Here is a 57,671-nt window from a genome sequence, read left to right as displayed (position 1 = left end):
CTACAAAAAGCTGACTTATACATTGATATTATATGCATAACTCAAAATAAAATTGTTAAAAATAGAAAAAGAAACAATATATAACGAAAAAATCTCTAAATAAGAAATTTACATTGACTGAGAGAAGAGTAAAACATATAATAAAGGTGGAGGTGTATAAGAATGTTAGTAAAAGTAAGTGTTGAAAATTTTAAATCTTTTGATAAAGCAGCAGAGCTGACAATGATTTCCTCAAATAAAATACGAACAAATGCAAATCACAGGTTAAAGATAAAAAGTACCCAGTTATTAAAATATGCAGTAGTTTATGGAGCAAATGCATCTGGAAAGACCAATCTGGCATTGTTCTTTAAATTTTTTAAAGATAGTGTCTGTAATGGTATTCCGATAGAAGCTACACAGATGTTTTGTAAGAATCGGCAGGAGAATAAGGAACGAGAAAGTAGTTTTGAAATTCAGATTACTGTAGATGACAAATTTTATGCCTATGGTTTTTCCGCAGTTTTAAGCAGACGAAAAGTAACCGGAGAATGGTTATATGAATTATATCAGAATGGTTCAGCAAAATGTCTCTTTGAACGAGAAGGAAGTAAACGTCCGGTGTTAAATGATGGTATTACGCTGACAAACACAGAAAAAAATAAATTTGAAACCTATGCAGATGATTTTGAAGGAAATGAAACATCTTTGTTCCTGACAGAAATGAATCGTGGAAAAAAATATAGCACACGATCTAAATTATTGTTTTTCCGGGATGTATATGATTGGATTCAGAATCATATTTCGATTATCACACCGGATACGCCATTGATTGATTTGGAATATTATTATGATGATAATTCGCTGAAGCTGATTAACAAATTGATCAAAACATTTGATACGGGAATCAGCCAGGTGAAAATTGAAGAAATTACATTGGATGAGTTATCAAATGCATTGCCGAAATCAGTATTTGATAAGATGATACAGCATGTAAAAAATAGAATGGAAGAGCAGGAAGAACCATCATTCAGAATGACGATGAGGTCGAAGGAAACTTTCTTTAATATCGAAGTTGAAGGACATTCTGAACCGAAGGTCACAACAATCCGGTTGCATCATAATAAATCGTTTTATGAGTTTGGCTTTGATGAAGAATCAGATGGAACAAGAAGATTATTCGATTTGATGGATATGCTGTTGAATAAACGAGATGATGTTCTTTATGTTGTGGATGAATTGGAGAGAAGTTTACATCCGAAGTTGACAGAACGATTTTTGCAATTGTTTATGCAGCTACATGATGAGCAGCGTATGCAGCTATTGTTCACTACACATGAATCATCCATTATGGATCAGGCTATTTTTAGAAGGGATGAAATCTGGTTTGTAGAACGTAACGCAGAAAATGCAAGCTCTATTTATTCCTTAGATCGTTTCAAGGAGAGGTATGATAAAGTGTTGAGCAAGGCATATTTGGAAGGAAGATATGGTGCGATACCGGTATTTTCAACATTCGATTTTGCGCGAGCAACGAGTCAGACGGATGTGCTTGCACAGACACCTGACGACTGCCGCGACAGTGCAGAAAGTATTTCTGTACCGAGAGAGGAGGAGTAGCCTTGGCTCCAGTAAGAAGTTATACGAATTGGAATAGTAGAACTACAGATGAAGAAGAACAGGTCGAAACATATAAATGAAGATTATATAGAAGGATGAATGTATGGAGAATAAAGTTATAATATTAGGTGCTGGTATAGGTGCAATGACGATGGGATTTGAAAATGCGGGTTGTAGCGTTGTTGCAGCTTATGAAAGGGATAGAAGGGCAATTGAACTTTATAAGAAAAATATAAGTGGTGAAATAAATGAACTGGATCAATTAGGAACAAGCAATTTGGAAGATGTGCCGGATATAGATATATTAGCATGTGATTTTTATAGAGATTTAAGTATAGTTGGTCGAAACCCCAAAAATACTACAGATATCAATAATGCCATTCAATTTATTTTAGATTATAGAAAGCCAAAAATTATATGCTTTTTTATCCCCCGGGCTTGTTTAAAATGGGAAAAGTTTGTACAGCTGTTAGGGAATATAAATAACAGAGGATATGATTACAAGTATAAACAAATATATACAGAACAGGCAACAGGACTACCGATAACAGAAAAGAGAGTCTATTTGGTGGCAATCCATAGATCATTAGGCGATGTATTTGAATTTCCTTGTTTTGATGAAAAGAAAATGTTTTCTCTAGAAGAAATATTGGAAAATAAGCCTGTAGAAGAATTTTATCGAAAAGTTAATTGTAATTGTGTTAATGAGATAAGCACAAAAGATACATTTTTTTGTTGGAAACAAAATAAATACATAGAATCAGATTTGGCAGATACAAATTTAATAAAGATTCCATTAGTCAGGAATGAAAAAGTAATCAGAAAGATAACTCATAGAGAATTGGCAAGATTGAAGAATCTACCAGATGATTATCAACTTGATACAAGAAATAAAGCGTGGATGTATAGACAGTTGATGTATGCCCCTAATACAATAATCATGGAACAAATAGCAAGTGAAATAGGAAATACATTGAAAAGAAATATTTTACAAAAGTCAAATATGATGAGAGAACAAACATTTGCAGAGTTGTTTAGGAGATATCTTATCGCAAAGTGTAAAAATATAGTAGAAGAAAAATTGTGTGATTTTAAATGTAATGTTGATGGAAAAGATATTTGCTTTGAATTAAAAATTTACAATAGTGATTATGCAATTGAAAAAAATATAAAGCGAGCATGTGAAAGATTATTGCGATTAAAAGGTGATAATTTAATTTTAGTTATAGGAAACGTTGTTTCAAAAGAAATAAAAGCAAATTGTTTTGAAGTATATGGGATACATATTTGGGATGTGAAAAATTTGCTTTGGTTATTTGAAGAATTCTCAGATATAAAAAATGAATTTATATCGTTATTAACATATAGTATAGATGATTTACAATTAGAAATTCCAGAGCCACAATTATTTGAAGAAAAACAAATCGAAAAAAGGGAGAGAACATGGGAAGAACGGTTAAAAAATATACAACCTGGAAAAGAATTTTTTAAGGAATATGAAAAGATTTGTACAGAAATTTTGAAAAATATACTTGGAGAGTATTTGGGCTTATGGGCTGTGCAAGAGCATTCAAATGAAGAGTTATACTGTTTTGACTTATGTTGTAAAATCAAAAATGGAGTGGATCAGGATTTCTTTAACACAATACAAAATTATTTTAATACAAAATATATAGTATTTGAATTCAAAAATTATAAAGAAAAAATAACTCAAAGAGAAATTTATACGACGGAAAAATATTTGTATAAAAAGGCATTAAGAAGTGTAGCAATTATTGTGTCAAGAGAAGGAGCAAGTAGAAATGCACTTTTAGCAGCAAAAGGTTGTTTAAGGGAAAACGGAAAGTTGATTTTATGTTTATCTGATAAAGATTTAAACGAACTGATTCATATAAAGGAAAAAGGCGAACAGCCAACAGCAGAGTTTTTTGAAGCTATGTTAGATGATATACTGATACATTTGGAAAAGTAAAAATTAAAAGTATAGAACAAATATCATGAGGAATCTTTTTAGAAGATAATAATATTATTGATGAAACTGGAGATTATGTAACTATATGTTCAACCCAGAAGATGGATAAAAAAAGATACAATGCTTACAAACTATTAGCCATGAATTATGGGAAACTGGAAGAATGTATATATGAAGATGGGACGTTTAGTATTTCGTTAACATGTTCAAGTTATATTAAGGGACAACAACTTGCAGCATATATTGAACAAAAAGATAATGTGATTCTAGCATATGGATAACTGTGGAGAAATTATGTGAAATGATAGAAAGAAGTACAGAACAAACATTCGGTTTGCCCTGTACTTTTTTTATATGTAATGATATACTGAAAACACAACCATACTAAAAGAGACACATCTTAATTTTAGATAAATGAAATTTGTTTAAAACAGGAGAATGCTATGGATCATTTTGAATTACATTCCGAATACAAACCAACCGGTGACCAGCCCCAGGCAATCGAAAAACTGGTCAAAGGCTTTAAAGAAGGCAACCAGTTCGAGACTTTGCTGGGTGTCACAGGTTCCGGTAAGACCTTCACCATGGCGAACGTCATCGCCCAGTTAAACAAGCCAACTTTGGTACTTGCGCACAATAAAACACTGGCAGCACAGCTCTACGGTGAGATGAAGGAATTCTTCCCTGAGAACGCAGTGGAATACTTTGTTTCCTATTATGATTATTACCAGCCAGAGGCATATGTTCCATCTACGGATACTTATATAGCAAAAGATGCTTCCACGAACGATGAAATCGATAAACTCCGTCTTTCTGCAACAGCGGCTCTCTGTGAACGGAAAGATGTTATTGTGGTTTCCTCTGTATCCTGTATCTATGGTCTGGGTGCACCGGAAGAATTCTTTGATATGATGATCTCACTTCGTCCGGGAATGGAGAAAGACAGGGATGAGGTAATCAAAGAACTGATCGATATTCAGTATAACCGTAATGAAATGGATTTCCATCGTGGTACGTTCCGGGTACGTGGAGATGTGCTGGAAATCTTCCCGGCCAACTATTCTGACCGGGCAATTCGTGTGGAATTCTTTGGAGATGAGATTGATCGAATTACAGAAGTAGATGTGTTGACCGGTGAGATTCACAATGAACTGAAACATGCGGCGATTTTTCCGGCATCTCATTACGTTGTACCACAGAGCCAGATCCAGAAGGCTGCAGACGCAATCCTTGAAGAAATGAAAGAACAGGTTTCTTATTTTAAAAGTGAAGATAAGTTGATCGAAGCACAGCGAATTGCCGAGAGAACCAATTTTGATGTAGAAATGATGAAAGAGACGGGATTCTGCTCTGGAATTGAGAACTACTCCAGACATCTGACAGGACTTGCTCCGGGGCAGCCACCATATACTCTGATGGACTACTTTAAAGATGACTTCCTTCTTATTATAGATGAGTCTCATAAGACTGTATCACAGGTTGGAGGAATGTATGCAGGTGACCAGAGCCGTAAGCAGACACTGGTAGATTATGGCTTCCGCCTGCCGTCAGCGAAGGATAACCGGCCATTGAGCTTTACGGAATTTGAAAATAAACTCGATCAGGTTATGTTTGTTTCTGCGACACCAGGACAGTATGAAGCAGAACATGAACTTCTTCGTGCAGAACAGATTATTCGTCCGACTGGGCTTCTGGATCCGAAAGTAGAAGTTCGTCCGGTGGAAGGACAGATTGATGATCTGATCAGTGAAGTAAATAAAGAAGTCGATAAAGGTCACAAGATTTTGATCACAACTTTGACAAAACGAATGGCAGAAGATCTGACCGATTACATGAAAGATGTCGGCATCCGTGTTCGTTATCTGCATTCGGATATTGATACTTTGGAACGTGCAGAAATCATTCGTGACATGCGTCTGGATGTCTTTGATGTGCTGGTTGGTATCAATCTTTTGCGAGAAGGACTGGATATTCCGGAGATTACACTGGTTGCAATTCTTGATGCGGATAAAGAAGGATTCCTGCGTTCAGAAGTTTCTCTGATCCAGACGATTGGACGTGCGGCCCGTAACAGTGAGGGGCATGTTATCATGTATGCAGATGTCATGACAGATTCCATGCGAAAAGCCATTCAGGAGACAGAACGAAGAAGAACGATTCAGGAGGCTTACAATAAAGAACATGGAATCACGCCGACTACGATCAAGAAAGCAGTTCGTGATCTGATCACGGTTTCCAAGGCAGTCGCCGAGACGGAAGACAAGCTTAAGAAAGAGCCGGAGTCCATGACAAGAAAAGAACTGACGAAGCTGATAGGTCAGGTGGAGAAACAGATGCGTGCAGCAGCAGCAGATCTCAACTTTGAGCAGGCGGCAGAGTTGCGTGACAAGATGATCGAATTGAAGAAAAGCCTCGATGAAATGGATGAATAGAAAAAGTTTATAAGCTCAAAGAGAAATTCCCCCTGTCTGTAAAAAGTTTTACTTTACTCTTGTACAGTAATGGAGAGAGTGCTAAAATGGAACAAGCACTAAACGAAAGAGGTAATCGATATGCAGTTTTCCAAAAGATTAGACAGATTTGGAGAAGAAATCTTTGCAGCCTTGAATAACAGACGTATGGAACTGGAAGCACAGGGCATGAAAATTTATAATATGAGTGTGGGAACTCCGGATTTTAAGACACCGGAGCACATTAAGAAGGCACTTGCTGCTGCGGCAATGGATGACAATAACTGGAAGTACAGTCTTCGTGATCTGCCAGAACTTCTGGAAGCAGTATGTACTTATTATAAGAAACGTTTTGATGTGAATCTGACACCGGATATGGTTATGACTGTTTACGGCAGTCAGGAAGGTATGGGACATCTTGGAATGGCACTTTGCGATGAGGGAGATGTTGTTCTTCTTCCAGATCCATGTTATCCGGTATTTGCAGCAGGCAGTCTGATGGCAGGCGCAGTGCCATACTATTATCCGCTGGTGGCAGAACACGACTTTCTTCCATATGTAAAGGATATTCCGGAAGAAGTTGCAAAGAAAGCAAAATACATGGTAGTTTCTCTGCCCTCCAATCCGGTAGGAAGCATTGCAACACCGGGATTATATGAAGAAATCATTGCCTTTGCGAAGAAATATGATATTTTGATCATTCATGACAACGCATATAGTGATATCATCTTTGACGGAGCACATGGCGGAAGTTTCCTTGCAACAGAAGGAGCGAAAGAAATCGGCGTGGAATTTTTCAGCCTTTCGAAATCCTTCAATGTGACAGGAGCAAGAATCAGTTTTCTGGTTGGGCGTCCAGATGTGATCGCGGCACTTCGCAAGCTGAGAAGCCAGATCGATTTTGGAATGTTTCTGCCAATTCAGAAGGCAGCGATCGCAGCATTGAATGGCCCACTGGAAAGTGTGCAGGAGCAGTGCAGAATGTATCAGGAAAGAAGAGATGCACTCTGTAATGGCCTTCGTGAAATCGGATGGGACCTTCCGAATGGCAAGGGAACGATGTTCGTATGGGCAAGAATCCCGGGAGGACGTACAGACAGTATGGCATTCTGCATGGAACTGATGGAAAAAGCCGGTGTTATTGTGACTCCTGGTGCAAGCTTTGGACCGCATGGTGAAGGATATGTACGTTTCGCTCTCGTCCTGCCACCGGAAAAAATCCGCGAAGTTGTAGAAGCTATCCGTAAAAGCGGAATCTGAGAAAGTAAACGAAGCATATTAAAAAATGCATTCATAATAAATTAAGAACAGAAATTCACATAATCACAGTACTTTTGACACAAAGTAACAGAGTGGAAAGGTAGATTTTCCCGATTTGTGCCCGTACTGTGATTTTTTTCGATTTTTTTAAAAAATATAAATTAGATGTTGACAAACAATTACGACAGTGCTATCTTAACAGTATAGATGTTAGCACTCTTCGTTAATGAGTGCTAACAGACTAATAGGAAAGGAGCTGAGAACATGGATGAACAATTGACAGATCGTAAGAAAAGAATTCTGAAAGCGATCATCAAGACATACATGGAAACGGGCGAACCGGTAGGATCCAGGACAATATCCAAGGATGCAGACCTGAATGTCAGCTCAGCAACGATCCGAAATGAAATGTCTGACCTGACAGACATGGGTTACATCGTTCAGCCACATACATCGGCAGGAAGAATCCCTTCTGATAAAGGCTATCGGCTTTATGTGGATGAATTGATGAGAGAAAAGGAAGATGAAATTGCAGAAATCCGTAATCTGATGATTGAGAAGACCGATAAAATGGAAAAAGTGCTTAAGAATGTAGCACGTGTCCTGGCTTCCAATACCAATTACGCGACGATGGTTTCAGTTCCTCAGTACAGCGGCAATAAATTGAAATTTATTCAGCTGTCCCGTGTCAATGAGCTGCAGTTAGTAGCTGTGGTTGTCTGCGAAGGAAATGTCATCCGTAATCAGATCATTGATCTGGATGAAGAAATGGATGATGAGACACTTCTGAAGTTGAACCTTCTTCTTAATACCAATCTGAATGGCCTGCCGATACAGGACATTAATCTGGGCATGATTGCCAGACTGAAAGAACAGGCAGGAATCCACAGTGGACTGGTAGCAAGAGTGTTGGATGCAGTTGCAGCAACCATTCATGTCGATGAAGACGATCTGGAAATCTATACGTCTGGTGCAACGAACTTCTTTAAATATCCGGAACTGTCGGATAAGACCAAAGCCACTGAGCTGATTTCTACTTTTGAAGAAAAACAGCAGTTGGTTGATTTGGTCAAGGAGCGGATGGCAGATGACAATACCGGTGTTCAGGTGTATATCGGAGATGAACTTCCGATTTCTACCATGAAAGATTGCAGTGTTGTTACTGCAACTTATGAACTGGGAGAGGGCATGCATGGAACAATCGGTATCGTAGGACCTAAACGAATGGATTATGAAAATGTAGTAAATAGTCTGAAGACTCTCAAGGTCGAACTCGATGAGGTATTCAAAAAAAATAAAAGTAATCAAGACAGTTAGCTGTCAGACTGGAAAGGCGGTAGAAAGAACGTGTCAGAAACAAATAAAAAAGAAGCTGGCGTACAGGAAGAAACAGAGAAAGACCTTCCGGAAACAGAACCTGTTACAGAACCAGTAGAAGAATCGCCGGAGGCAACCGCAGGAACGGAAACCACAGAGGAAACCGAGAGTGCAGCTGAAGACGATAAGGAATCTGATAAAGAAACCAAAGGAAAAAATTCTTTCTTTGGCAAAAAGAAAAAAGACAATAAGCTGGAACAGCAGATTGAAGATCTGACTGACAGGCTGAAGCGTAACATGGCTGAGTTTGATAACTTCCGTAAACGTACGGAAAAAGAAAAATCCAGCATGTATGTGATCGGAGCAAAGGATATCATCGAGAAGATCCTTCCGGTTGTAGATAACTTTGAAAGAGGCCTTGCACAGGCTCCGGAAGATGATCCATTTGCAGAGGGAATGCAGAAGATCTACAAACAGTTTACCACTACAATGGAAGGCATGGGAGTAGAACCGATCGAAGCTGTTGGAAAAGAATTTAATCCGGATTTCCACAATGCAGTGATGCATGTGGAGGATGAATCTGTTGGAGAAAATATTGTTGTGGAGGAGCTTCAGAAAGGATACACCTACAAGGGATTTGTAGTCCGCCACAGCATGGTAAAAGTTGCAAACTGATCGTGCTCAAGGAAAAAGGAAGCGGCTGCGAAGCAGACATTTACTTTTTCTGGCACGATCCTGACAGAATCATAAGTGCATAGCACGAAAGATGCGTAGAGCATCTTGATTCTGGAAGGACAAACTAGAATATATAATAATCTTAGAATATATACAGGAGGAATATTATCATGGGAAAAATCATTGGTATTGACTTAGGTACAACAAACAGTTGTGTAGCTGTAATGGAAGGTGGACAGCCAACCGTTATTGCAAATACAGAAGGAGCAAGAACTACACCGTCTGTAGTTGCTTTCACAAAAACAGGAGAACGTCTGGTAGGTGAGCCTGCAAAACGTCAGGCAGTAACAAATGCAGAGAGAACAATCTCTTCCATCAAGAGAGAGATGGGTACCGATTATCGTGTAACAATCGATGACAAGAAATACTCTCCGCAGGAAATTTCCGCGATGATCCTTCAGAAACTGAAAAAAGATGCAGAAGGATATCTTGGAGAAAGCGTAACAGAAGCTGTTATCACAGTTCCGGCTTACTTCAATGATGCTCAGCGTCAGGCAACAAAGGATGCCGGTAAGATTGCAGGTCTTGATGTAAAACGTATCATCAACGAGCCTACAGCAGCAGCTCTTGCATATGGACTTGACAACGAAAAAGAACAGAAAATCATGGTTTACGACTTAGGTGGTGGTACATTCGATGTATCTGTTATCGAGATCGGTGATGGTGTTATCGAAGTTCTTTCCACAGCTGGTAACAATCGTCTTGGCGGTGATGACTTTGACCAGAAAGTTACAGACTGGATGATCGAAGAATTCAAGAAAGCAGAAGGCGTAGACTTAAGTGCTGATAAGATGGCTCTTCAGAGACTGAAAGAAGCAGCTGAAAAAGCTAAAAAAGAACTTTCTTCCGCAACAACAACAAACATCAACCTTCCGTTCATTACTGCAACAGCAGAAGGACCGAAGCATTTTGATATGAACCTTACAAGAGCTAAATTTGATGAGCTGACACATGATCTGGTAGAAAAGACAGCAGAACCGGTTCGCCGTGCACTGTCAGATGCAGGTATCACAGCTTCTGAGCTTGGCCAGGTACTTTTGGTAGGTGGATCTACACGTATCCCAGCAGTACAGGACAAAGTAAAACAGCTCACAGGTAAAGAACCAAGCAAATCTCTGAACCCGGATGAATGTGTTGCACTTGGTGCTTCCGTACAGGGTGGAAAACTTGCTGGTGATGCAGGTGCCGGTGACATTCTTCTTCTGGATGTTACTCCACTGTCACTGTCTATCGAGACAATGGGTGGTATCGCAACTCGTCTGATCGAGAGAAATACTACAATCCCGACAAAGAAGAGCCAGATCTTTTCTACAGCAGCAGACAACCAGACAGCAGTAGATATCAACGTTGTACAGGGTGAGCGTCAGTTTGCGAAGGACAACAAATCCCTTGGACAGTTCCGTCTGGATGGAATCCCGCCAGCACGTCGTGGTGTTCCGCAGATCGAAGTTACATTTGATATCGATGCCAACGGTATTGTAAATGTTTCTGCAAAAGACCTTGGAACAGGTAAAGAACAGCACATCACAATCACAGCTGGTTCCAATATGTCTGATTCTGAAATCGACAAAGCAGTTAAAGAAGCTGCTGAGTTCGAAGCTCAGGATAAGAAACGTAAAGAGGGAATCGACACAAGAAACAATGCAGACTCTATGGTATTCCAGGTTGAGAATGCACTGAAAGAAGCTGGCGATAAGATTGATGCAAACGATAAAGCTGCAGTTGAAACAGATCTGAATGCACTGAAAGATCTCCTTGCTCAGACAGCAAATGCAGAAATGACAGATGCACAGATCGCTGATATCAAAGCTGCTCAGGAAAAGATGATGGAAAGTGCTCAGAAACTTTTCGCAAAAATGTATGAGCAGACACAGCAGGCAGGCGGTCAGGCTGGACCGAATCCGGGAGCTGGTGCTGGTGCAGGTGCTGCACAGGGCGGCAACGAAGCTGGATACGGTGATGATGTCGTAGACGCTGATTACAAGGAAGTATAATAAAGTAAAAAATAAGATGTAAAACCTTAGATGCCATTCATGCTTGCATGAGTGGCATTGGGGGATTATAATAATATTTTGTGTGGCATATAGCTGCATAAGAACAATAACGCAAATCTAACATATAGGAAAGAGAAAAGATGGCTGATAAAAGAGATTACTATGAGGTCCTGGGTGTCAGCAAGACTGCCAGTGATTCAGAATTAAAAAGCGCATATCGAAAATTAGCCAAGAAGTATCATCCAGATGTTAATCCGGGAGACAAAGAAGCAGAAGCTAAGTTCAAAGAAGCAACAGAGGCATACAGTGTCTTAAGTGATGCAGAAAAGAGACGCCAGTACGATCAGTTTGGTCATGCAGCGTTTGAACAGGGCGGCGGTGGTGCCGGCGGCTTTGGTGGATTTGATTTCAACGGTGCAGACATGGGAGATATCTTCGGGGATATTTTCGGAGATCTGTTTGGCGGCGGTGGAAGACGTCGTGCCAATAATGGACCGATGAAGGGTGCAAATTTACGCGCCCGTGTGAATATTACATTTGAAGAGGCAGTGTTTGGATGTGACAAGGAACTGGAGATCGTTCTGAAGGATGAATGTACGACCTGTCATGGAACTGGTGCAAAGCCGGGAACACAGCCGACTACCTGTCCGAAATGTAACGGAGAAGGTCAGATCGTCTATACACAGCAGTCTATGTTTGGCATGGTTCGAAATGTACAGACTTGTCCGGAATGTAATGGAACCGGTAAGATTATCAAAGAAAAATGTACTTCCTGCCGTGGAACAGGATATACTTCTTCCAGAAAGAAGATTCAGGTTTCTATTCCGGCCGGTATTGACAATGGACAGAGTATCCGTATCCGTGATAAAGGAGAACCTGGAACCAATGGTGGTCCGAGAGGTGATTTGCTCGTAGAAGTGAATGTAGCCCGTCATCCAATCTTCCAGAGACAGGATATGAATATCTTCTCCACAGCCCCGCTTACTTATGCGCAGGCAGCGCTAGGTGGAGAAATCCATATCAATACAGTTGATGGCGATGTGGCATACGAAGTGAAGCCGGGAACACAGACAGACACACGTATCCGTCTGAAGGGTAAAGGTGTACCGTCCCTGAGAAATAAGAATATTCGCGGTGATCACTATGTGACTTTGGTGGTACAGGTACCGACCAAGCTGAATGAAGAGGCAAAAGAAGCTCTTCGTAAGTTTGATGAGGCATGTGGAAACAGACCGGCCACTGAGCCAAAAGACGGATCTGAGAAATCAGAAAAGAAGAAAAAGAGTTTCATGGACAAAATCAAAGAGACTTTTGAGGATTAATTCTATAAAATAGAAGAAACTTTTCGGGAAAAGAGGGAAAACCCCTCTTTTCTTTTTTTGGGTTATCATGTATATTAGATAGCAGGGTTAAAAATACAGAAGCTGTTCGTGCTTGCACGATAAGGCAATTGCAATTGTTGTATAAGTTAAGACAGGAGATTATAATATATGAAATGGAATCGTTTTACGATTAAAACCAAAACAGATGCCGAAGACATGATTATCTGTACATTGGCAGAAATAGGTGTCGAAGGTGCAGAGATTCAGGATCACCAGCCTTTGACGGAGGAAGATAAGGCGCAGATGTTTGTAGATATCATGCCGGAAGGTCCAGAAGATGATGGAGTTGCATATTTGAATTTTTATCTGGAGGAAGATGCGGATAAGGATGTAATTTTACGTGACGTCAGAAATGCCCTGGAAGAATTGCGTACATTTATGGATATTGGAGAGGGTACGATTGAAGAGTCTCAGACAGAGGATAAGGACTGGATCAACAACTGGAAAGAATTTTTCCATCAGTTCTATGTGGATGATATCCTGATCGTTCCGTCATGGGAAGAAATCAAAGAAGAAGATAAGGACAAGATGATTCTTCATATTGATCCGGGTACTGCATTTGGAACAGGAATGCATGAAACTACACAGCTTGTGATCCGTCAGTTAAAAAAATATGTTAAACCAGGTATCGAACTTCTTGATGTAGGAACAGGAAGTGGTATCCTCGGAATCACAGCGTTGAAGCTTGGTGCAGGTCACGTTGTAGGAACAGACCTTGATCCATGCGCGGTTCCGGCAGTTCAGGATAACAAAGAAGCAAACCAGATCGTGGATGATACTTTTGATATGATGATCGGAAATATCATTGATGACAAAGAGGTACAGGATCAGGTTGGCTATGAGAAATACGATATTGTTGCAGCTAATATTCTGGCAGATGTACTGGTGCCTCTGACACCAGTGATCGTTCACCAGATGAAGAAGGGTGCATATTACATTACATCAGGTATACTTGATGTCAAAGAGGAAGTAGTCAAAGAAGCAGTACAGAAAGCCGGACTTACCTTGGTAGAAGTTACCAGACAGGGTGAGTGGGTATGCGTAACTGCAAGAAAGGACTGATCTCATGCAGAGATTTTTTGTAGAGCCACATCAGATCGATGAAGCGGCACATCAGATTCATATTATTGGAACGGATGTCAACCATATTTCCAATGTTCTTCGTATGAAACAGGGAGAGGAAGTCTGGATCAGTGATGGTGGACAAAAAGAATACCGCTGTGCGATAGAGGCATTCAGTGCAGATGAAGTGCTTCTTCACATTATTTATGCACAGGAACCAGATTATGAACTGCCGAGCAGAATCTACCTCTTTCAGGGACTGCCAAAAGCAGATAAGATGGAACTGATCATACAGAAGGCAGTTGAGCTTGGTGCGTATGAAATCATTCCAGTAGAGACGAAACGCTGTGTTGTGAAGCTGGATGGCAAAAAGGCTGCGAAGAAAGTAGAGCGTTGGCAGCAGATTGCAGAGAGTGCGGCAAAACAGTCCAAGCGTATGCTGATTCCAAATGTGCACCAGGTACTTTCTTTTAAAGAAGCACTAAAGTATGCGGAATCTATGGATATTCGTCTGATTCCGTATGAGCTTGCCAAAGGCATGCAGGAAACAAAAGAAATCCTTGCAGCAATTGAACAGGGACAGTCTATTGGGATTTTTATCGGCCCAGAAGGCGGTTTTGAGGAAAAAGAAGTAGAAGCTGCAATCAGCGAAGGGGCAAAACCAATCACATTGGGTAAACGTATTCTTCGCACAGAAACAGCAGGGCTTGCAATTTTGTCAGTTCTGATGTTTCAGCTTGAAAATTAGTAAAACAGGAAACGATTAAGATAAAAGAGGCAGTATATGGAAGTATATTTTGACAATTCTGCAACGACCAGATGCTATGATTCTGTAAAGGATATCGTGGTAAAAACGATGACAGAGGATTTTGGAAATCCGTCTGCCATGCATCTCAAGGGTGTAGAAGCAGAGAAGTATGTAAAAGAAGCGACAAAGACCATTGCAGGAATTCTGAAAGTGCAGGAAAAAGAAATTCTGTTTACATCAGGTGGTACAGAATCAGACAACCTTGCGCTGATTGGTGGTGCACTTGCAAATAAGCGTAACGGAAACCACATCATTATCACATCCGTAGAGCATGCTGCAGTCAGCCAGCCGGCATTATATCTGCAGGAACAGGGATTTGAAATCACATATCTTCCGGTAGATGCGCAGGGCAGGGTAAAAATGAGTGCGCTGGAAGCTGTTTTAAGACCAGATACGATCATGGTATCTACCATGCTTGTAAATAATGAAGTCGGAGCTGTGATGCCAGTCGAAGAGATTGCGAAGATGGTACATGAGAAGAGTCCAAAGGCACTGTATCATGTCGATGCAATTCAGGGATTTGGTAAATACCACATTTATCCGAAACGTATGGGGATCGATCTTCTTGCAGTCAGCGGACACAAGATTCACGGTCCGAAGGGTGTCGGTTTCCTGTATATCAACGAAAAAGTGAAGATCATTCCACAGATTCTTGGTGGCGGACAGCAGAGTGGCATGCGTTCCGGAACAGACAATGTACCGGGAATCGCCGGGCTTGGTGTGGCAGCAGGACAGATTTACCGAAATCTGGATGAGAATGTGGAACACATGTATCAGTTAAAGGAGCATATTGCGAAAGGCCTTTCTGAAATCGAAGATATCCGTATCAACGGAATGCCACTTCGTGAAGGTGCACCGCAGATCTTGAGTATCAGTGTTATGGGAGTACGGAGTGAGGTATTGCTGCATTCTCTCGAGGACAAGGGTATATACATTTCGGCAGGAAGTGCATGCTCCAGCCATAAGAGAAAACCAAGCGCTACATTAAGTGCTATGGGAATGTCAAAAGACCAGATTGAAAGTACAGTACGACTGAGCTTCTGTGAAGAAAATACGATCGAGGAAGCGGATTATTTCCTGGATACCATGAAGACTCTGGTTCCGATGCTCAGACGTTATTCAAGAAAATAAACAGGAGGAAATACCAGATATGATATTTCATGCATTTTTGATAAAATATGCAGAAATCGCCATTAAAGGAAAAAACAGATATCTGTTTGAAGATGCACTTGTCAAACAGATGAAACTGGCTCTGGAGCCGGTAGAAGGCGAATTTACAGTAACTAAGGAGCAGGGGCGTGTATATGTTTTCTGCCCGGAAAAATATGATTTTGATGAAGCAGTAGAGGCACTGCAGCGTGTATTTGGAATTGTGGGAATCAGTCCGGTTGTGATCTATGAAGACCAGGGATTTGATCAGATGGCAAAAGATGTCGTTTCCTATATGGAAGCAAGATATCCTGGATACAATGGTTCTTTTAAGGTTTACACACGAAGAGCCAAGAAATCTTATCCGATCACATCGATGGAAGTAAGTGCGGCAATCGGAGAAAAGATTTTGGATGCTTTCCCAGATGCATCCGTAGATGTGCATAATCCGGAAATGACACTTTCAGTAGAGATTCGAGATAAGATTTATGTATATTCAGAGACACTTCCGGGACCAGGTGGTATGCCGATCGGAACAAATGGTAAGGCAATGCTTCTTCTTTCCGGTGGAATTGATAGTCCGGTTGCTGGTTATATGATCGCCAAACGTGGAGTCAAGATAGAGGCTGTTTATTTCCATGCTCCGCCGTATACAAGCGAACGTGCAAAACAGAAAGTCGTAGATCTTGCAAAACTTGTGGCACGTTACAGTGGTCCGATCCGTCTTCATGTAGTTAACTTTACAGATATTCAGCTGTATATCTATGATCAGTGCCCGCATGAAGAACTGACGATCATCATGCGCCGCTATATGATGCGTATTGCAGAGCATTTTGCACGCAAGGATAAATGCCTTGGCCTGATTACGGGGGAGAGTATTGGACAGGTGGCCAGCCAGACTTTACAGAGTCTTGCAGCAACAGATGAAGTATGTGAACTTCCGGTATATCGTCCGGTTATCGGATTTGATAAAGAAGAAATCGTACAGATTTCCAGAAAGATCAATACATTTGAGACTTCCATCCAGCCATTTGAAGACTGCTGTACTATTTTTGTGGCAAAACATCCGGTTACAAAACCAAATCTGAAAGTGATTCACAGATCTGAAGAAAAATTAAACGAAAAGATCGATCAGCTGATGGAAGAGGCACTGGCAAGTACAGAAGTAATTGAGATTCAGTAAACAGAAACGAAATAGGCAGAAATAAAAACAGCTTCTCATGCGTTTAGCAAAGAAGCTGTTTTATAACTGTATCATATTTGATATTTCAAAATAGAATCGGTGCAGATCACTCAATTACATATGGCTGAACGATTGCCATGATCGAATCAAGAGTGCTTCCTTCTGCATGAATATTCAGGTTGATCGGTTTGGATAAATCCAGGCTGAAGATACCCATGATGGATTTTGCATCGATTACATATCTTCCGGATACTAAATCAAAGTCACAGTCAAATTTACTGATCTCGTTTACAAATGCTTTCACTTTATCGATAGAATTCAGCGAGATTTTTAATGTTTTCATTTTGAGAACCTCCCTATTTAGTGTTATTATGCCATTTATCTTACCCGTACCCTCTCGAAAAGTCAAGGGAAAAGAGATGAAATTTTGGTTAATCTTTTGCCTGTATGTACAAAAAAACAATTAAAATAAGAAACAAAATGAAACTATCAGAAAATATAAGAGGTAAAATATGAAAAAAAAGGTTGCCCTTCATAACCTGGGCTGTAAAGTAAATGCATACGAAGTAGAAGCGATGCAGCAGCTTCTGGAAAATGCAGGATATGAAACTGTTCCTTTTGAAGAAGGTGCAGATGTTTATGTGATCAATACCTGTACGGTCACCAACATTGCAGACCGTAAATCCAGACAGATGCTTCATAAAGCAAAAAAAATGAATCCGGATGCGATCGTGGTGGCTACAGGTTGTTATGCACAGGCTGACACAGAGAAACTGAAAGAAGATACTGCTGTGGATCTGATCCTTGGAAACAATCAGAAAACACAGATTGTGGAAGCTTTGGAAGAATATGAAAAAGAGCATGCAAAACAGGTGCAGGTGATTGAAATTAACCATACAAAAGAGTATGAAGAACTTTCCATAGCATCTACCGCAGAACATGTCCGCGCATACATTAAAGTACAGGATGGCTGTAATCAGTTCTGTACTTACTGTATCATTCCGTTTGCGAGAGGACGTGTCCGCAGCAGAAAAATCGAAGATGTGCTGAGAGAAGTGGAAACACTTGCTGCAAAAGGTTACAAGGAAGTTGTACTTACCGGAATCCATTTAAGTTCCTATGGAGTGGATTTCCCGAAAGAAGAAAGAGAAAGTCTTCTTTCACTGATTCAGGCAGTAAGCAGAGTGGAAGGAATCAGCAGGATTCGTCTTGGCTCATTGGAGCCAAGAATTATCACAGAAGAATTTCTGGAAGGTATTGTGAAAACAGGAAAAGTGTGTCCACATTTTCATTTATCCCTGCAGAGCGGATGCAATAAAACTTTGAAAAATATGAATCGCCGTTACAGTGCACAGGAGTATGCGGAAAAATGTGAACTGATCCGCAAGTTTTATCCGGCACCTGCACTTACAACAGATGTGATTGTGGGATTTCCACAGGAAACAGAAGAGGATTTTGAAGAATCTTATGAATTCGTAAAGAAGATTCATTTTTATGAGACGCATATTTTTAAATATTCCAGAAGACATGGAACAAAAGCGGCATCCATGGATGGTCAGCTGACTGAAGCGGCAAAGGCGCAGCGCAGCGACCGGATGCTCGAACTGCATGAGATTCGTGCCAGAGAATATGAAGAGGCGATGATCGGAAAAAAAATGGAACTTCTCCTGGAGGAGGAGATTGAGATTGATGGCAGACCATGGTATGTAGGCCACAGCAGAGAATATGTGCGTGCAGTCATCAGCAAAACGGATGTACATAGGGTAAATGACCTTGTTACAGTAAAAGCAGTTGCTTTTGTCAGAGATCACATTTTGGAAACAAAAGAAGTGTAAGCTTATATATTATTTGATTATGAGAAAAAATGTTCTGAAAATGTGTTCTTGTATTTTATATGGAATTATATTAAAATAAAAGGGAAATCTTATTAAGGACGTGAGTAAAATGGCAGAAAACAATTTAGGAAATACACAGTATTTCAGAACAAAACCGGATGCAGATCTTGAAGTAAAAGAGGTTCTGGACCTGGTCTACAATGCAATGGATGAAAAAGGATATAATCCGGTGAACCAGATCGTCGGCTATATTATGTCCGGAGATCCTACCTATATTACCAGTCATAAGGGTGCGAGAAGCATGATCATGAAAGTTGAGAGAGATGAGCTGGTAGAAGAACTTCTTAATGAATACATTAAGAATAAATCCTGGGAACGATAAGTGATGCGGATCCTGGGATTAGATTATGGTTCAAAGACCGTAGGTGTGGCAGTCAGTGATCCATTGGGAGTGACTGCTCAGAGATTAGAGACAATCTGGCGAAAACAGGAAAATAAACTTCGCCGGACGCTTGCCCAAGTAGAAGAACTCGTGAAAGAGTACGAAATAGAAAAGATCGTTCTTGGATATCCTAAGAATATGAACAATACTGTCGGTGAGCGTGCAGAGAAAGCTCTGGAATTCGGGGAGATGCTTAAGAAGCGTACAGGCCTTGAAGTGATCATGTGGGACGAACGGCTGACAACAGTTTCGGCGGATCGGGCCCTGATGGAGGCTGGTGTGCGCAGAGAGAATCGTAAAGAGTATCTCGACGGAATTGCAGCAGTATTTATTTTACAGGGATATCTGGATTCCCTTAAAATGTAACATAAAGGTGATAGTATGGAAAAAATCAGATTTCAGCTGGCCGATGGGACAGTAGAAGAGTTTTTTATTGAGGAACAGACAAGAATCGGAGGAGTATCGTATCTTCTTGTATCGGATTCTATGGAAGATGAAGCGTCTGCCTATATTTTGAAGGATGTATCGAAGGATACAGATCCGGAGGCCTGCTATGAAATGCTCGAAGATGAGGACGAACTGCAGGCTGTTTATAAAGTTTTTGAACAAATGCTTGAAGACGTGGATTTTGAAATGTAAGAAACATACTATAAGAAACAGGCGTCACTAGGAACGTAAGAATCAGTGACAGGCAGACTAAGAAGGAATGTGGGCGCATTCCTGCATTAGTGTGCAAAAATGTTTGATTCCAGAGGACACATGACAGGTGTTTTCTGCATTGCACAGAATATGGAGGTGCTTGATTGAGCGAAAATATAAATGAAAATGTGAGCGTAAATAAAGAAAGAGAAAATCACAGAGAATATAATAAAACCAGAAAATATAACAGCCGAAATCGTAAACCAGGTGATAATAATACAAAGAAACCGATGGGAAAACAGAAAAATTTCCGTTATAAACAGCAGAAAACGAATAGCAGACATTATGAGAAACATTCTGACAGACAGGAAATAGCTGCTGCAGGAGAATTAGCAGCAGTACAGCAGCCAAAGGCAGCAACGAAGCCGTTTTCCAGAAACAATAAAACACAACAGCCAAGAGGGAATGCGCGTCGTGGCCGTAAGGGTACTTCAAAACTGAAGATCATTCCGTTAGGTGGACTGGAACAGATTGGAATGAACATTACTGCTTTTGAGTATGAAGACAGTATTGTAGTTGTTGACTGTGGTCTTGCTTTCCCGGAAGATGATATGCTTGGTATCGATCTGGTCATCCCGGATGTTACTTATCTGAAAGAAAATATTTCCAAAGTAAAAGGCTTTGTGATCACACATGGACATGAGGATCATATCGGTGCGCTTCCTTATATCCTGAAAGAGGTTAATGCTCCGGTCTATTCGACAAAACTTACACTTGGACTGATCACAAATAAACTGAAGGAACACAACCTTGTACGTTCCACAAAACTAAAAGAAGTAAAACATGGACAGGTTATCAACCTTGGTGATTTTTCCATTGAATTTATCAAAACAAACCATAGTATCCAGGATGCTTCTGCACTCGCAATTTATTCACCTGCAGGAATTGTTGTCCATACAGGTGACTTTAAGGTGGATTATACACCGGTATTTGGTGATGCGATCGATCTGCAGCGTTTTGCCGAGATCGGTAAGAAAGGTGTACTTGCACTGATGTGTGACAGTACGAATGCAGAACGTCCGGGATTTACCATGTCAGAGCGTACGGTAGGACATGTGTTCGATAATCTTTTTAATGAACACAAAAATGCACGAATCATCATTGCGACATTTGCATCTAATGTAGACCGTGTACAGCAGATTATTAATACCGCATATAAATTTGGACGTAAAGTAGCTGTAGAAGGACGAAGCATGGTCAATATCATTTCCGTTGCTTCTGAACTCGGATATCTTCGTATTCCGGAAAATACTCTGATCGAAATTGACCAGGTAAAAAATTATCCGGATGAAAAAGTTGTTCTGATCACAACAGGAAGCCAGGGTGAATCCATGGCGGCTCTTTCCAGAATGGCTGCGAATATCCACAAGAAGATTACAATTAAACCGAATGATACTATCATTTTCAGTTCAAATCCGATTCCTGGAAATGAGAAAGCCGTTTCCAAGGTTATCAATGAGCTGTCCATGAAGGGTGCAAAGGTTATTTTCCAGGATGTTCACGTATCCGGACATGCCTGCCAGGAAGAAATCAAACTGATCTATTCTCTGGTAAGACCAAAATATGCGATTCCGGTTCATGGTGAATACAGACATCTGACTGCACAGAAACATGTCGTAGAAGATCTTGGTATTCCGAAAGAGAATATCTTTATCCTTGCTTCCGGTAATGTTCTGGAGCTGGATGCAAACAGTGCAGCAGTTACCGGCTCTGTTCATACAGGTGCGATCTTTGTAGATGGTCTGGGGGTTGGTGATGTCGGTAATATCGTACTTCGTGACCGTCAGCATCTGTCAGAGGATGGTATCATGATTGTTGTTATGACACTTGAACGCCACAGCAATGTGGTTCTTGCCGGACCGGATATTGTATCCAGAGGATTTGTCTATGTAAGAGAGTCCGAGGATCTGATGGAAGATGCAAAAGAAGTCGTAGAAAATGCGTTAGATTCCTGTCTGGAACGTAACATTACAGATTGGGGCAAGATCAAGAATACAGTAAAAGATGCACTCAGTGATTTCCTGTGGAAGCGAACAAAGAGAAGTCCGATGATCCTGCCGATCATTATGGAGGCATAAATAACATGGATGCTGTAAACAGAAACATTCATCTTCTTCTGAATTCTATCCAGAAGAGCGATGTGTACAGAACTTACAAGAAACAGGAGGCAATCCTGGAAAAAAATCCGGAATTGGCCTCGAGAGTGCAGCATTTCCGGTCAGATAACTTCCGGCTTCAGAATGAAGAAAGAGGAAATTTGCTTCAGGATGCGGAACAGCTGGCACGAGAATCAGCAGAACTTCGAAGAAATCCGGAGGTAAATGCTTATCTTGATGCGGAACTGGCACTTTGCAGGATGATGCAGCAGATTTGTAAGACATTGACAGACGGAATTGAGATCAAGGTGCCGGAAATCTGAGCAGTGCAGTTTGATGAGATCTGATCAGTACACAGAAAGGAGCAGATATGGGAGATACCAAAGACCGGGTAGGTGCGGCTGGAGTGATTGTTGCAGGAGGATTTTTTAAAATAGCTTTGTATGTTTGTGTGGCTGTCCTCGTGATCTGGATCGGTAAGGTTACCTACCAGTTTGGGTATAACATTTTTAACCAGCAGGCGATGAACCCGGGAGAAGGACAGGAAGTAACTGTTGTGATCAAAGAAGATGCAACAAGTTATGATATCGCAAAGACATTAAAGAGTAAAGGACTGATCGAGGATACGCTGGTGTTCTGGGTACAGGAAAAACTTTCAAATTACAGTGGGAAAATGAAACCAGGCACATATCTACTCAGTACTGCCTATACACCAAATAGGATCATGGGAATTCTTGCAGGTGATGCAGAGCAGGAAGGAGCAACTTCGTGATCGTAGAAGAGAGAATGCGTACGTTTATTAATTCCCTTGATGCAGGGAACACTCCATTTCTTGATGAACTGGAGTGTTCTGCGTTGTCTGAGGGAGTTCCGATCATTCGTAAGGAGATGCAGAGCTTTATAAAGACACTGCTGGCACTTAAGAAGCCGCAGCGTATTCTGGAAGTGGGGACAGCCGTTGGCTTCTCCACACTTCTTATGTGTGAGTACAGTCAGCCTGAAATGCATATCACAACGATTGAAAATTATGAAAAGAGAATTCCAAAGGCAAGGGAGAATTTCCGAAGAGCCGGCCGTGAGTCGCAGATTACCTTTTTGGAAGGAGACGCAGGGCAAATTCTGAAAGAACTTTCGGGATCATATGATCTGATTTTTATGGATGCGGCCAAGGGACAGTATATTCACTGGCTGCCGGATGTGGTGCGGCTGCTTGCCCCGGGCGGAGTCCTGATGTCAGATAACGTACTTCAGGAGGGCGAGCTGATTGAATCCCATTATCTTGTGGAACGAAGAAACCGTACAATTTACAAGCGTATGAGAGAGTATTTGTATGAACTGAAACACCATCCACAGCTTATGACAAGTATTATTCCGCTGGGAGACGGCGTGTCTTTGAGCGTTAAGGAGGAAGCATGAGAAATATAGAGTTACTGGTACCTGCAAGCAGTCTTGAAGTACTGAAAATAGCCGTTGTATTTGGTGCAGATGCGGTATATATAGGTGGAGAAGCATTTGGCCTCCGCGCAAAAGCCAAGAATTTTACACATGAAGATATGGCAGAGGGAATTGCGTTTGCACATGAACATGGAGTAAAGGTTTATGTGACAGTAAATATTCTGGCGCATAATGATGACCTTCCGGGAGTCAGAGAATATCTGCAGGAGCTGAAAGAACTGAAACCGGATGCACTGATCATTGCAGACCCGGGAATTTTTACCTATGCCCGTGAAATTTGTCCGGAAATAGAATGCCATATCAGTACACAGGCAAACAATACAAACTATGAGACATACCGTTTCTGGTATAAGCTCGGCGCGAAACGTGTCGTAACGGCAAGGGAACTTTCTTTGAAAGAAATCCGTGAGATCCGTGAACATATTCCGGATGATATGGAAATCGAGACTTTTGTTCATGGAGCAATGTGTATTTCTTATTCCGGAAGATGCCTGCTCAGCAATTATCTGGTTGGAAGAGATGCGAATCAGGGGGCATGCACACATCCGTGTCGTTGGAAATATTCTATTGTGGAAGAAAAACGTCCTGGTGAATATATGCCGGTATTTGAGAATGAGAGAGGAACTTATATCTTCAACTCCAAGGATCTCTGTATGGTAGAGCATATGGATGATATCCTGAACAGTGGTATCGACAGCCTGAAGATTGAAGGACGCATGAAGACTGCTCTTTATGTGGCAACTGTTGCAAGAACTTATCGCAAGGCAATTGATGATTATATGGAGGCTCCGGAAAAATATAAGGCAAATATGTCCTGGTATCAGGAACAGATTTCCAATTGTACGTACCGTCAGTTTACGACAGGATTCTTTTATGGCAAACCAGATGAACATACGCAGATTTATGACAACAATACGTATGTAAAAGAATATACTTATCTGGGATATGCAGAAGAAGTTGATGAAAATGGTTTCGCACATATTACGCAGAGAAATAAGTTTACTGTTGGTGAGATGATTGAGATCATGAAACCGGATGGCAGAAATATCACAGCAACCGTTCGTGCAATCTATGATGAAGATGGAAATTCTGTAGAAAGTGCACCGCATCCACAGCAGAAACTTGCCGTAGACCTTGGAACAGAGATTGAAAAGTATGATCTCCTTCGAAGGGCCGAGGCATAAAATACAGACGAATCTGTAAAACAGAACTTAGAATAAAAAGAGAGCAGATATCCTCATGAGAAGTGATATCTGCTCTTTTTTTATTTAATGAAAAATTTAGCGACTGCGCACAGGGGCATTCATAACAAGCTGAGCGTTGGCGTTCCACTGACTACCATTTACAGGGGCTGCCATAACCTGAATTTTAGTTACTTTACTGCGATATTTCCATTTCGCAAGAGACGTTTTTAAACGGACAGTTTGATCAGCAGGTACAGTTCTGGCACATTCGAAGATATGTTTTCCACTGTAAAAGCGCAATTTGATCTGTACATATCCATTCTGTGCACCACTTGCGCGGAGCGTTGTGCAGAAATTTGGATATGATTTAAAGGAAAGACTGCGCTTCATTTTTTGCGAGAATCCCCATAAACTGTTTTTGTTTCGTCGGATATCATGAAGAGCAGTAAAGGTATTTCCTGTTTTATGTGAAGTTGTAACAGCACCATAAGGAGACCAGCTCTGATATATGGAAGCACCGCGGCGATATGCATTTACCTGTTCAAGTGCTCCGATGGTACAGTTTGATTTGTTATAGAGTTTGGAACTGTATGAAGGGATCAGCGATTTCCAGTTGCTGACACCGATCGAGGATGGAATAAATGCGGTTTCGGAAGCAGAACGACTGCTGTCCATATATTTAAAGACACTCCAGGATCTTTTCTTTGTGTTGGCAGATTCAAAATCAGCAGATCTGGCGTCGGTTGTCCATAATCCAAGATTCAGTCCCTGTTTGATCTCTTCTTTGTGGTCGATCTGACGATGAATGATCAGTGAGTCGATCATATTATCTGATTCAGCAAGAAGGTAACTGTAGGCAACCGCAGCTGCCTGCAGATTTTCAACATTGTGTTTTCTCTGAACAGAAGTATAACCGGTCTCGGACAGAATGATCCTTGTTTTTGAACCATATTTCTGACGTATATAGCTGGTCAGCAGGCGGATATTTCCCATATTGATCACAGGCGTTGTAAGTGATTTGGTGAGCTGCCCGTTTGTATTCGCCCAGAAACGAGGCTCTGTCAGTGGAGAACTGTATGGGTGATATGCAAGGTTCCATTGCAGATTTCCACCGGCACGTATCTTTGAAGCAAAAGAATCCAGCATTTTTCGTGAAGCAAAGGTTCCATTCACATAATTTGTATTCCACAGATGATCAAGTGAAATATAAACTCTTGCATTAGAATAAACACTGACCAGTGTATTATAGGCAAGACGAAACTGATCTGCATAAATCTGAGAATACTGTCTCAGTGTCTGGGAACCGGCGTAATTATAAGTGTTGTAATTATTGACTTCATTTCCGATAATCCAGTTGGAAATCTGTCCGTATTTTTTTGTGGAAGTACTGTAACGTCTGGCCAGAAAATTCAGTGTTGCCTGCAGCTGCTTTCTCGCAGAACGGTCTTTGGTATTCCAGGCATAAAAAGCATGTCCCTGCTGGCGTCCCTGTGGATAGATCAGGCTGGTCAGGTCACTGCGCCAACTCAGAAGCAGAACAGCAGAATTTACAGATGAAGTGGAATTCAGTGCAAGCAGCTGTCTGTCGTAATAAGAGACAGAATCTTTTACAAACCAGTAAGTTTGTCCCTGGTATTTCCAGGAGTAAGAGTACCTGGAATTTTGAAGTGCCGGTGGTGCGATCAGCTGACTGAAATCAATATTGATCACAGAATTTCGTACATTCAGTTCTTCCGCATCTTCCATCATGTCAGCATTGACCTGAAGTCCCTTTTTGGAGATGGACTTTGGAAAACGATATCGATATTTGGCCAGTGCACCGGGGTTGGAAATAAATCTGCGTGTGCTGATATAAGTATATTTCCCACTGGAATTCCGAGAAGCGACAGCAAAACCGGAATTCAGAAGGTTGACACCACCGGAGTTTAATTTACAGGTAAATGTCATTTTTTTTGATTTTTTACAGGATGCTACTGGCCTGGCCGACATGCCCGGAGTCAGTGCAAAAAGGTAACAGCGAGATCCGGATATTTTACGTGGATTTGCCGTGACAGCGGTTACGCGGACTTTGCTTTTTCCTGAAATCTTACAGCTGCTGATCGTTACAGGCCGTGAGGCTGCAGAGACTGAAGCGGGTGCAAAACCTGTTCCGATCAAAACAGTACAGAGCAGAAGAATCATCAGTTGTTTCAATAGTTTGTGCATATATACAAAGCCTGATCGTTCAGTTGTATCTGTCATATGAATAGAAAACCTCCTTCCGACTGAAGACATCTCAGTCTGTTTCTAATTTTAGAGTATTTCTGACAGAAAATCAACCGAAGAGAGTTTTTAATTTTTTTAATGCGTTTTTTTCGATTCTGGAGACATAGGAACGACTGATATGAAGCTGATCGGCGATTTCACGCTGTGTCATTTCGTTGTTTTCAAACAGTCCATAACGACAGCAGATGACCTGGTATTCTTTTGGTGTCAGGATATCCTTCATAGAAGAAAAAAGAAATCGTATATCCTGACGGGTAGAATATTCTTCTACGATATCCACCGGCGGACTTTCGATAATATCCAGCAGACTGATCTCATTTCCCTCTTTGTCTGTTCCGATCGGTTCATAAAGAGAAACTTCACGTGAACATTTTTTTCTTGCACGCAGCATCATAAGAAGTTCGTTATCAATACAGCGGGCGGCATAAGTGGACAGCCTGGCAGAACGTTCTGAATTGAAGGTGGAAATAGCCTTGATCAGTCCGATCGTACCGATAGAGATCAGGTCTTCCAGTTCTTCTCCGTTTCCCTGATATTTTTTTGCAACATGGGCAACCAGACGAAGATTACGTTCGATCAGAATACGTTTTGCTTCCGGATCCCCTTCCTGGCAGCGTCTGAGGCAGAGCCGTTCCTCTGCTGCGGTCAAAGGTTTCTGAAAAGTTTTCAAATATCCACCTCAAAAGGGGCTTCTATATAGAATATGTCAGAGGCTGGAGCAACGTGCTTTTCCCATAAAATTATATGATTTGCGTATCCTCAGGATGTAGTGTATAATAAATTTTATATGAGAAAAATACACTTTCAAGGATAATCAGGTGAACTATTTTGAAAAAAAAGATAGAACAGATACTCAATGGAAAATTCAAATATGATCAGCCGGAACTCCTTTTTTCAAAAGAAAAACTGGAGATAAAGATCAAAGCAGGAACGACTACACAGGGGGAGCTGTATCTTGGAACGGAGAACAATGATAAGATACAGGGATATATTACTTCCTCAGATCGAAGATTTGTTCCGGGAAACAGTCGGTTTTCGGGGACAACCGTACGGCTGCCTTATGGAATTGACGCAGTGGGAATGCAGGCTGGTGATATATGCAGAGGCTGGCTCTGTGTGACTTCCAGTATAGGAGAGTACAAGCTTCCGTTTGCAATTGAGGCAATAAAAGAAGAAATCATAAGTTCTGTAGGAAAAGTTGATGATATGCAGACATTTTGCGAGATTGCCAGAAAAGATTTTCGAGAAGCTTATCATCTTTTTACCGAAAAAGATTTTTGTATGATGTTCAGGAAAGCAGACAAAAAGCAGAAAGCGTTGTATGCAGGTCTGTCCGGACAGCCGGTAACTTATCAGCATCTGGAGGAATTTCTGATCAGTCTGAAGGAAAAAGATTCTGTTTCCGTATCCTTAAAAACTACCGCAGCAGAATTTTATAATGTAGAAGAAGATATGCAGGAATCTTTTGAGATACACAGAAGCGGATGGGGACATCTTCGCCTTGAGATCGAGACAAAGGGGGAGTTCCTGGAGCCAGAGCGTCATGTGATAACGGATGAGGATTTTATTGGAAGCAGTGTTCAGATCAACTATCTTGTTCATGCAGATCAGTTAAAAAGAGAAAATCACATAGGCGAGATCATTGTAAGAAGTCCGTATCAGGAACTGACGTATCATGTCCTTGCATCGAGGGGAGCGCGCATTCATATTGATGTACACAGAGAAGAAAAAAGGCACAAACTTGCACTTGTGAAGGATTATCTTGAATATCAGGAAAACAGGATCAATTTTCAGACATGGAAAGAAAATGCAGGGTTTGAATTAAATCAGCTGAGGGAAGCAGGCTGCGAATATCCGGAGTACCAGTTCCTGGAGGCATATATGGCACATCTGGACGGAAAAGATGATGTGGCAAAAAAAATCCTCAAGAATTTTCACGGTAAAGAATTTACAAGAGAAGAACTGGAAACAGCCGGAACTTATCTCTATCTCTGTACAGTGACCGGTTTGTATAAGGATCGGGGACAGGCAGTATGGAAATTGCAGAATTTTTTCAGGCAGAAAGAGGACAGTTTCCAGCTTTTGTGGCTGTTGCTTCAACTTGACAGTACATATCGTACCACACCATCGAAAGTACTGTTCATGATGGAAGAACTATATGAAAAAGGCTGTACAAGTCCGCTTCTTTATATAGAAGCCTGGAAGATGATCAGTGAGGATGTTTCTCTGCTTCATCGTCTTACCCCGTTCTGGATGCAGGTATTCTGCTATGCTGGTAAACATGATCTGCTTACCGAAGAGCTTGTGATGCGTATGGCATATCTCTCCGGATATGAAAAAAAATTCTATGGAAGTCTGTATCAGGCGCTTGCAGCCGGATATGAGAAATTTTCATCAGATGATGTGCTGGAGGCTGTCTGCAAATATATCATGAAGGGGGAACCACGCAGACCGGTATATTTCAAATGGTTCTCGCTTGCGGTAAGCAGAGGATTACGTATCACCAGATTATTTGAATATTATGTGGAAACCATGGATATTACATATAGAAGACAGCTGCCGAAGCCGCTTCTGATGTATTTTGCGTACAATGACAATTCACTTGGTGATGCACGCAAGGCTTATGTATATGCGAGTGTGATCGCATTTAAAGAAAAAGATCCGAAAACATATGAAAATTATAAGGATAATCTGGAACGGTTTGCCTATCGCAAACTCAGAGAAGGACAGATGGATGAAAATTATGCGATCCTGTATCAGGAATTCCTGTTTGATCCGGTAAGCGCTGAAGATGGAGAAGCAATCGCTCCGAAGATGTTTACCTATCGTCTGTACTGTGATGACAGCAAAATCCGACAGGTGATCGTGCGGCACAGTCAGTTTGCAGAGGAAGAAATCTACCCTTGCAATAAAGGAATTGCATATCCGAGAATTTATACAGATGATGCGGTGATCCTGTTCCAGGATGATAAGCAGAGACGTTATGTTTCTACAATCCCATACAATCTTACAAAGCTCACAGATGAAAGCAAGGCAGTACCGGAACTTCTGGAACTGGGAGTCAGAGAACGGGGACTTCTGCTGTATTATTGCGAATCGACAACGCTGAATGCGGATAATCTGGAGTATTTTCAGAGTCTGGCAGAACTTGAGGACTGTACAGAAGAGTATAGAAATTCTGTAAGAAAACAGATTCTGGATTACTATGCTGCGAATGTTCAGGATCAGAAGCTTGATAAATATCTTGAAAAAATGGATTTCCGTCAGTATGCACAGGTTGACCGTACGACACTGCTTGAAGTATTGATCACCAGAAGAATGTTTCGTCAGGCAATGGTGATTGTAGAAGAATTTGGTTATGAAGGACTGGATCTGAGCTGCCTTCTCAAGATGACAAGCCGGATGATCCTGAAAAGTGACATGGCAGAAGATGACGAACTTCTGGCACTGGCATCCGAGGTTTACCGGAAGGGTAAATATGATGAAGTGATCCTGCATTATCTTATGCTGTATCGGTTTGGACCACTGGATGAACTTATTTCGATATGGAAGAGTGCCAGAGGATTCGAAATGGATACGTATGATCTGGAAGAAAAAATCTTAAGTCTTCTGATCTTTACGGAAGATTACCGTAAAGAGGGGGAAGCTGTACTGGAATCTTATGTGAAGCAGTCCGGAAAAGAACGAATCACAGGAGCATACCTTACACTGGTTTCTTATGGCGTTTTTGTCAGAGAATATACAATGAGTACGTTCATCAGAAGCAGGCTGGAATATGCATTTACCAGTAAGTGGCCGGTTAATCTTATCTGCAGACTGGCGCTTCTGCAGGAAATTTCCAGAGAAAAAGATCCAAAACCGGAATATGTGGGAATAGCACAGAGCATACTGGAAGAGTGTGCAAAAGAAAATCTGAAATTTGCGTTTTTCCGCAAACTCTCACCGGAACTTTTGAGTCCATATCAGTTGGATGACAAAACATTTGTGGAATGTCGTGCAGTACCTGGGGCAAAGGTTACGTTGTTTTACAGACTGGATACCGGACTTGGAGCAGAGACAGCATATAAATGCGAACCTTTGAAAGAAATGTATCAGGGCATATTTGTAAGGACATTTACTTTGTTTTACGGGGAGACACTGCAGTATTATTTCCAGATCGATGAGGGCGATAAAGACAATACAAAGAAGACTTCGGAACGCAGCGTTTCAATGAAAAAAGTCGAGGGTGCCTCTGGAAGCAAGTATCAGATGCTGAATCAGATGTTGTCTGCAAGAAGACTGGACAAAATGCAGGAAGTGACAGACAGTCTGAAAGATTATCTCAGACAGGAACAGTATGTGAAAAACATGTTTAGCATAGAGAAGGAAAGCGGAAGATGAATGAAACAAGAGACTTGATAATAGGAATTGATTTTGGAAAAGAATATTCTCAGATCTGTTATTATGACCGCAAGGCAGAGGAACCGCGTTCACTTCCCGTAAAAGTGGGAAGCAGCCAGTTTGAAATGCCGACCTGTCTTTGCCTGCGCCCAGACCGCAAGACATATTGTGCGGGATTGGAAGCAGAATATTTTGCAAGAGAAAAAGGTGGATTTCTCGCTGGAAACCTTTATGAGATATCAGCACAGAACGGACCGGTAGCGGTTGGAGGTGAAAAAAAAGAAGCATGGGAGCTTCTTGCACATTATCTGCATGAGATGCTGAAACTTACAGGGATTGCGGAAGTAGAAAAAAACATCCGGAGTCTGTCGATTGCCATGGACAGTCTGAATGCTGTACAGGTAGAAAATCTTCAGCGGGCATGCAGAGAACTGGGAATCCCGGAAGAACGTACGATTCTTCTGGATTATGAAGAGAGTTTTTATTATTATGTTATGACACAGAAGATAGAAACCTGGAACAGAAGTGTAGGCTGGTACAGCTTTGAACAGCAGAAGGTAAGTTTTCGACGCATGTCCATGAATTCAGGAACACGACCGGTACTGGTACATCTGGAAGAGCCTGTTACAACGACTCTGAGTGCGAAGGTAGAGGAGCGGGATGCAGAATTCTATACATTTATCAAGAACACACTTGGTAAAGAATTGTATTCCAGTATTCAGATCAATGGAGAGGGATTTGACCAGGAATGGGCACAGAAATCTGTGAAGCTGTTATGTTATCAGAGAAGAAAAGTTTTTTATGGAAATAACCTGTTTGCAAGAGGAGCCTGCAGCGCAGGAGCAGAACGGGTGATCAATCATGACCTGAAAGACTATCGTTATATGAGCAGTTCGCTGGTACTTTCTGATGTTGGAATGGAGCTGCGTGTCATGGGAGCACCGGCTTATTATCCGTTGATCGAATCAGGCAGAAACTGGTATGAAAGTAATGCATATGTCGAGCTGATCCTGGATGGAACGAAGGAACTTGTTTTTATTGTAGATACAATGGGCGAGGCAAAAAAGAAACGGATCGCAATGGCATTGCCGGGGCTGCCGGAGAGACCAGAGCGGACAACGAGACTTGGTGTGAATCTGCAGTATACTTCACAGGATGAATGCAGGGTTACAGTAAAGGATCTTGGATTTGGTGAGATGTTTCCATCAAGTGGCAAAGAGTGGACAGAAACGACCAGATGGCAGGAGGAGACAAAGTGAGCGGATATATACTGTGTCAGACAAAACGGGCAAAGCTGCCTTATTTCATAGAAAATATCAGTACCAATGTGTATTCCATTGAAGAACTCTGCTATTATCTGTATCATAATCTGTATCTGATCGACCAGACGATCATGAATGAAGGATTGTGCAGCTGGATACAGGAGGAACTGGAACTTCCGGCACTGGCAGCCAAACTTCGTTCCAAGATCAGCAAATTTGCAAGTGCGGAAGATATTGTTTATCCGGTATTTAAAGAAATCAATTATCTGACATATGAAGAACTGAAAGAACTGAATGTACGTCTGCAGAAGATGAATGAAGAAACTCCGGCAATGCGTGAGAAACAGAAGGCAGATGCATTAATGGAGAATGAAATGTATGTACATGCGATACAGGTTTACCAGAATCTTCTGGAAAGGGAAGATCTTGAGGAAATCCGTGAGGGGATGACAGAAAAAGTGTACCACAATCTTGGCTGTGCTTACAGTTATCTGTTTCAGATGGAAAAAGCTACAGAGTATTTTCGAAAAGCATACGAGGGAAGCAGGAGCCGGGAGGCACTGGAAGCTTATCTGATCGCTTTTGGAATGACAAGAACATCTTCAGAATATGAAAAAATGGCAAAATCAATAGGGACAGAGAAGGAAGTTCTGCAGAATATCCGAGAGAGACTTCAGGAGTTTTCCAAAACACCGGAGCTGGTGGTGAATAAGACAAATATGGACGAAATACTCACCAGACTGACACGAGAATATCACAGAAGTACGGGTTCGTGAAAATTGTAACAATGTATACAGTTTTTTTGCACGATTATAGTAGACGAAACAGATTTAATCTGTTAAACTAGACTTATAATTTGGGTTTGGTAATACCACCCAAAAAGATTAGGAGGAATTTATCATGTTAGTAAACGCTTCAGAAATGTTGAAAAAAGCAAAAGCTGGTCACTATGCAGTAGGTCAGTTCAACATTAACAACCTTGAGTGGACAAAAGCAATCCTGCTTACAGCACAGGAACTCAACTCTCCGGTTATCCTTGGTGTATCCGAAGGTGCAGGAAAATACATGACAGGTTATAAGACTGTTGTTGGTATGGTGAAAGGAATGCTCGAGGAACTCAATATCACAGTTCCGGTTGCACTTCACCTGGATCACGGCAGCTACGAAGGATGCCTGAAATGCGTAGAAGCCGGTTTCACATCTATCATGTTTGATGGTTCCCATTATCCGATCGAAGAGAACGTAGAAAAAACAAAAGAACTGGTTAAGATCGTTGCAGAGCATGGAATGTCTCTGGAAGCAGAAGTTGGTTCTATCGGTGGCGAAGAAGATGGTGTAGTAGGTATGGGTGAATGTGCAGATCCTAAGGAATGCAAGATGGTTGCAGATCTTGGTATCGACTTCCTTGCAGCAGGTATCGGTAACATCCACGGTAAATACCCGGCTAACTGGAAAGGTCTGAGCTTTGAGACACTGGATGCTATCCAGAAGCTGACAGGAGATATGCCACTTGTACTTCACGGTGGTACAGGTATCCCGGCAGACATGATCAAGAAAGCAATCGACCTTGGTGTATCCAAGATCAATGTTAATACAGAATGCCAGCTTGCATTCGCAGCAGCTACACGTAAATATATCGAAGAAGGCAAGGACGAGCAGGGTAAAGGATTTGACCCACGTAAACTTCTTGCTCCAGGAACTGAAGCAATCAAAGCTACAGTTAAAGAAAAAATGGAACTTTTCGGATCCGTTAACAAAGCCTGAGAAGTACACTTTTTATAAGGTGGAAAAGAATAAAGGAATCAGTGTCTCCGGACACTGGTTCCTTTTTTGGCATTTTCATGGTAAGATGTTTCTATGGCAGAAAATAAGACTATTAATAAAGAACAAAACAGAACAGAGAACAATGAAATTGTGATCATGAATTTTTCCGGAATTTACAAAGAACAGCAGTTTTACCGGAACCATGCAGAAATGCAGGAAGATATATCCTGGTTGGAGGTACAGGATTTACCGGGAAGTAACTGTTACTGTGATGAGGAAGCGAAAAACCGGATACTGGATGATATAAAGAACTATACGGGAAATGGCATACATTTCATTGACTCAGGAAATTATCATTATGTAAGCCGGCTGTGGCTGTCAAAGATGGAACATCCATTCCGGCTTCTGGTATTTGATAATCATACGGATATGCAACTGCCGGCCTTTGGAGGCCTTTTATCCTGTGGTGGATGGATTGCGGCATCTTTGGAAGAAGTACCGATGCTGCAAGAGGTAATTCTTGTTGGACCGGATGAAGAGGCCTATATGCAGGTTGAACCGGAATTTCAGCAGAAAGTACAGTTTTTGTCCAGAGAAAAGTTGCTGGCAATGACAGGTGAGGAAAAGAATACATTTTTCAGGAATCTGCGTGCAGATCTTCCAATGTATATTTCCGTGGATAAAGATGTGCTGTGTACAGCAGATGCGTCAACAACATGGAGCCAGGGTGATATGAGCCTTGAGAAACTTCAAAAGTTTCTGGAAATCGTGCTGCAACAACAGCAGATTTTGGGAATGGATATCTGTGGAGAATGTGATCCTGATGCATGCGAGAGAAATCTATTGAATGACAGGGCGAATCAGAAACTTCTTGAATTGTGGAAAAAATACTTTCCGCAGATCCGGGAGAGGAGACAGGATATATGAGAAATGAACTGTTTACTATAGGACCACTGACGGTATATGGATATGGATTCATGATTGCAGTGGGCGTGATCGCTGCATGGATTATTACGAATCGACGTGCAGAGAAACAGAAACTGGATCATGAGCATGTATTTTCTCTTGTGATCTGGTGCCTGTTGGGAGGACTGTTCTGTGCAAAGATTTTATTCTGGATCACGGAATGGAAAAGTATTGTACAGGATCCACATTATATTCTGGATACGATTTCAGATGGATTTGTTGTATATGGAGGTATTATCGGCGGGATTCTGGCAGGCTGTCTGTATTGCTTTATCAAAAAGACAGATTTCTGGAAATATTTTGATCTGGTGATGCCATCTGTAGCACTTGCACAGGGATTTGGAAGGATTGGATGTCTGTTGGCAGGCTGTTGCTATGGCCGTGAGACAAATAGCATATTTTCTATTACATTCCAGAATTCGGATTTTGCACCGAACCATGTGGCATTGATTCCGACACAGATTTATTCCAGTGTGCTGGATTTTCTGCATTTTGGAATCCTTCTTTATATTGCACGTCATAAAAAAAAGGATGGACAGGTGGCTGCCTGCTATCTGATCTTTTACAGCATCGGCAGGTTTGTCCTGGAATTTTTCCGGGGTGATCTGATTCGAGGAAGTGTAGGAATGCTTTCTACTTCGCAGTTTATCAGTTTGTTTATCCTGGTGGCAGGAATACTGATACTGGTGATCCGATCAAAGAAGAAAACAGCAACCGATCTATAAAAGCATTTGATTGTCATAAAAAATGATCTGTATTCATAGGCTGATAGGGAAGACCGAAATGACCGGAGCGTGAGTATAATGCCTGTACCGGCACAGAATCAACAGTATGAAAATTTTATTATCCGATATAAACAGAATACACATGGTGGTTTTGATTATGAGTCTGATGAGACCTTTCAGATCGTAAATGATCTGTTCGGGATTTTGTATGTACCGATGCAGGAGGTGCCGGAACTGGAACTGAGTAGTTATTCCTACTCATCCATACCACGGTGCTATACATATATGGATACAGGTGCATTGAGTACATCTGGGGTGACAAGGCTGCATAATCATCCATATCTCAAATTACAGGGAAAGGGAACTCTGGTTGCGGTTATTGATTCCGGAATCGATTATCTTCATCCGGCATTTCATAATGGCGTGCAAAGTAAGATTTTTAGTATCTGGGATCAAACACTGGAAGGCGGAGCGGATGGCAGAATTCCGTTTGGCAGAGAGTTCGGCCGACAACAGATCGAACAGGCTCTAGCATCAGAAAATCCCTGGGAAATTGTGCCTTCCAGTGATACAAATGGACATGGGACGAGAAGTGCAGCAACGGCTGCCGGATATCGGATTGAAAAAGATAATTTTTGCGGGGCAGCGCCAGAGGCAGAAATTGTAATTGTGAAGCTGAAGCAGGCAAAAAATTATCTTCGGGATTTTTATCTTTTACCGCGAGATATCGATATTTTTCAGGAAGATGATATTATGCTGGCAATTTCTTATGTGCTGTTTATCGCCCAGGAACAGCAGATGCCACTTTCCATTTGCATAGGTCTTGGAACAAGTATGGGGGCACATCAGGGAGAGGGACCGTTGAATGAATATATAAACAGTATTGCAGCATTTACACAGAACGCAGTATCTGTTCCTGCCGGAAATGAAGGAACGGCCAGACACCATTATTTGAGAGAATTTGGACCGAATGATACAGAAGATACTGTAGAACTACGAGTTGGTGACCGGGAGAGTGCCAGAGGATTTATGACAGAATTCTGGGGAGACTCTCCCGGTTCTTATTATATGACGATTCAGTCACCGACAGGGGAAAAACTGTCAGTCAGCACAGCTTTAAAGAACAGAACGCAGGAACTGTCTTTTGTATTTGTAGAAACAAAAGTACTGGTGAATTATGTGCCAATTGAAAGAAGAACAGGAAACACGCTGATCTTTATTCGATTTCAGCATCCAGCATCGGGAATCTGGAAGTTTCTGGTGGAAGAGAAAATACCGGGAAAAAGCAGGTTTCATATATGGCTTCCGGTAAGAGGGATGATTTCTGATGAAACCTATTTTTTGCAGTCATCACCGGATTATACGGTCACTGCTCCTGGAGATACTGAAGATGCGATGACCGTCACAGCATATCAGCATCGGGATAACAGCCTGTTCATTCAGGCAGGCCGTGGATACAATGCAGAAAATATCGTAAAACCCGATTTTGCTGCTCCAGGGGTAGGAATTCTGACGGCTTCAATCGGTCCGGGAAAGGAGTTTGCACCGGCTACCGGAACAAGTCTTGCAGCCGCACAGACGGCGGGGATCGCAGCACTCCTTTTTGAGTGGGCACTGGTCCGGGGAAATGAGCCATATTTTACTGGAAACAGTGTAAAACACTATCTGAGCAGAGGTGCAGTGCGAGAGGCTGGGGAGGTCTATCCCAACCCGGACTGGGGATATGGCAGAGTAGACTTGTATCATACGTTTGAGTTGCTGACGTGAGAAGATAGGATTGGTTAAATATTGTTTAGCTAATTTGAGTATTGAGAAAAAGTATACAAAAAAAGACAGTAAACTTTAGTATCTATGACAGCAAAATATTTAAGGCTTACGAATTGTTTTTGAGCCTTAAATTTGTTATAATTACTAAAAAAATAAGACTGTTCGAGCAATTACAGTCAGAAAAAGGATTTTCAATACACAGATGAGAAAACAATATTGAAAACCGGGCAGGAGGAATCATGAAAAGAGGTAGTATTTTTGAACTGAATGGTATCCCGAAGTTTCAGGAAGCACTTCCGCTAGCACTACAGCATGTCGTTGCCATGATCGTAGGATGTGTAACACCGGCAATCATTGTGGCAGGTGCTGTTGGCGGAAATAGCCTGAGTGCAAAAGACAGAGTCATCCTGATACAGGCATCTCTGGTTGTATCCGCATTGTCAACCCTGATTCAGCTTTTTCCGATTGGAAAGAAGAATGGTTTTACTTTAGGTTCAGGACTGCCGATGATCATGGGGGTAAGTTTTGCTTATGTACCAAGTATGCAGGCAATTGCAGAAGGTTATGGAATCAGTTCGATTCTTGGTGCGCAGATCATAGGTGGCATTGTTGCTTTTGTTATGGGAATCCTGGTAAAAAAAATCCGGGTATTTTTTCCACCACTGATCACAGGAACAGTTGTCTTTACCATTGGACTTTCCCTGTATCCGACAGCAATTAACTATATGGCGGGCGGAACAAGTAACCCTGATTATGGTTCATGGCAGAACTGGGTGGTTGCTTTTCTGACTCTTGCCGTTGTTACTGCACTGAATCATTTTGGAAAGGGAATCCTGAAGCTTGCTTCGATACTGATCGGTATTCTCGTAGGATATGTGGTGTCGATTCCTTTTGGAATGGTAAATCTTTCAAGTGTCGGAGAAGCAAAAGTATTTCAGCTTCCACAGTTTATGCATTTTGGAATCCATTTTGAGATTTCTGCATGCGTTGCGATCGGGCTTCTGTTTGCCATTAATTCTGTACAGGCCATCGGAGATTACTCTGCGACAACGATTGGAGCAATGGACAGAGTTCCGGAGGACAGAGAACTGCAGAACGGCATCATGGCGTATGGCGTGACAAATATTCTGGGGGCATTGCTCGGAGGACTTCCGACAGCGACTTACAGTCAGAATGTTGGTATCGTAACAACGACTAAAGTTATCAATCGCTGGGTACTTGGACTGGCTGCAGCAATTCTTGGAGTTGCCGGAATCGTACCGAAATTTTCGGCACTTCTTACCACTATTCCGCAATGTGTACTCGGAGGAGCAACTGTTTCTGTGTTTGCTTCGATAGCTATGACAGGAATGAAGCTGGTTGCATCAGCAGAAATGGATTACAGAAATTCTTCCATTGTCGGACTTGCCGCTGCAATTGGAGTTGGTGTCTCTCAGGCATCTGCTGCACTTGCCAGTTTCCCGGACTGGGTAACTACTATTTTTGGAAAATCACCGGTGGTGCTTGCAACGCTGATCGCTGTTGTTCTGAATATTATTCTTCCGAAGAGCCGCGATGAAAAAAAACACGAAAAAGAATTAAAGAAAGAAGTAAAAGAAAAGATCCAGCAGGATCATGAAGAATTTGAACAGGAATAATAAAATCTCCACTCTCTGTCAATCGGGAGTGGAGATTTTGGACTTTATAAGAAATTACTTTGTAATATTCCAATAAAGCCCCAAACGCTCCGAGAGGATGCATTTTATTTTCGGTATACGAATTTTGGCAGACCGTCCTCGCCGAGAGGAACCTCTATATTTCCCTGAATGAGCGGACGGGCGTAACGGATGAAATCTTCTGTGACATCATGTCCGTCAGAAGTGATCCATGTAAGTGGAACTGTTTTTTCTTCATTGCAGATTGCGTTGACATCTTCAAGTCCGCATACCATCTGATAATTACCTTCAGAGTCTGTCTGGCGGATAAAAGATACCATTTTGCCTGTTTCACCGTTAAGAGCAGCCTGAACACCAAACTTTCCTGCAGTTATGGCTTCCTTCTGGTCTGTGGCAGAAATCAGAGATGCAGAGCAGCGCTGACTGACATTCAGTTCAACGGAACGGGCTTTGACACCGAGACGGCTGCGTACCAGATTTTCGAGATATTTGCCGCAGCCTGCAAGCATTTTGTGACCGAAAGTATCGGTTCCTACGGAACTGTCATATTCACAGATAAAAGTACCATCTGCGTCATGGATTCCCTCGGAGACACATACGATCAGATTACAGTTCTTTTCGAATGCTTTCTCCAGATCCTTAAGGAAGACATCCTGATCAAAAGCAACTTCCGGAAGATAGATAAACAGCGGATTGTCTCCATCGTATTTGCGGGCCAGTGCACTGGCGGCAGTCAGCCATCCGGCATGCCGTCCCATGATCTCGATGATCGTTACAGATTTCTTTTCATATACATTGGCATCGGTTGTGATCTCGCGGACAGTGGAAGCGACATATTTCGCGGCACTTCCGAAGCCGGGAGTATGATCGGTGTGTACAAGATCATTGTCGATGGTTTTGGGCTCTCCAATTACGCGGATAGAACTTCCGATGTGTTCGGCATAGCGTGAAAGTTTGCTGACGGTATCCATGGAATCATTGCCGCCAATATAGAAGAACCAGCCGATATTTAATTCTTCAAATTTTTTAAAAAGAGCCGGGTAGACCGGATCCTCCAGAGATTCCGGAAGCTTGTAACGACAGGAACCAAGATAGGCGCCCGGAGTTGATTTGAGTCCGTTCAGATCTTCGCCCGGAAGAGCTTCTTCGAAATCAAGAATACAGTCATTTAAAAAGCCTTCGATACCATTTACCATACCATATACATGTTCGATCGTGTCAGGATGGGAGAGACCTTCAGAAACGACACCGTAGAGACTGCTATTGATGACGGCAGTCGGTCCACCGGACTGTCCGACGATAAGATTTTTTTTTGCCATTGATTATATACCTCCGATTGGACTGATAATAGGTTACTGTGTACAGTAACGACAATGAGTTCATTTTATCATATCTGTTGAAAATCTCATAGCCATTTTTTCGCAAAAGTGATAAGATGATAAAAAAATAAAAGAAATGATTTGATTACGTACAGTGCAGAAGAATATGGTATAATATAAAACATGCAGGTACATACTGGAGGGGATGTGTTTCCAGCATAAGAATAAGCCATTTTACGAGGAGTATGATTATGGAAGAAAACAAGAACGGTACACAGGAACAGCCTGAACAGAAGAAAAAAAAGAAAAGTGATGTGATTCTTACGATAGCACTGGTTGTGGCAATCGCAGTGTTCTGTTATGCAGCCTACAATCTGTATCATATCTATACAGAATACAGAAAAGGAACGAATGAGTATAATTCAATTGAAGAAATGGCGGTTACAGAACGTGATCCGGACAGTACGGAAGTGGCAGGACCGGACGCACAGCCGAAACCGCCAATAGATGTTGATTTTGAAAAACTGAAGAGTATAAATGATGATGTGATTGGCTGGATCTACGTAGATGCACTGCCGGATATCAGTTATCCGATCGTGCAGGGAAAGGACAATCAGACATATCTTCATCAGACCTATGAGAAGAATTATAATTTTGCAGGAACGATCTTTGTGGATTACGAAAATGGCAGAGATTTCAATGACTGTAATACACTGGTCTACGGACATAACATGAAAAATGGATCAATGTTCGGACATCTGAAGAAGTTTACGGAAGATGAAAAGCTGTATAACAATGACAGATACTTCTGGATTCTGACTCCGGATAAGAATTATCGGTATGAGATCATATCCGCATATACGACTGGAGTGAACAGTGACACATATACATTGTTCAAAGGCCCTGGAGAGGAATTTGAAGAATATCTGAAAAAGATCAAGAGCTATTCGGATATTAAAACAGAAGATACTGAACTGACGATCAAAGATAAGATTGTAACACTGTCTACCTGTACAGGAAATGAATCTACACGATTTGTTGTACAGGGAAAAAGAGTCAATGCCGAGGATGACGGAAGTGGTGAGAATGCGGGAAGTGCTAACAGTGATGCTGCATCGGTAGACAGTGTGACTGTACAGGAGGGATGATCATGGATGAAAAAATCGTGAAACTGCAGGAACTGATCGATCAGCATGACAACATTGTGTTTTTTGGAGGAGCAGGTGTATCGACGGAGAGTGGGATCCCGGATTTCCGTTCCCAGGACGGACTGTATCATCAGAAATATGATTTTCCACCGGAGACGATCCTGAGTCATACATTCTTTCTGAATCATCCGGAGGAATTTTACAAATTTTACAGGGATAAAATGCTCTGTGATACTGCGAAGCCGAATGCGGCTCATCTGAAACTGGCAGAGCTGGAAGAGGCTGGCAAACTAAAAGCGGTCATCACACAGAATATTGATAATCTTCACCAGATGGCAGGAAGTAAGAAAGTTCTGGAACTTCATGGAAGTGTTTACCGCAATCATTGCATGCGCTGTGGAAAATCTTTCGATTTTGCATATATGAAACACAGTACAGGAGTACCACGTTGCGAGTGTGGCGGAATGATCAAACCAGATGTGGTACTTTATGAGGAAGGACTGGATAACGATACGATCGAAGAATCTGTGAGAGCTATTTCGCAGGCACAGGTACTTATCATCGGTGGAACTTCTCTGGCAGTCTATCCGGCGGCCGGACTAATCGATTACTTCCGTGGTGAGGCACTTGTTGTGATCAACAAATCTTCCACGCCGAGAGACCGTAATGCGGACCTTCTTATCAAAGAGCCGATCGGACAGGTTTTCTCACAGATAAAAGTGAACAAATAATATTACGAGGAGAAAAGAAAGACATGGGACTTATCTACGATGTAGGAGATATTGTTACCCTGAAGAAAGGACATCCATGTGGGAGCAAGGAATGGGAAATCCTGCGAGTGGGTGCAGATTTTCGTCTGAAATGCATGGGGTGTGGACATATGATCATGGTTCCACGTAAGATGGTAGAAAAGAATACGAAGAATCTGAAAAAAAAGGAAAACTAAAAAAGTTCTTTACAGAAAAGAATAAAGAAGATATAATCCAAGTTCGTTATATTTAATATAGAAGAGATGAATTTTACATTCTGCAGGTGTACTCCTATAATAAGGCACAAAGGAGGCTTTATTATGAGCACAATATTTCCAAGAGAAGAAAAAGCGGAACAGATTTTTGACGAGATCCTGAAGAATCCACGTGCCTGCGAACGTTTAAAAGATACATTTTTTGCAGCGATTCCGTCAGCAGAAGAGAGTGAGGGTGCAGGAACGGACATTCCGGGAACGGTCTTTGCTGCGGCTTTATTCAACGCTTATGAAAATAAAGATCTTTCTGCATTTATGATGGCAGTCTGCAATAACAGTGTATTTGATCTTCTCCGGAATTCTTTTCTGATTCCAATCCGTTTTAATGACAAAGGGGTGGAGAATCCAATATTCCTTACAGATGAAAACGGAAACCTTCTGGATGAATCAAAAAATCATATCTATGAAAAGAAGTATAAGATGTTCCATAAACTCTTTGAAGAGCAGGATGAGATTCCAGACTACCGTATGTATATGGCAGATGGATTTCGTGAAAGTCATGGATATACTCAGAACGGAGAGATTGAGACAATACGGAATGCGGAACATACAGGAATCCTTTTACTCTTCGAATTCCCTCAGTCTGTAGATCTGGAAATCAATGAAGAAAAAATATATGCAATAGTCTGGGAATATCTGATGAAATTACAGGAGGAGCTGCCACGTGCATTGATGTATTATGGTAAACGTGACGAGCATGGAATTGAAAAACACACCAGCAAACTGGGAATCTTCCTGCCATTCTGTCATTTTGAAAGAGAAATGGAAAAGAATATTGAACTTGCGAATGGTATCGGACTGGGATGCAGGGAAGCGATTCTGTCAGAAATGAAGGTGCTGGAAAAATGATTTTGAAAAAGAATAAAGCAGTTGGGATGTGTATATGATGCAACCGGTGATCAGAAAAAATCACATGGACATTGCCTGGCACGAATATACGGATGAAAATGGTGCTGATATTCCGGTCACGCAGGCGAGTCTGACAGAAAAAGCATCAATCATCGGACGAGTGGGGATTATGTTTCTGTCCTGTGGAACAGGTGCATGGCGAGTCAGAAGTTCGATGAATACCCTGGCTGAGATTATGGGAATTACCTGTACCGCAGATATTGGTTTGATGTCGATTGAGTATACCTGTTTTGATGGTGAGGAGGGCTTTACCCAGTCCCTTTGTCTCACTAATACAGGAGTAAACACATCAAAACTGAATCGTCTGGAACATTTTATCCGGGAATTTGAAATTGATGGAAAAGACATGTCAGGAGAAGAACTGCATACGCTGCTGGATGATATTGAACGAATTCATGGACTTTACTCCCCGATTGCACTTGGATTCGCTGCGGCACTTGCGTGCTGTGGATTTACTTTTTTACTCGGCGGTGGTTTTATTGAAATGTTCTGCGCTTTTGTAGGTGCCGGATTTGGCAATTTTCTCCGATGCAAACTGACAAAACATCATTTTACCCTGTTTTTATGCATTGTATCGTCGGTTTCTCTGGCCTGCCTTGTTTATGCAGGATTTTTGAAGATTGGCGAAATGCTGTTTGGCATTTCGGTACAGCATGAGGCCGGTTATATATGTGCCATGTTGTTTATCATTCCGGGATTTCCGTTTATTACCAGTGGGATTGACCTTGCCAAGCTGGATATGAGATCGGGTACAGAACGTTTGATGTATGCGCTGATCGTCGTTCTGGTGGCAACAATGGCTGCCTGGATCATGGCATTGCTTCTTCACCTGCAGCCGGTAGACTTTATTAAGATGTCCATGCCAGTAGGAATGTGGATAGTACTTCACCTGATAGCAAGTTTCTGCGGGGTATTTGGCTTTTCTGTTATGTTTAACAGTCCGGTAAGGCTGGCAGCAACGGCAGCGATGATCGGGGCTGTTGCAAATACACTCAGACTGGAACTTGTGGATCTGTCAGCTATTCCACCGGCTGCAGCAGCGTTCATCGGTGCATTAACTGCAGGAATCCTTGCATCCCTGATTAAAAACAAAGTAGGATACCCGAGAATCTCCCTGACGGTTCCTTCAATTGTCATTATGGTTCCGGGTTTGTATCTGTATAGAGGATTTTATAATCTTGGGATTATGTCACTTTCTGTTGCTGCTTCCTGGTTTGCGGCAGCAATCCTGATCATAGCAGCCCTTCCCCTGGGACTGATCTTTGCAAGGATACTGACTGATAAAACATTCCGGTATTGTACATGAAATAAGGACATGAAATAAGGACATCCTGCACAGAATGTCCTATAGACGGACTGGTCGAAAAAAGGTATACTGTTTTTATGAAATCCATTGGGACGAAAGGAGCAGATACCAATGTGGGAAAAAATCAATAACTTTTTAAAAGGGCAGATTGTAACATCAATCATATACATAGCCCTTGGTGCATGTCTGGTATTTATGCCGGTCAGTACTGTGAATGTAATATGTAAGTTTGTATTTGGAATTTTGCTGATTCTGGTAGGTTTGTATCATATCCTGATCTATGTGGCGGAAAAACTGAATTCCACGATTTTTGATCTGTTTTCTGGTGGTGTTCTGATGGTACTTGGAATCTTCCTGTTTATGAACCCGCAGATTGTTGTCAAGCTTCTCCCGATTTTGCTTGGCACATTTATTCTGGTGGACAGCATCTGGTCACTGAAGGGAAGCCTGAAACTCAAAAAACGTGGTGCAGACTCCTGGAAGTTCCTTCTTCTGGGAAGCATTATTTTCATTGCACTTGGTATTTCACTGGTAGTAAAACCATTTACAATGGTGAAATACACGGTAATCTTTGCCGGATGGATATTCCTCTGTAATGGTGTGATTGATATGATCTATCTGATTCTTCTGAGAAAAGGTCTGAAAGAAATCAAACAGGATGTGGAAGCAGTGGATGCAGATGGCGAGATTATTTCTGGTGAAGATAGCGGTGAGACAGATGATCTGGATACAGAAGCTTCCGTACAGCCGGAAGAACCGATTGCACCGGAACCGGAATATGCACCATGGAGTTCCCGTAAGAAAACGGATTCTACAGCTCCAAAAGAGCGTACAGAAGAAATGGAAGGCACAATGTCAGAGAGTGATGATGTGACAGAGGATGCATTTTCAGAGTGCCTTGAAGAAAAAGAATCCGCAGGTATGGAAAATGCCAGCCAGGAAGGTTTCTGTAAAGAAGAAGCGGATAGAGAAGTTTCCGAGATGGAAGAGTCACTTGATGTTGAACAGGAAAACGAAAATGAGACATCAGTAGAAGCACCGACAGGTACAATAACCGGACAGGAGAACGATACACCACCAGCCGGCAGAGGCGCATATGTTGTATCCGAGCCAACGATCACAGATGATGATCTCTCCGACACAAAAGATGAGAGCCTTCTTGGAAGGTTCTCCCGCAAACGTAAACATAATAAAAAAGAAGACTGACTTTTTCTTTTCGGCACAACCTTCCCATTCCAATTACGAAGAACCAGACACCCTCACCATAATCTTCTTATCTGAATAACCTGGTTTATTTTCTAAGCTCCCGTCTTAAACAAAACTTCATATATCATCCCGCCCAGGGGTGTGCAGAGGGGACTGGTAAGTCCCTTCTGCGGTTTCCATACATTCCAAAGTATAACTTTCTTCATTTTCTAAATGAAATAAATTTTTCATAGATCCCCTTTATAAATATTTTTATAAAAAAATATAAAACTCTTCTGAAAAAAAGAACACATTTCTTGATTTTTTATCATGGTATAAAAAATCAACAAAAACTATAATAAAGACAGCTTAAGAAAGAACAAATCTTACAAGTAAAGGAGAGGACAATCACTATGAAAATGAAAAAAATTACAGCAATGAGCATGGCAGCTTTAATGGCAGCTACAATGATCCCGTCAGTACCGGTTATGGCAGACGGAGGCGGAAAGGTTTACTACCTCAACTTCAAACCAGAGCAGGATGAAGCCTGGCAGAACCTGGCAAAAGCTTACACAGAAGAAACAGGAACAGATGTAACAGTAGTTACAGCAGCATCCGGACAGTATGAGACAACTCTTCAGTCAGAAATGGCAAAGAGCGATGCACCGACACTGTTCCAGGTAAATGGACCGGTTGGCCTTAAAAACTGGAAAGATTACTGCTACGATCTGAAAGATGCAGATATTACAAAAGAACTTACATCTGATGCGTATGAACTGAAAGATGGAGATGCTGTAGCTGGTATCGCATATGTAATTGAATCTTACGGACTTATCACAAACAAAACATTACTTGAAAAAGCAGGATATACTCTGGATGATATCAAGAGCTTTGATGACCTCAAAAAAGTAGCAGACGACATTCAGGCACGTAAAGATGAAATTGGTGTAAAAGGTGCTTTCACCTCAGCAGGTATGGACGGATCCTCTGACTGGAGATTCAAAACACATCTTGCAAACCTTCCAATCTACTATGAATACAAAGCAGATGGAATCGATGATACAGAAGCAATCAAAGGAACATATCTTGATCAGTATAAGAATGTATTTGATCTGTACATTACAGATTCTACATGCGATGGAAGCGAACTTTCAGCTAAAACAGCTGATGACTCCAGAAATGAATTTGTAAATGGAGATGCAGTATTTTATCAGAATGGTTCCTGGGAATATGCAGAACTCGCTAAGACATACAGCGATGATGAACTTGCTATGATCCCGATCTACTTCGGCGTTGACGATGAGAACGAGGGACTTGCAACTGGTACAGAAAACTACTGGTGTGTAAATAAGAATGCATCTGAAGAAGATGTTCAGGCAACTCTGGATTTCATGAACTGGTGTGTAACATCTGAAGCAGGAACAAAATCTATGTCTGAAGACATGGGATTCACAATTCCTTTCAAAACAGCAGTTGCTCCTACAAACGTATTTGTAAAACAGGATGCTGAGTACACAGAAGCTGGTCTTACACCTGTATCATGGAACTTCACAACAATGCCATCTGAAGAGTGGAAGAATGGTCTTGGTACAGCTCTTACAGCATATGCAGCAGGCACAGGTGACTGGGATGCAGTAGTTAGCGCATTCGTTGATGGATGGGCTACAGAAAAAGCTCTTTCTGAATAATCAGAATAGAAAATAACATGTTGTTTATGGGAGGAGGCAGAGGTTCTTGCCTCCTTCTATAAGTTAAAAGACAGAGAAACTTAAGCTTCTGTTAACAGTAGGGAAGAGGAGAAAAATCATGGTAGGAAGAACGATCAAAAAGTGGTGGCCGGTTTTTGTATTACCAACCTTTGCGGCATTTGTAATCGGTTTCCTGTGGCCTTTTATCTGGGGCATCTATCTTTCATTCTGCAAATTTACAACAGTGCAGGATGTAACATTTGTTGGATTTTCAAATTATTCTAAGATTTTACTTGATAGTACATTCAGTCATTCTTTCTGGCTGACAGTTGTATTTGCATTCGTATCCAGTATTCTGATCAACGTGCTTGCATTTTTTATCGCACTGGCACTGACCAAAGGATACAGAGGAACAAATGCATTCCGTACGGTATTCTTTATGCCGAACCTGATCGGTGGTATTGTACTTGGTTATATCTGGCAGACATTGCTGAATGGTCTGCTTTCCAAGTGGGGACAGCCACTGCTTTCACTTTCAGCAAAAAATGGTTTTATCGGTATGCTCATTCTGCTTATGTGGCAGCAGATTGGATATATGATGATCATTTACATTGCAGGTCTGAACAATGTATCACCTGACCTGATCGAGGCAGCTCAGATCGATGGTGCAACAAGCAGACAGATTCTGTTTAAGATTAAAATTCCGATGATTATGCCATCTGTAACAATCTGTACATTCCTGACTCTGACTAATGGTTTCAAGATGTTCGACCAGAACCTCTCACTGACCGGTGGTGATCCTGGAAAACAGTCTCAGTTACTGGCGTTAAATATTTATGATACATTCTATGCAAGAAGCGGACCTCAATGGAAGGGTATTGGACAGGCAAAAGCTGTTGTATTCTTTGTTCTGGTAGTTGTAATTGCATTGATCCAGCTTCGTGCAACATCATCTAAGGAGGTGCAGCAGTAATGGAAAATAAAAAAAGAAATTCCGTTGCAACGGTCATACTGACAATTGTCTGTGTCCTTTGGATGTATCCGATTGTTTTGATATTTATCAACTCATTGAAAAAAGAAGCTGCGATTACTACTTCTGGAGTGTTCAGCCTTCCTACAGGTGAAACTTGGAATGGTGTTGCAAACTTTGTAGCGAGTGTTACTCAGATGGATTTCCTGAAATCTTTCTGGTACAGTCTTGTAATTTCTGTAATGTCTGTAGTTCTTATCATGTTATGTTGTTCAATGGCAGCATGGTATATTGTTCGTGTAAATGGAAAACTGTCCAAGATGTTTTATTATCTCTGCGTGTTCAGTATGGTAGTTCCTTTCCAGATGGTTATGTTTACACTGGCAAAAACTGCAGATACTTTAAAATTGAATAATCCATACAATATCTGCATTATTTATCTTGGATTTGGTGCAGGACTGGCGGTATTTATGTTTACAGGATTTGTAAAAGGTATTCCGCTTGAGATTGAGGAAGCAGCTCTGATTGATGGATGTAGTCCGTTACAGGTGTTTTTTAAAGTTTTAATTCCGATATTAAAACCAACAATTATTTCAACAGCGATCCTGGAACTGATGTGGGTATGGAACGATTACCTTCTTCCAACACTGGTTCTTGATATTAAAAAATATAAGACTATTCCGATGGCAGTCCAGTATTTCCGTGGCAGCTTCGGACATGTACAGATGGGACCAATGATGGCAAGTATTATGATCGATATCATTCCGATCATCATCGTATATCTGGTTTGCCAGAAGTACATTATTGAAGGCGTTGTAGCAGGTGCCGTAAAAGGCTGATTCTGGTTATGTAGAATGGAAGTCTCTGGAAGAATATTTTTTCCAGAGACTTTTTGTGCTATAATCATAAGTATTATAGGAAACAAAACAGGGGGAAATTATGACAAACGTTCTTATTGTAGATGATGAAAAAATAGAGCGCGAAGGTCTGAAATATCTGCTTTCGAGAGAAGAAGGCGAAAGAAATGTTTTTGAAGCTTCGAACGGAAAACAGGCTCTGCAGATTATTCGGTCAGAGGACATACAACTTGTTTTGACTGACATAAAAATGCCTCATATGGACGGGTTGGAATTATCAAGACGTGCCAAGGAAGAAAATCCGGCATTGCAGATCATAATTTTCAGTGGATACAGTGATTTTACTTTTGCGCAGGAAGCGATTCGCTATGGTGTGACAGAGTATATCCTGAAACCGGTGAATCCGGAAGATTTTCATAAAGTAATTCAGAAGGCAGAGAAAGTGATTGAACAAAGAAAGAAAAAAGAAAGTCGTGAGATCAAAGAGAAAAATTTTCTGCAACAGTATTTTCTGCAAAACTATCTTTACTCCGGCAAGCTAGAAACACTGGAAAAAGCAAAAGATATGATCAATCTGGAAAAATGGAATGGCTGGCATTGTGGAATCTTGCTGGAATCCGATGTCGCTTTTTTTGATACGGCTGAAGAGACTCTGGAAGAGGAAATTCAGAAAGAGTTGAGAAGAGTATGCTTTTATCTGAATTTGAATGCAAGACAGTCGCTTCTCCTTTTTCAGGACGTATATTGCGATTATCAGCTGGTGGCAAATCATCTTTATAATTTTATGAAACGAAAATACAGAGACAGTTTTTATCTGGCAGTCAGCCGTAAATTTGAAGGTTGTGAGTGTCTGCCGGAAATCCTTGAGCAGCTGGAACAGCAGATGGAAGAGAAATTTTATCATCCGGAAAAACATGTTTTCTCAAATGAAGATGATGTACTGAAACTGTCGGTGGGAGAAGTGCAGGATTCGCAGATCATGCAGATGATCTCAGAAGACATCACACGGAAGGATACAGATCAGCTGAGAAAGCATTTCGCATGCCTGAAAGAAAAATATCATGATAATACAAAGTATTCAGCAATGTATATCAAGTTTGTTTTCTCGAATGTCATTCAGGAACTGTTTCAGGAAAATCAGTTTTCTGGAGAGCGGCGTCTTGAGCATGAGATAGAACGATTGTATAACTGTAGAAATATCATGGAAATCCTTGAAGTGACTGAAGATAATATCAAGGAATACGAGGCATTTCTTGACCGTTCTATGAGTAGTTCTAGAAATGAAGTGGCAGCAGTCAAAAATTATATCTATCAGCATTATGAGGAAGATCTGAATCTTGAAATGCTGGCAGAAAAAGTCTATCTGTCTTCCGGATACCTCAGTTTTATCTTCAAAAAAGAGACCGGCATGAATTTGAACCGATATATACGTGTGTTCCGGATGGAGAAGGCAAAAGAACTTCTCTGCAGCACCAATATGAAGGTGGCACAGGTCAGTGAACGTGTTGGTTTTGCAAATGTTTCTTATTTCTGCAGAAGTTTCCGGGAATATTACGGAAGCAGTCCGGAATCATACAGGAAAGGAACCGGAGAGGATGAACAGACTTCGTAAGATATTCAAAAATATGAAGTATCGTCATAAACTGACGATCTTTCTTGTAGTTACAAGCCTGGTACCGATGACAGTACTTGCCTGGTACAGTCACAGCAGGCTGAGTACTATGGTCCGCAGCAGCGAACTGGAAGATATGCAGTCGATCATGGAACAGACCAGAGAAAGCATTGACAGCCAGACGGCGGTTTATGCCAGCCTTCTCAATTATCTGACCTATTCACCAGATATTGAGGAAATTATTAAGGAAAAAAATATCGATAATTATACGGCGTATGAAAAATATACAGAAATAGCGGATCCACTTTTGTCTGTACCAAAATCATATCATGACGCGATCAACAGAATTCAGCTTTTTGCGGACAGTATCCAGGTGGAGCATGAGTATACACTTGTTCCGCTTGATAAGATGAAAGAAGAGTGGTGGAGTGAAGGGCTGAAAGATGATGTGCGTATTCAGTGGAAAGTTGATCAGGATCGTAAAGAAGTTGCAGCAGTACGTATGATCTATAATGATCAGAAACTGGATGCAGTTCTGTGCATTTCTCTGGATTATAATAAAATCTTCCAGCCACTGACCAATATTCTCACGCAGGAAAATGGTGGAATTGTTGCAGACAAAAACGGTACAGTTCTTTATAACAAAACTGGTCTGACAAATCTGGAATTTGATAAATCTGAAAAAATGGATTCCATGATTCAGAAAATCAGCCAGTCCTGTGCATATACAAAGACCAAGAGTGAAGAAAATGACTGGGTATTTTATCTTTATAAGAGTCAGGATGCGATATCAGGTTCTGTACGAAGACTGCTGCTGGAAGAGATTCCACTGATTGCGGCCTGTGGTCTGATCATTCTGTTTCTGGATATGGCATTTTCAAGAATTTTTACAAGAAAAATTGAAGAACTGACGAAAAATATGGACAGGGTAAATCATGGAAGCCGTGAAGTTACAGTCAACAGTGATTCGGGAGATGAAGTAGGAATTCTTGTTAACAGTTTCCGTAATATGATGGATGAGATTAACCGCCTGATCGACGAAGTATATGTCAATAAGATCGCGTTGAAAGAATATGAACTGAAAGCCCTTCAGGCCCAGATCAATCCACATTTCTTATATAACACACTTTCGATGATGAACTGGATGGCGATTCGAAGTAATCAGATGGAGATTAGTAAGGTTACCCTGGCACTTTCTACTTTTTACAGAACCGCATTAAGCAAAGGTGAAGATGTGGTTACGGTAGAAAACTGTATTCAGAATATGGAAGCATATCTGGAAATCCAGCTTACGATGCATGATCATAATTTCTCGGTAGACTGGGATATTGATCCGACAATAAAAAATGAAAAAATGCCGAAGCTTCTTCTTCAGCCGGTTGTCGAAAATGCGATCGAACACGGTCTTGATGAAAAAGAGGATGGTGATAAAAAAATTTTCCTGTCATTTAAAGGCAAGGGGGATGATGTAGAGATCACTGTCCGTGATAATGGACTTGGTATGGAACAGGAAAAAGCAGAAACACTGGTAACTTATCAGGCAAAAGGATATGGCCTTAAGAATGTAAATGACCGTATCCGGCTTCTTTATGGAGAGAATTACGGAATTCATATTTTCAGTTCACCGGATGAAGGCACGACTGTTATTATGAAATTTCCGAAGGAGGGCAGAGAGAATGAAGAGTAAATGGAAAAAACTGCCTGTTGTTCTGATAGGAATCATAGCTATAGCTGTCTGCGGATGCAGCAATGATTTACAGGAGCTGAATCAGAAAAGATCATCGACAGCAAAAAAAAATACGGAATCTACAGAGACAGTCCGTACCGGTACCTGGGAAACAGCTGCACAGACTCCTTATGGTGCTTATCCTGAACTTGTAACGTATACTTTAGGACAAATGAGTGGTGCGAATAATTCAAATCTTCCGGATGGAAATACCTATGACGACAATGCTTACACTCGTTATCTCAGAAAAATACTGAATATTCAGAATAAAAGTGTCTACATGGAACGGGAAGATCGATATGATGAATTTGTGAATATTCTTGTAAAAGACCAGACGCTGCCGGATGTACTGGTGGTTTCGGACAGAGAAACACTCAAAGAACTGGTTGATAATGATCTTGTGGAAGATCTGAGCGAAGTATATGAGAATTGCACTTCAGAGAGAATCAAAAAGATGTTTGAGAGTTATGGAAGCGGTCTTCTGGATTCTGTGCGATTTAATGGAAAACTGATGGCAATTCCGGAGACCGTTACAGATCATGGTCCACGTCTGATGTGGCTGCGTAAGGACTGGATGGATAAGCTTGGCCTTGAAAATCCGAAAACACTGGAAGATGCATTTGACATAGTAGAAAAATTTGTCCAGAATAAAATGGGCACGGAGGATGGAGAAGACCCGATCGGACTCGCTTGTGATACAGATCTGGTGGGAACTACCAGCTCTAATTATTCAGTAGATTCTGTTTTTGATAAATTTGGAGCCAGTCCACAAAGGTGGGTAAATCAAAATGGTAAGATCGTGTATGGTTCCGTAACAGAAGAAACAAAAAATGCACTGAGTTATCTTCATGAACTCTATGAACGTGGCGTGTTGGATAAGAACTTTGCATTGCGTGCGCAGAATAACCTCAGAGATCTGGTGATAAATGGAAAATGTGGAGCTTTTTTTGGCCTGTGGTGGACACCGAACAATCCACTGATGGATGTTTATGAGACAGACAAAGAGGCAAACTGGCAGCCATTTTATCTACAGTCGACAGACTGGCAGAATGTATATGATACTTTTCAGGATAATAAATATGTTGTTGTACGCAAAGGATATGAGCATCCGGAAATTGTAATGAAGATAATCAGTGTATTGTTTGATTATAGCAGATATGAAGCCAAGGATGCGGATGAGGTAAATGATTATTTTGCTCTTAACGTAGAACCGACAGCCAGACCGCTGGTTATCAATGTTGATTATAACGAGGCGACGTTTCAGATCACAAAAGATATCCAGAGTGTAATGAGCGGCATGCGAAAAGAAGAAAGTTTAAGTGCAATTGAGAAATCTTATTACGATGCAGCAGAAAAATTTATTCAGGGAAAATCAGAAACGGCGGAAGACTGGGCAGCATATGAATCCAGACTTGCAGCAGTTGGAAGGTTGATAGAAGGAAACTACCGGTCAACAGCCAAAAGATACCTGGATGATGCAGACGGTGAAATACCGAAGTCTCTTCAGCAGCTTGAAAAAGACACTTTCATTCAGATTATCATGGGTGTAAAACCAATTACTTACTTTGACACTTTTGTGCAGGAATGGTATGAACAGGGCGGCGAAGAGCTGACTGAGCAGATTCGCCGCTCTAATCCAGGAGAATGATTATTTTCCGAGATGCCAGATGTCGTCATCGTACTCTTTGATGGTTCTGTCTGAGGAGAAGAATCCGGCTTCTGCAATATTGATCAGAGTTCTGCGGCTCCATGCTTCCGGATTTACAGCATAATCACTCATTGCCTGTTCTTTGCGGACAATGTATGCATTGAAATCCGGAAGAGTCTGGAACCAGTCTTTATTTATCAGTTCGTTCTGCAGTCGTTTCAGATGTTCTTCATCTCCATATTTCAGCATTTCTTCACTGGTAAGGAAATCGATGGCACGACGAAGGTTCGAGTCTGCTTCATACCAGTCTTTTGCACAGTAGTCACCGGCTGCATAGCGGTGAATAACCTGCTTGCTGCTCTGACCAAAGATGTAAATATTGTTATTTCCGACAGCTTCGGCAATTTCTACATTTGCACCATCCATGGTTCCAAGAGTCAGTGCACCGTTCAGCATGAATTTCATGTTTCCGGTTCCGGATGCTTCTTTGGAAGCAAGGCTGATCTGTTCAGAAAGATCACATGCCGGAATCATTTTTTCTGCTGCAGAAACATTGTAGTTTTCTACAAATGCAAGTTGCAGATATCTGGAAACTTCAGAGTCCGCACTGATAACCTGTGACAGGGTAAGAAGAGCGTGAATGATATCTTTGGCGATGATATAGGCAGGAGCTGCTTTTGCACCGAAGATACTTACTAATGGAGTTACTGGAGTATGTCCTGCTTTGATCTCCAGGTATTCATGAATCAGGAAAAGCAGGTTCAGCTGCTGACGTTTGTATTCATGAAGTCGTTTGGACTGAATGGAAAACATTGCATTGGTGTTCAATTTGATTCCCTGTTTGTCTTCTAACCAGGAAGCAAGTGCTTCTTTGTTGGATTTTTTAATACAACTGAGTTTTTTCAGTACTTCTGCATCGTCTGTATAATTCAGAAGCTTTTTCAGTTCAGAAGCATCTTTTTTGAAACCAGATCCGATCAGAGATTCAATTTCAGAAGTCAGGGCCGGATTACATTTCAGAAGCCAGCGGCGGAAGGTGATGCCGTTTGTTTTATTATTAAATTTGTTCGGATACATCTGATAAAATCCTGCCAGTTCGCTTTCTTTCAGAATCTGTGTATGCAGTGCGGCAACACCGTTTGTGGAGTGAGAAAAATGAATATCCATATGTGCCATATGAACGACCTGATTCTGATCAATGATAGCAAGTGAAGAATCAGTTGTACGTGTTTTTGCAATGTCATCCAGCTTTTCAATAATTGGCATAAGCTGAGGAACAACGGTATCGAGATAATGACGTGGCCATTTTTCCAGAGCTTCTGCAAGAATCGTATGATTGGTATATGCACAAGTATCTGTTACAATCTGAACTGCCTCATCAAAGCTGATTCCGTGTTCCTCAAGGAGGCGGATCAGCTCCGGGATTACCATACTTGGGTGTGTATCATTGATTTGGATAGCTGCATAGTCGGCAAGGTCATGATAGTTACATCCACGTGCAGCACATTCGTTGAGAATAAGCTGAGCACCGGCAGAAACCATGAAATATTGCTGATAGATACGAAGCAGTCGGCCGTCTTCATCGGAGTCGTCTGGATAGAGGAATAATGTAAGGTTTCTGGCAATATCTTTTTTGTCAAAAGAAATTCCGTCACCGATCACAGATTCATCTACAGAATCCAGATCAAACAGATTCAGCATATTGGTTCTGCCTTCATAGCCGGTAACAGGAAGTTTGTAGAGTCTTGCAGAATAGGTGTTTCCTGCAAGCGAAACCGGAAATACTGTATCGGTAGCTTTGGCAGCACACTGGTCAGTCAGCCAGAAATCAGGAGCTTCGTTCTGGATGTTGTTTTTGAAATTCTGATGAAAAAGTCCGCAGTGATAACGAAGACCGACACCATCACCAGGAAGATCCAAAGTTGCAAGACTGTCAAGGAAGCATGCGGCAAGTCGTCCAAGACCACCATTTCCAAGACTTGGTTCCGGTTCCTGCTCTTCGATATCTGCAAGAGATTTTCCGATACTGGCAAGTGTTTCACGAACTTCATCATACAGACCAAGGTTGATCAGGTTGTTGGAAAGCAATTTTCCAATCAGGAATTCGGCAGAAATATAATACAGTTTTCTGCCAGTTACTGGTTTTATCTGTTTCTGACTCTGTTCCTGCACAAGTTTCAGAAGGGCTGTATAAAGTTCTGCGTCGGAAGCAGTTGCAATATCCTTTTGGCAAAGTTCATTTAGTGTTGTTTTCATAGATTCACTCATGGGAGTTGCTCCTTTCATATATAAAATGGTTGTAGTTTCGTTAACTTAAGTTGCTTTAGTTATATCACAGATAGTCCGTCGTTTCTTGTCAAAAGCGAGCAAGAAATGATACTATCCTATCATAGAGGCGGAAATAGATGAAAGAAAAAGAAAGTGGTACAAAATATCAGGAAACAAAACAGCATGGCAGCCGGTTGTTTCCGTTTAATATTTATCCATGTACGATTCCATTGGATTTTCCGGCGGTTCCTTTGCACTGGCATAAGGAGATGGAATTGATTTATATAAAAAAGGGAAAAGGGCTGATCCAGATCGAAACAAAAAGCTTTGAGGGAGAACCGGGGGATATTTTTGTAGTAACACCTGGAACCCTTCATGCAATTCATAGGATAAAAGGATATTCTATGGAATACGAAAATATTATCTTTGAAATGGATTTTCTGGGAGAAGGAGCAGCAGATCTCTGTGCAGGAGAATTTCTCGTCCCGCTTGCAGCAGGTAAGTTGTTTCCTCCGGTACAGATAAAGCCAGAGGAAGTGCATTATGATTCATTAAAAAGATGTCTTATTCAGATGGAAGAATTGTGTGAAACAAAAGAAAATGCT

General features: G+C 41.4%; 47 protein-coding genes (1 of these 47 cut by a window edge). 42 read left to right on the top strand and 5 right to left on the bottom strand.

The features are described 5' to 3' along the window. Positions 1 to 162 precede the first annotated feature (162 nt). From NQ503_RS12135 to thiI, 12 genes are all read left to right on the top strand, one after another. Entirely contained in the window at positions 163 to 1,599 is a 1,437-nt protein-coding gene (locus tag NQ503_RS12135) for an AAA family ATPase (RefSeq protein ID WP_005424746.1), read from the top strand. A 103-nt stretch (positions 1,600 to 1,702) separates the two neighbouring features. After that, the gene (locus NQ503_RS12130; protein WP_005424748.1) at positions 1,703 to 3,571 is read left to right on the top strand and encodes a DNA cytosine methyltransferase; all 1,869 of its coding nucleotides are present in this window, start codon (positions 1,703 to 1,705) and stop codon (positions 3,569 to 3,571) included. Positions 3,572 to 4,014: 443 nt separating this feature from the next. Continuing rightward, positions 4,015 to 6,003, top strand: a complete 1,989-nt coding sequence (uvrB, locus tag NQ503_RS12125; protein WP_005424751.1) for an excinuclease ABC subunit UvrB — start codon at positions 4,015 to 4,017, stop codon at positions 6,001 to 6,003. A gap of 120 nt (positions 6,004 to 6,123) precedes the next feature. Then, complete coding sequence (locus NQ503_RS12120) at positions 6,124 to 7,281, top strand: pyridoxal phosphate-dependent aminotransferase (protein WP_005424755.1); 1,158 nt, start codon at positions 6,124 to 6,126, stop codon at positions 7,279 to 7,281. A gap of 264 nt (positions 7,282 to 7,545) precedes the next feature. Beyond that, a complete protein-coding gene (gene hrcA / locus NQ503_RS12115) occupies positions 7,546 to 8,598 on the top strand; it encodes a heat-inducible transcriptional repressor HrcA (protein WP_022388958.1) in 1,053 nt (350 codons plus the stop codon). A gap of 30 nt (positions 8,599 to 8,628) precedes the next feature. Next, complete coding sequence (gene grpE, locus NQ503_RS12110; protein ID WP_044925649.1) at positions 8,629 to 9,273, top strand: nucleotide exchange factor GrpE; 645 nt, start codon at positions 8,629 to 8,631, stop codon at positions 9,271 to 9,273. Positions 9,274 to 9,443: 170 nt separating this feature from the next. Further along, the gene (dnaK, locus tag NQ503_RS12105) at positions 9,444 to 11,327 is read left to right on the top strand and encodes a molecular chaperone DnaK (RefSeq protein WP_005424767.1); all 1,884 of its coding nucleotides are present in this window, start codon (positions 9,444 to 9,446) and stop codon (positions 11,325 to 11,327) included. Between the two features lie 140 nt (positions 11,328 to 11,467). After that, positions 11,468 to 12,649: a molecular chaperone DnaJ gene (gene dnaJ / locus NQ503_RS12100; RefSeq protein ID WP_005424768.1), complete on the top strand. Its 1,182-nt coding sequence runs from the start codon at positions 11,468 to 11,470 to the stop codon at positions 12,647 to 12,649. 168 nt (positions 12,650 to 12,817) lie between these two features. Beyond that, on the top strand, positions 12,818 to 13,771 hold the full coding sequence (prmA, locus tag NQ503_RS12095) for a 50S ribosomal protein L11 methyltransferase (RefSeq protein ID WP_022388344.1): 954 nt from the start codon (positions 12,818 to 12,820) through the stop codon (positions 13,769 to 13,771). A 4-nt stretch (positions 13,772 to 13,775) separates the two neighbouring features. Beyond that, positions 13,776 to 14,519: a 16S rRNA (uracil(1498)-N(3))-methyltransferase gene (locus tag NQ503_RS12090; protein WP_005424774.1), complete on the top strand. Its 744-nt coding sequence runs from the start codon at positions 13,776 to 13,778 to the stop codon at positions 14,517 to 14,519. A gap of 36 nt (positions 14,520 to 14,555) precedes the next feature. Further along, positions 14,556 to 15,710 (top strand): cysteine desulfurase family protein, encoded by a 1,155-nt coding sequence (locus tag NQ503_RS12085; protein ID WP_005424776.1) that lies wholly within the window; start codon positions 14,556 to 14,558, stop codon positions 15,708 to 15,710. 19 nt (positions 15,711 to 15,729) lie between these two features. Beyond that, entirely contained in the window at positions 15,730 to 16,911 is a 1,182-nt protein-coding gene (gene thiI, locus NQ503_RS12080; protein WP_005424777.1) for a tRNA uracil 4-sulfurtransferase ThiI, read from the top strand. Positions 16,912 to 17,017: 106 nt separating this feature from the next. On the opposite strand, the gene NQ503_RS12075 is transcribed toward thiI, so the two are convergent. Continuing rightward, positions 17,018 to 17,254, bottom strand: coding sequence for an HPr family phosphocarrier protein (locus tag NQ503_RS12075; protein ID WP_005424779.1), 237 nt, complete (start codon positions 17,252 to 17,254; stop codon positions 17,018 to 17,020). Between the two features lie 169 nt (positions 17,255 to 17,423). Between NQ503_RS12075 and mtaB the strand changes: the two genes are divergently transcribed. The 9 genes from mtaB (at position 17,424) to NQ503_RS12030 (ending at position 24,622) form a co-directional block, all read left to right on the top strand. Next, entirely contained in the window at positions 17,424 to 18,746 is a 1,323-nt protein-coding gene (mtaB, locus tag NQ503_RS12070; protein WP_259892575.1) for a tRNA (N(6)-L-threonylcarbamoyladenosine(37)-C(2))-methylthiotransferase MtaB, read from the top strand. Positions 18,747 to 18,855: 109 nt separating this feature from the next. Then, positions 18,856 to 19,128, top strand: a complete 273-nt coding sequence (locus NQ503_RS12065) for an IreB family regulatory phosphoprotein (RefSeq protein WP_005424783.1) — start codon at positions 18,856 to 18,858, stop codon at positions 19,126 to 19,128. Between the two features lie 3 nt (positions 19,129 to 19,131). Next, a complete protein-coding gene (gene ruvX, locus NQ503_RS12060; RefSeq protein WP_005424785.1) occupies positions 19,132 to 19,554 on the top strand; it encodes a Holliday junction resolvase RuvX in 423 nt (140 codons plus the stop codon). Positions 19,555 to 19,569: 15 nt separating this feature from the next. Continuing rightward, positions 19,570 to 19,827: a DUF1292 domain-containing protein gene (locus NQ503_RS12055; protein WP_005424787.1), complete on the top strand. Its 258-nt coding sequence runs from the start codon at positions 19,570 to 19,572 to the stop codon at positions 19,825 to 19,827. Positions 19,828 to 20,117: 290 nt separating this feature from the next. Continuing rightward, entirely contained in the window at positions 20,118 to 21,965 is a 1,848-nt protein-coding gene (locus tag NQ503_RS12050; protein WP_005424788.1) for a ribonuclease J, read from the top strand. Positions 21,966 to 21,970: 5 nt separating this feature from the next. Then, the gene (locus NQ503_RS12045; protein WP_005424790.1) at positions 21,971 to 22,306 is read left to right on the top strand and encodes a YlbF/YmcA family competence regulator; all 336 of its coding nucleotides are present in this window, start codon (positions 21,971 to 21,973) and stop codon (positions 22,304 to 22,306) included. 47 nt (positions 22,307 to 22,353) lie between these two features. Further along, entirely contained in the window at positions 22,354 to 22,755 is a 402-nt protein-coding gene (locus NQ503_RS12040) for an MltG/YceG/YrrL family protein (protein ID WP_005424792.1), read from the top strand. Continuing rightward, on the top strand, positions 22,752 to 23,399 hold the full coding sequence (locus NQ503_RS12035) for an O-methyltransferase (protein WP_022388351.1): 648 nt from the start codon (positions 22,752 to 22,754) through the stop codon (positions 23,397 to 23,399). Before NQ503_RS12040 ends, NQ503_RS12035 begins: the two co-directional genes overlap by 4 nt. Next, the gene (locus NQ503_RS12030) at positions 23,396 to 24,622 is read left to right on the top strand and encodes a peptidase U32 family protein (protein WP_005424796.1); all 1,227 of its coding nucleotides are present in this window, start codon (positions 23,396 to 23,398) and stop codon (positions 24,620 to 24,622) included. Before NQ503_RS12035 ends, NQ503_RS12030 begins: the two co-directional genes overlap by 4 nt. A gap of 96 nt (positions 24,623 to 24,718) precedes the next feature. On the opposite strand, the gene NQ503_RS12025 is transcribed toward NQ503_RS12030, so the two are convergent. Next, positions 24,719 to 26,863 (bottom strand): DUF5722 domain-containing protein, encoded by a 2,145-nt coding sequence (locus NQ503_RS12025; RefSeq protein ID WP_005424798.1) that lies wholly within the window; start codon positions 26,861 to 26,863, stop codon positions 24,719 to 24,721. Positions 26,864 to 26,936: 73 nt separating this feature from the next. Continuing rightward, positions 26,937 to 27,557: an RNA polymerase sporulation sigma factor SigK gene (gene sigK / locus NQ503_RS12020; protein WP_044925652.1), complete on the bottom strand. Its 621-nt coding sequence runs from the start codon at positions 27,555 to 27,557 to the stop codon at positions 26,937 to 26,939. A gap of 158 nt (positions 27,558 to 27,715) precedes the next feature. Here sigK and NQ503_RS12015 point away from each other — a divergent pair, with 158 nt between their 5' ends. The 8 genes from NQ503_RS12015 to NQ503_RS11980 all read left to right on the top strand — a co-directional run bounded on the left by NQ503_RS12015 (position 27,716) and on the right by NQ503_RS11980 (position 39,388). Further along, on the top strand, positions 27,716 to 31,267 hold the full coding sequence (locus NQ503_RS12015) for a DUF5717 family protein (protein ID WP_055065950.1): 3,552 nt from the start codon (positions 27,716 to 27,718) through the stop codon (positions 31,265 to 31,267). Next, positions 31,264 to 32,526: a DUF5716 family protein gene (locus tag NQ503_RS12010; protein WP_005424802.1), complete on the top strand. Its 1,263-nt coding sequence runs from the start codon at positions 31,264 to 31,266 to the stop codon at positions 32,524 to 32,526. Before NQ503_RS12015 ends, NQ503_RS12010 begins: the two co-directional genes overlap by 4 nt. Beyond that, on the top strand, positions 32,523 to 33,305 hold the full coding sequence (locus tag NQ503_RS12005; protein ID WP_022388355.1) for a hypothetical protein: 783 nt from the start codon (positions 32,523 to 32,525) through the stop codon (positions 33,303 to 33,305). The genes NQ503_RS12010 and NQ503_RS12005 overlap by 4 nt, the downstream gene beginning before the upstream one ends. Positions 33,306 to 33,429: 124 nt before the next feature. Next, a complete protein-coding gene (fba, locus tag NQ503_RS12000; protein ID WP_005424805.1) occupies positions 33,430 to 34,293 on the top strand; it encodes a class II fructose-1,6-bisphosphate aldolase in 864 nt (287 codons plus the stop codon). A 93-nt stretch (positions 34,294 to 34,386) separates the two neighbouring features. Then, the gene (locus tag NQ503_RS11995) at positions 34,387 to 35,220 is read left to right on the top strand and encodes an arginase family protein (RefSeq protein WP_005424806.1); all 834 of its coding nucleotides are present in this window, start codon (positions 34,387 to 34,389) and stop codon (positions 35,218 to 35,220) included. Further along, the gene (locus tag NQ503_RS11990) at positions 35,217 to 35,984 is read left to right on the top strand and encodes a prolipoprotein diacylglyceryl transferase (protein WP_055065949.1); all 768 of its coding nucleotides are present in this window, start codon (positions 35,217 to 35,219) and stop codon (positions 35,982 to 35,984) included. The genes NQ503_RS11995 and NQ503_RS11990 overlap by 4 nt, the downstream gene beginning before the upstream one ends. Positions 35,985 to 36,062: 78 nt before the next feature. Beyond that, positions 36,063 to 37,751, top strand: coding sequence for a S8 family peptidase (locus NQ503_RS11985; RefSeq protein WP_005424809.1), 1,689 nt, complete (start codon positions 36,063 to 36,065; stop codon positions 37,749 to 37,751). A gap of 239 nt (positions 37,752 to 37,990) precedes the next feature. After that, entirely contained in the window at positions 37,991 to 39,388 is a 1,398-nt protein-coding gene (locus tag NQ503_RS11980) for a uracil-xanthine permease family protein (RefSeq protein WP_055056311.1), read from the top strand. 104 nt (positions 39,389 to 39,492) lie between these two features. On the opposite strand, the gene NQ503_RS11975 is transcribed toward NQ503_RS11980, so the two are convergent. Then, positions 39,493 to 40,725: a 6-phosphofructokinase gene (locus NQ503_RS11975; RefSeq protein ID WP_055065948.1), complete on the bottom strand. Its 1,233-nt coding sequence runs from the start codon at positions 40,723 to 40,725 to the stop codon at positions 39,493 to 39,495. Positions 40,726 to 40,976: 251 nt separating this feature from the next. On the opposite strand from NQ503_RS11975, the gene srtB reads away from it, so the two are divergent. From srtB to NQ503_RS11915, 12 genes are all read left to right on the top strand, one after another. Then, positions 40,977 to 41,873 (top strand): class B sortase, encoded by an 897-nt coding sequence (srtB, locus tag NQ503_RS11970; protein ID WP_022388361.1) that lies wholly within the window; start codon positions 40,977 to 40,979, stop codon positions 41,871 to 41,873. 2 nt (positions 41,874 to 41,875) lie between these two features. Further along, the gene (locus tag NQ503_RS11965) at positions 41,876 to 42,604 is read left to right on the top strand and encodes an NAD-dependent protein deacylase (protein ID WP_022388362.1); all 729 of its coding nucleotides are present in this window, start codon (positions 41,876 to 41,878) and stop codon (positions 42,602 to 42,604) included. 23 nt (positions 42,605 to 42,627) lie between these two features. Next, a complete protein-coding gene (locus NQ503_RS11960; RefSeq protein ID WP_005424819.1) occupies positions 42,628 to 42,819 on the top strand; it encodes a DUF951 domain-containing protein in 192 nt (63 codons plus the stop codon). A gap of 123 nt (positions 42,820 to 42,942) precedes the next feature. Further along, complete coding sequence (locus NQ503_RS11955; protein WP_005424821.1) at positions 42,943 to 43,746, top strand: DUF4866 domain-containing protein; 804 nt, start codon at positions 42,943 to 42,945, stop codon at positions 43,744 to 43,746. 34 nt (positions 43,747 to 43,780) lie between these two features. Further along, positions 43,781 to 45,112, top strand: a complete 1,332-nt coding sequence (locus NQ503_RS11950; RefSeq protein WP_005424823.1) for a threonine/serine exporter family protein — start codon at positions 43,781 to 43,783, stop codon at positions 45,110 to 45,112. A 111-nt stretch (positions 45,113 to 45,223) separates the two neighbouring features. Further along, positions 45,224 to 46,318, top strand: a complete 1,095-nt coding sequence (locus tag NQ503_RS11945; RefSeq protein WP_005424825.1) for an HdeD family acid-resistance protein — start codon at positions 45,224 to 45,226, stop codon at positions 46,316 to 46,318. A 392-nt stretch (positions 46,319 to 46,710) separates the two neighbouring features. After that, positions 46,711 to 47,985: an ABC transporter substrate-binding protein gene (locus tag NQ503_RS11940; RefSeq protein WP_005424828.1), complete on the top strand. Its 1,275-nt coding sequence runs from the start codon at positions 46,711 to 46,713 to the stop codon at positions 47,983 to 47,985. Positions 47,986 to 48,103: 118 nt separating this feature from the next. After that, the gene (locus NQ503_RS11935) at positions 48,104 to 48,958 is read left to right on the top strand and encodes a carbohydrate ABC transporter permease (protein ID WP_005424829.1); all 855 of its coding nucleotides are present in this window, start codon (positions 48,104 to 48,106) and stop codon (positions 48,956 to 48,958) included. Beyond that, positions 48,958 to 49,794, top strand: a complete 837-nt coding sequence (locus tag NQ503_RS11930) for a carbohydrate ABC transporter permease (RefSeq protein WP_055065946.1) — start codon at positions 48,958 to 48,960, stop codon at positions 49,792 to 49,794. Before NQ503_RS11935 ends, NQ503_RS11930 begins: the two co-directional genes overlap by 1 nt. 100 nt (positions 49,795 to 49,894) lie before the next feature. Next, complete coding sequence (locus NQ503_RS11925; RefSeq protein WP_005424837.1) at positions 49,895 to 51,424, top strand: response regulator transcription factor; 1,530 nt, start codon at positions 49,895 to 49,897, stop codon at positions 51,422 to 51,424. Next, positions 51,408 to 53,111 carry a cache domain-containing sensor histidine kinase gene (locus tag NQ503_RS11920; protein WP_259892572.1) on the top strand — a complete coding sequence of 568 codons (1,704 nt, stop codon included), beginning with the start codon at positions 51,408 to 51,410 and terminating at the stop codon, positions 53,109 to 53,111. Before NQ503_RS11925 ends, NQ503_RS11920 begins: the two co-directional genes overlap by 17 nt. Continuing rightward, the gene (locus NQ503_RS11915) at positions 53,101 to 54,798 is read left to right on the top strand and encodes an extracellular solute-binding protein (protein WP_005424843.1); all 1,698 of its coding nucleotides are present in this window, start codon (positions 53,101 to 53,103) and stop codon (positions 54,796 to 54,798) included. Before NQ503_RS11920 ends, NQ503_RS11915 begins: the two co-directional genes overlap by 11 nt. Here NQ503_RS11915 and NQ503_RS11910 read toward each other — a convergent pair whose 3' ends face one another. Then, complete coding sequence (locus NQ503_RS11910; protein ID WP_022387778.1) at positions 54,799 to 57,066, bottom strand: glycogen/starch/alpha-glucan phosphorylase; 2,268 nt, start codon at positions 57,064 to 57,066, stop codon at positions 54,799 to 54,801. Positions 57,067 to 57,203: 137 nt separating this feature from the next. Between NQ503_RS11910 and NQ503_RS11905 the strand changes: the two genes are divergently transcribed. Beyond that, positions 57,204 to 57,671, top strand: the 5' portion of a protein-coding gene (locus NQ503_RS11905) for a helix-turn-helix transcriptional regulator (protein ID WP_055065944.1). The gene runs 411 nt beyond the window's last position; the window shows 468 of its 879 coding nt (coding positions 1-468); the start codon lies at positions 57,204 to 57,206; its stop codon lies off the right edge, out of view.

The organism is Blautia obeum ATCC 29174 (genome assembly GCF_025147765.1).
Taxonomy (GTDB): domain Bacteria; phylum Bacillota; class Clostridia; order Lachnospirales; family Lachnospiraceae; genus Blautia_A; species Blautia_A obeum.
This window is presented reverse-complemented; position numbering and strand designations above follow the sequence as displayed.

Coding starts and splice junctions, on each gene's coding strand:
- dnaJ (WP_005424768.1), top strand. CDS start 11,468: ATGGCTGATAAAAGAGATTACTATGAGGTCCTGGGTGTCAGCAAGACT.
- NQ503_RS11915 (WP_005424843.1), top strand. CDS start 53,101: ATGAAGAGTAAATGGAAAAAACTGCCTGTTGTTCTGATAGGAATCATA.
- NQ503_RS12135 (WP_005424746.1), top strand. CDS start 163: ATGTTAGTAAAAGTAAGTGTTGAAAATTTTAAATCTTTTGATAAAGCA.
- NQ503_RS12025 (WP_005424798.1), bottom strand. CDS start 26,863: ATGACAGATACAACTGAACGATCAGGCTTTGTATATATGCACAAACTA.
- NQ503_RS11950 (WP_005424823.1), top strand. CDS start 43,781: ATGATGCAACCGGTGATCAGAAAAAATCACATGGACATTGCCTGGCAC.
- NQ503_RS12075 (WP_005424779.1), bottom strand. CDS start 17,254: ATGAAAACATTAAAAATCTCGCTGAATTCTATCGATAAAGTGAAAGCA.
- NQ503_RS11940 (WP_005424828.1), top strand. CDS start 46,711: ATGAAAATGAAAAAAATTACAGCAATGAGCATGGCAGCTTTAATGGCA.
- NQ503_RS11980 (WP_055056311.1), top strand. CDS start 37,991: ATGAAAAGAGGTAGTATTTTTGAACTGAATGGTATCCCGAAGTTTCAG.
- NQ503_RS11930 (WP_055065946.1), top strand. CDS start 48,958: ATGGAAAATAAAAAAAGAAATTCCGTTGCAACGGTCATACTGACAATT.
- NQ503_RS12040 (WP_005424792.1), top strand. CDS start 22,354: ATGGGAGATACCAAAGACCGGGTAGGTGCGGCTGGAGTGATTGTTGCA.
- NQ503_RS11935 (WP_005424829.1), top strand. CDS start 48,104: ATGGTAGGAAGAACGATCAAAAAGTGGTGGCCGGTTTTTGTATTACCA.
- NQ503_RS11910 (WP_022387778.1), bottom strand. CDS start 57,066: ATGAGTGAATCTATGAAAACAACACTAAATGAACTTTGCCAAAAGGAT.
- mtaB (WP_259892575.1), top strand. CDS start 17,424: ATGAAAAAAAAGGTTGCCCTTCATAACCTGGGCTGTAAAGTAAATGCA.
- hrcA (WP_022388958.1), top strand. CDS start 7,546: ATGGATGAACAATTGACAGATCGTAAGAAAAGAATTCTGAAAGCGATC.
- NQ503_RS11960 (WP_005424819.1), top strand. CDS start 42,628: ATGGGACTTATCTACGATGTAGGAGATATTGTTACCCTGAAGAAAGGA.
- srtB (WP_022388361.1), top strand. CDS start 40,977: ATGGAAGAAAACAAGAACGGTACACAGGAACAGCCTGAACAGAAGAAA.
- NQ503_RS12010 (WP_005424802.1), top strand. CDS start 31,264: ATGAATGAAACAAGAGACTTGATAATAGGAATTGATTTTGGAAAAGAA.
- NQ503_RS11955 (WP_005424821.1), top strand. CDS start 42,943: ATGAGCACAATATTTCCAAGAGAAGAAAAAGCGGAACAGATTTTTGAC.
- NQ503_RS12090 (WP_005424774.1), top strand. CDS start 13,776: ATGCAGAGATTTTTTGTAGAGCCACATCAGATCGATGAAGCGGCACAT.
- dnaK (WP_005424767.1), top strand. CDS start 9,444: ATGGGAAAAATCATTGGTATTGACTTAGGTACAACAAACAGTTGTGTA.
- NQ503_RS11990 (WP_055065949.1), top strand. CDS start 35,217: ATGAGAAATGAACTGTTTACTATAGGACCACTGACGGTATATGGATAT.
- NQ503_RS12030 (WP_005424796.1), top strand. CDS start 23,396: ATGAGAAATATAGAGTTACTGGTACCTGCAAGCAGTCTTGAAGTACTG.
- NQ503_RS12120 (WP_005424755.1), top strand. CDS start 6,124: ATGCAGTTTTCCAAAAGATTAGACAGATTTGGAGAAGAAATCTTTGCA.
- NQ503_RS12130 (WP_005424748.1), top strand. CDS start 1,703: ATGGAGAATAAAGTTATAATATTAGGTGCTGGTATAGGTGCAATGACG.
- NQ503_RS11995 (WP_005424806.1), top strand. CDS start 34,387: ATGGCAGAAAATAAGACTATTAATAAAGAACAAAACAGAACAGAGAAC.
- NQ503_RS12085 (WP_005424776.1), top strand. CDS start 14,556: ATGGAAGTATATTTTGACAATTCTGCAACGACCAGATGCTATGATTCT.
- NQ503_RS11945 (WP_005424825.1), top strand. CDS start 45,224: ATGTGGGAAAAAATCAATAACTTTTTAAAAGGGCAGATTGTAACATCA.
- uvrB (WP_005424751.1), top strand. CDS start 4,015: ATGGATCATTTTGAATTACATTCCGAATACAAACCAACCGGTGACCAG.
- fba (WP_005424805.1), top strand. CDS start 33,430: ATGTTAGTAAACGCTTCAGAAATGTTGAAAAAAGCAAAAGCTGGTCAC.
- NQ503_RS11985 (WP_005424809.1), top strand. CDS start 36,063: ATGCCTGTACCGGCACAGAATCAACAGTATGAAAATTTTATTATCCGA.
- NQ503_RS12045 (WP_005424790.1), top strand. CDS start 21,971: ATGGATGCTGTAAACAGAAACATTCATCTTCTTCTGAATTCTATCCAG.
- NQ503_RS12065 (WP_005424783.1), top strand. CDS start 18,856: ATGGCAGAAAACAATTTAGGAAATACACAGTATTTCAGAACAAAACCG.
- NQ503_RS11965 (WP_022388362.1), top strand. CDS start 41,876: ATGGATGAAAAAATCGTGAAACTGCAGGAACTGATCGATCAGCATGAC.
- NQ503_RS11920 (WP_259892572.1), top strand. CDS start 51,408: ATGAACAGACTTCGTAAGATATTCAAAAATATGAAGTATCGTCATAAA.
- ruvX (WP_005424785.1), top strand. CDS start 19,132: ATGCGGATCCTGGGATTAGATTATGGTTCAAAGACCGTAGGTGTGGCA.
- NQ503_RS12055 (WP_005424787.1), top strand. CDS start 19,570: ATGGAAAAAATCAGATTTCAGCTGGCCGATGGGACAGTAGAAGAGTTT.
- NQ503_RS12050 (WP_005424788.1), top strand. CDS start 20,118: ATGGGAAAACAGAAAAATTTCCGTTATAAACAGCAGAAAACGAATAGC.
- NQ503_RS11925 (WP_005424837.1), top strand. CDS start 49,895: ATGACAAACGTTCTTATTGTAGATGATGAAAAAATAGAGCGCGAAGGT.
- prmA (WP_022388344.1), top strand. CDS start 12,818: ATGAAATGGAATCGTTTTACGATTAAAACCAAAACAGATGCCGAAGAC.
- thiI (WP_005424777.1), top strand. CDS start 15,730: ATGATATTTCATGCATTTTTGATAAAATATGCAGAAATCGCCATTAAA.
- NQ503_RS11975 (WP_055065948.1), bottom strand. CDS start 40,725: ATGGCAAAAAAAAATCTTATCGTCGGACAGTCCGGTGGACCGACTGCC.